Origin of the sequence: Terrisporobacter petrolearius, assembly GCF_020748185.1 — a bacterium.
In the GTDB taxonomy this organism is placed as follows: Bacteria; Bacillota; Clostridia; order Peptostreptococcales; family Peptostreptococcaceae; genus Terrisporobacter; species Terrisporobacter petrolearius.
On record NZ_JAHZMO010000003.1, the window covers coordinates 1 to 57671 of the forward strand.

The window sequence follows — 57671 nt, forward strand, 5'->3', positions numbered from 1 at the left end:
AACTTTTGCATTAGTCCATTTTTACCAACCACATCTTCCATAGTTTTACACTTTTTAACTTCAACTTGATAGTCTATATCTGGAATAATTATTTCTTTTTTATTTTTCATTTTAATACCTCCAAAAGTTTAATATGAATATTATTCCAAACTTACCAGTTTTACATACAAAAAAGACTGTAGGTAAGTTTGTTTTACACAAATCTACCTACAGTCCCTTAAAATTAATGGAATTAAGCAATCTATGTCTAGAAGAGGTAACTGTTGAGATAACGCTCCTATTGAAAGTTTTTTTAGTCATCTAAAATGTGAACTAGTCTATCTAGTTGATACAAGAGATTCAAAAGAAATCACAAAACTTATAGAGGAATATATTTCTTTCTACAATCACGAACGTGTACAAATAAAAAATGGCATGAGTCCAGTTGAATACCGAACACATGCCGCTTAAAGTGCCTTTTTTATGAGTGTCTACTTGACAGAGTCATAACTATAGTCTAGTCTTTTTATATTAGCATGGTAGTACTACTCGAAGTAATACCATATAAATATTTTTATTCCTTACTTTGTAACTTCACATAAGAAATTGCTTCTTTTCTGTTTCGAAGATTTAGTTTTACAAAAATATTACTAACATGCTTTTTAACTGTACATTCTGTAATATATAATTTATTTCCAATTTCTTTGTTATTACATCCATCTCCAATTAATTGTAAAACTTCATCTTCCCTTTTAGTTAGCTTATTTCTACTATGTTTTTCTTCATGCTCAAACAACTTTTCAAGTAAGTCTAAATCATAGTACTTTTTGCCTTTGATTACGCTATGTAAAATAGAAGAAAAATCGTTTTTGTCAGGTATGTCTGCAACATAACCTTCCACACCATTTTTTAAAGCTCTCTTAAAAATAGCCCCTCTTTTTCTAATATCCAATACAATAACTTTTATTTGATCATTGATAGACTTTATAGATTCTACAAAACTTAATAATTCCAAATAGTCATTCCTTATATCTATTATTATCATTTCAATATTATCGTATTGCATATTGCAAATAAGTTCTAATTTTTTCGCAGAAATAACTTCAATTTCATCTTCACTATTATTTAGTATATCTTCTACTACCCCAATAATAATATCTGATTCCGAAATAACTAAAACATTCATTTCGTTACACCCCTTACTAAAAACAAAAAATCAAGCAAGCTGACATTTTAGTTTTAAATTTATTCCCTCAATCTTGAAAAAATCATAACCTTAACCCTAATAAATTACTTTTATCATTTAATTATCTGTATTTATAAAGGAGTCTATCATTTAACTTAAGTTCTGTCAATTAAAGTAGTACTACTTTATTAATCTAAAGAAATATATTTAAAGTAAATAGCGTTTATATTTAATCAATAATATCAAAATATTTCATTGCATGTTCTATTCCATCTTCATCTATATGTTTTGTTACAAATGTAGCTTTTTTAAACAAATCTGGATTGCCATTTCCCATAACTATACTATTGGAGGCACTTTCTAACATTGGTATATCATTGTTGCTGTCTCCAAAAGCAAATGTATTTTCTTTATTTATATTAAAATAATTGATTAAAAAATCTATCCCACTTCCTTTTGAATGTCCTTTGGGTATTAATTCTCTCGTTCCTTTTCCATGATCTATGTAATCAAATATTTCTTTTATTTCTTCACAGAAATCATCTATATATTTGTTATCATCATACCTAATAAACATCTTATTAAATGTCATATTTTCTAAATCATATGCCTTTACTGGGTAGTTTTGTTTTCTTAGATTAGACAATAAAAAGTCATCTTCTGCATTTTCGTCAACATATATAGCTTCTTCACCTTCTAAAACAGCATTTAATTCATATTTTTTTAATGAATCTAGTATAACGTTATACTTTTCTTTATTTACTCTGTTAACATAAAGTACTTCATTGTTTACTTCTATATAAGTCCCACATCCACAAACATATCCATCAAAACCTAGTTCCTTTATATCATCACCGATTAATGATTTTGTCCTTCCTGTATTTATAAAAATCAGATGGCCTTTTTCTTTTGCTTTTTTAAGTGCATTCTTTGTACTTTCTGGTATTGTAAACGTTTTGTGAGAAAGCAAAGTTTCATCAATATCGAAAAATAAAATTTTTCTATTTTCCATGTTATTATCCTCCCTAATGTCTTTTTATTTAAATATAAATATAGCCTTAAGTTATATTTTTTTCAATTGCATTTTTTCTATTATACAAACAATTTTATGAAATCTAATTACTTAAATATTAATATTTTTCACAAAATGAAATTTATGAAAAAACTAAATTTTTGTATGTTTTTGACGAAATAAAGCAATGTATAATGTAACAATGCGCAAATTATCTAATGTATAATGATTTTTTCACTTTTCTGATATATCTACATTGTAACACATACAGTTATTCCAACTTATATCCCTAAAATTAAAGTATCAGGAAATTACAATAAAAAAGCCAGTGTAAAACTGGCTTTATTCTTCATCTTTAATACTATAGCTAGCATCATCTATTATATTTGGATCTTTATATACTTTTTTACCACTTCTCTCATATGGATCTTGAGGGCCTTTATACTTGGACAGTTCCTCATTAATTATACCTATTGCCCATATTATCATAAAGGCATCATCAAAAAAACCTAATGGTCCAAACAATGCCTCTGGAATCACATCTATAGAAAATACAAAGTATATTAGTGTGGCTACAAAAGAAAAAAATACTTTTGCTTTTCCTAAAAAAGATACATTTCTATCACTAAAATAGTCTGCAACTTTAGGCAAATTTTTTATAAATCCTATGCCAAATCCAGCTTCTTTAAATCTTACTAATATTCTCTTAAAGCTATCTAAAAACCTGTTGCCAGTATTCATAGTCTTGTTCATCATACATTCTCCTTAATAATAAGATCTTTGTACATAATTGTTTATACAATATATTAAAACAAAAATCGACTATATTCAAGAATTTTATTATGTATTCTTATAGTTTATTCTATAATTAATCCTATTAGCCTTACCAATTCTAATCCTTGACTAGCATTTACTTTAGCTTTATATAGTTCAGGTATCCCAATTTCTATTCCATCAATCTCACAGTTAGATAAATTTACACCTTCTAAATATGTTCTTGTAAAGACTGTCTTTTTAAAATCACAATCATCAAAATTCAAACATTTATTCTTTACTTCCATAAATACACTTGAAGCAAAAGATGAGCCTTCTAAGCTTACCTTATTTAATTTACTGAAAGCAAAACTACTGTAATCACCTAAAATATTTTTAAATAAGCAATCTTTTAAATGTGCATCTTCAATTTTGCACCCTAACATCTTGCAATTTACGAATTCAGTTCTAAATATACTTCCTTCTGAAAAATCTATATTTGATAAATCACATGTGTCAAATATAACATCTAATAAGTCTATATATCTAAATATACAATTGTCAAAATTTACATTTTTAAAAACACAACTATCAAAAGATAACCTAGACTCATCCATAGTTGGAATATCAATATTTTCAATCAACTTATCACAGATTTTTTCATCTTCCTCTATTAATTCTAATAACTGGTCTAAAGTATTTATTACTTCTAAATTAACATTTATCTTAGGCTTTTGAATTTTTTTCAATCTACTCATCTCCATTCTTAAAATTTCTCCATATCCTTTGGAAAAATAGTTATTTTTATTTAATTATATTACCATTTATTTATTTCTTTACATAAAATTTTTCCATCAGCATATTTTTCTAAATATTCACAAGCCTCATCCATATATTTATCTAACTCTTCATCACCATTAAATGAAATTATATTCATTAAAATATGCTTAGAATCTGTGGTTATCATAGCTCTTATAGAATCTGAAGTTGTGCTACCAAACTTTCCTTTATCATCATAAAATACTGGTAAATTAGCAATATTCAATTCTCCCTTACCTATACCTGCATAAGTTTCGCCTTCCTCAGCAATTGTAAAATGTATATCTCCACTTATCTTATCTAAATCATAAGTTCCTACAGAGTATGCAGAGTTTAAAGAAATTAAATTATTTATATCTACCACATTATTAACTTTATATAAACCAATCCCTCTAGCTATTCTTCTATATAGTGCCTCAGAAGATAGTCTATATCTGGATGGGTCTTTTCCAAAAGATTTATAAGCAGCTCTAGAGTTTGCAATATTATTTATTGTATTAATTGTTTTAACAGGTACACTATTTTCTATTTCCTTTGCTTTTTCATCAATTATGTTCCATAACTTTTCATTCTTTTCTGTTACACTAACATAAGCTTCTATAGAACCGATTGCCACCTTGTTGCATTTTTCATTAATTTTATCATCAATTATTATTTTCATTTTTCCAACCCCCTTTTCTATTTAGATATAATTATACTATAAAAAAGCATGCTTATCATTTTTAACTAAATTTTTGTTCATATCCATATTTTTTCTTTTCAATAATACTATTTTCTTAATATAATTTTTTTTTATGGCCAAAATATTCCATAAGCTATGTTAAAATAATAATAGTTAAAATATTATATTAAGAGGTGTAAATATGTTAAGTGAAAAGCTAGAAAGAAGTTTAAATGATCAAATAACTTTTGAATTCTATTCTTCATATACTTATTTAGCAATGTCTGCATTTTGTGAATCTTCTGACTTAAATGGATTTGCTAATTTTTTTAGAGTTCAAGCAAAAGAAGAGTTAGATCATGCTATGAAGTTATATGATTATGTATTCCAAAAAGGCGGTAAAGTGGTCCTTGGGGAAGTAGAACAACCTAAAAAAGAATATGATAACATGGTAGATGTATTTGAAACTGGTTTAGAGCATGAAAGAATGGTAACAAGTAGAATCTATGCTATTACTGATATAGCTACCGAAGAAAGAGAACACGCTACTATGAGTTTCTTAAAATGGTTTATTGATGAACAAGTAGAAGAAGAAAATAACTTTAACTCTTTACTAAAAAAAGTAAAAAGATGCGAAAATAATCCAGCCGCTCTTTATATGCTTGATGATGAGTTAGCAAATAGAACTTACGTGGCGCCTGTTACAAATTAATTTATAAAGTTACCTATAATGTCAATCATTTTAGGTAACTTATTTTTTTACTTTTTTTAAATATTAATTAATATTTTATTTAAATAAAAAAAACTTTCCAAATTAGAATATAGTATTATAATAGTGTTAAATAAATTCTAATTAAAAGGAGTCTTAATATGAATGAATTAAAAACGCAAACCATAAGTGATATGGAGAAAAATATATTAAAAATATCTACAGGGTTATTTTTAAATCAAGGCTATGATAAAACAACTATTAGACAAATTGCTGAACAGTGTGGAATAGGAAGAGGTCATTTATATTATTACTTCAGAAAAAAAGAAGATATTTTAATCCATATTTTTAAACAAATCTTAAATAAAATTTATGATGATGTTATAGAAAGTAGTGATGATAAAACAGAAGTATTGTTAAGCTATGCTACAATACAATGTGTTTATACCTATACTTTAGTTTTAAATGAAAAACTATTCAGAATTTATCTACAAGGTTCTAATATAGAAATTGTAAGAAGAGCTGCTCAAAATATTTTAATAGATTTGTGCAAGAAAAAGGCTGAAGATATGAATTACGATATAAAAGAAAAAGATATATGTTTTAGTGTTACTATTGGGTATGCAGGGGAATGTGAATTAATGAAAAGATATTATCACGGTGAAGAGGACTTTGACATAGATTCAATTGTAAGAAGTATTACCTCTACTCGTTTACTATTGCTTAATATCATAGATCATAAACAAGTGAATGAAATCGTGGATAAAGCAATGGTAGAGGCAAAAAAATTTGATTATAACGACATAATTGCAAAATTCCATTATTTCGAATTTTAAGATGAACAATGTAAAGTTGTTCATCTTTTTTTATTTTAAACTAATTAGAAAATTTTAGCAAAAACAGTTGACATAGTATTGGGCACGCCCTATAATTTTGTTATAAATTTGGGCACGCCTAAACGTGCTAATATTTTGGAGGGGTAAATATGGAAAGAATTGCAAAAAAAATTGCAAATCACAGTAAGTTAATCTTACTACTGGCAATAATCTTATTAATTCCATCTGCATTTGGTTATTTTAACACAAATATTAATTATGATATCTTAAGTTATTTGCCAGACAATATTTCTACTACAAAGGCCGAAAAACTTTTAAAAGATGATTTTGGTTGTGGTACTCTAGCCATGTTAATTGTAGAAGATATGAATGATAAAGACGTTTCTAAGGTTAAGGACAAGATTGCTCAGGTTGATGGTGTAGCTGATGTGCTATGGGTAGATGATTTTATGGATTTATCAGTACCTAAAGAAATTTTACCAAAAGATATGACTGATTTTCTATACAACGGGGATAAATCTACGATGATGATAGTAAAAATGGAAAAAGCCACTGGGGACATAAAAACTCAAAATGCAGTATCTTCTATAAGAAGCATTGCAGGAAAACAAGCTTTTTTAAGTGGCATGTGTGGAATTCTTAAAGATACCAAGGATTTAGCAGACAAAGAAGTCCCTTTATATATACTAGCAGCAAGTATTTTAATTCTAATTATCCTTGGTCTTACTTTAGAATCCTCTGTTATACCAATAATTTTCTTAACAAGTATTGGTATGGCCGTAATATATAACTTTGGCTCAAACATTATATTTGGAGAAATTTCTTATATCACAAAAGCCTTAGCTGCTGTATTACAACTAGGTGTTACTATGGATTATTCAATATTCTTATTGCATCGATACGAAGAAGAAAAAATCAAGTGTCCAAAGGATAAAAAAAGTGCTATGGCAAATGCCATAAAAAATACCTTTATATCTGTTGCTGGTGGTTCTGTTACTACCATAGCAGGTTTTTTAGCTCTATGTGCTATGGAGTTAGGCTTTGGAAAAGATATAGGTCTAGTAATGGCAAAAGGAGTTTTAATTGGTGTTCTTAGTACTATTACTATACTACCCTCTTTCATACTTGTGTTTGACAAACAAATTGAAAAATATAAACATAGAACAGTGATGCCAAAGTTTAATAAAGTATCTAAAATTATAGTCAAGAATTATAAAAAATTAGCTATCTTATTTATAATCATATTTATTCCATCTTATTTTGGATATAAAAATGCTAATGTCTACTATAATTTAGATGAAAGTTTACCAAGTAATTTTCCTTCAATTATTGCTACAAACAAAATGAAAACTGATTACAATATGGAAAGTACCAATTTTATATTAGTAAAAGATAGCGTTTCTCCAAATGATTTAAGTGAAATGATTAAAGAAATTGAAAATTTAGATGGTATTACTTCTGTTATTGGACTTGAAAAATATATAGGCCCAAGAGTTGATCAAGATTTCTTACCTGACGATATTTTAAGCGAAGTAAAATCTAACGGTTATGAACAAATATTAGTCAACTCAAAATATAAAGCAGCTACCGATGAATGTAATGCTCAAATCGAAAAATTAAATAAAATAGTTCATGAATATGATAGTGAAGGACTTGTAGGTGGTGAAGCACCTCTTACTTTAGACTTAATAAAAATTGCCGATACAGATTTCAAAAAAGTAAGCGCTGCCTCTATTATTGCTATATTCATTATTATTGCTTTATTGTTTAAATCAGCATCACTTCCAGTATTTCTAGTTGCCACTATACAATGTGCTATATTCCTTAATTTAGGTATTCCTTATTATACAGGAAATGTAGAACCATTTATAGCCTCTATAGTTCTTGGTACTATACAGCTGGGAGCTACTATTGACTATGCTATACTTATTACTTCTAGGTTTAGAGAGGAAAGAAATGAAGGATATGAAAAATTTGAAGCTATGGAACGCTCAATAAAAGGAAGTGCTCCTTCTATTATAACTAGTGCTCTATCATTCTTTGGTGCTACTGTTGGCGTAGGATTAATTTCAAAGCTTGATATGATTAGTGCTCTTTGCACTCTAATGGCAAGAGGTGCCATAGTTAGTATGTTTATAATTATTTTTATACTTCCTGCAATACTATTATTATTTGAAGGAATCGTTGTTAAAACTAATAAAAGTTTTATAACTAAAAAAGAATTATGTGAAGAAACTAATTAATTAATAGGGGGTTTATTAAAATGAATAATAAAGAAATAAAAAATAAATCTGTTGCTCTTGCAACTATAGTACTTATGCTTGGTAATTCATCTTGTGTTTTTGCTGACAACAATATAAGTAAAGATGAAACTGTATACTCTATATTAGATGAAAATGGTAATGTTAATAAAAATATAGTATCAGCATGGATTAATAGTTCATCTTCTCTTGGAACTATCCATGATGTAAGTTCTCTAAGTAATATAAAAAATGTTAAAGGCGATGAAAAGCCTGAAATTAGTGGAAACAAAATAACTTGGGATGTTAAAGATGATGATCTATATTACCAAGGTGAAACTAGCAAGAATTTACCTATTAATGTGGATATTAAATATGAATTAAATGGAAAAGAAATAAATCCTCAAGATATTCAAGGTAAAAGTGGTCAATTTAAAATTACTTTATCCTTAAAAAATAATGAAAGCCGCCAAGTAACTATAAATGGAAAAAACAGAACTATTTATGTTCCTTTTATAACTGCTTCAGAAATTGTTTTAAATAGAGATAATTTTAAAGATATAAAAACAAGCACAGGAGCTTTATTAGATGAAGGAAGTAATTGTGCTATTACATTTGTATCTATACCAGGTTTCAAAGAATCTCTTGATTTAGATAGTAAGTTCTCTAGTTATCTTGATTTAAAAGATGAGGTTGTTATCGAAGGAAATACTACTTCTTTTGAAACTCCAAATATAATGATTGCTGCTACAAGTGATGTATCAAAATATCTAGAAGATATAGATGATGATACTAGCTTTGGTGATTTAAAACATTCTTTAGATAAATTACAAGACGGTGGTAAAAGCTTAGTAGATGGTGCTAAACAAGTTAGTAATGGTGCTAATACTTTAGATACTAATTATAAAAAATTTAATAACGGAGTTAAAACATTAGACAATGGTATAACTACTCTTAATAATGGTGCTTCTCAACTTGTAAGTAAATTACCTGAATTAAATAACGGAGCTCAAAGTTTATCTAGTGGTCTTAATACTTTAAGCTCCTCTTCTAAGGACTTAAGTAATGGTGTTAATAAAGTTAATTCTGGAGCTTCTAGTTTATCTAGTGGTCTTAGTACTTTAAGCTCTTCTTCTAAAGATTTAAATAGTGGTGCTAAAAAAGTTAACCATGGAGCTTCTTCTCTATCTAGCGGTCTTAGTACTTTAAGTTCTTCTTCTAAAGACTTAAGTAGTGGTGCTAAAAAAGTTAGTGATGGAGCTTCTAAATTAAATAGTAACTATTCTGCATTAGATAAAGGTATTAATTCTTCATATAGCGGCGCTAGTGAGTTACAAAAAGGGTCTAAACAACTACAAGCTGGTGCTGACAATTTAAAAGAAGGGTTAAGCAATGGTTCTAGCGGAGTAAATGACTTAATATCTTCTACAAATGTAATTAGATCTCTTGCTTCAAAAATAGAAGGCATCGCTTCTAAATTAAATGCTGGAAGTAGCAGCAAGATTAAATCTAACCTTTCATCTATAGCTGCTAGAGCATCTGAAAATGGTGACGAAAAAACATTAGCTAATGTACAAGAAATTAGTGATTCACTTAGTAAACAATCTTCAAGTATTAGTGGTGCTGCCGATGGCTTAAATAGCATTGCCAAGGGATTAAATGATTTAGCTGATAAACAAGAAAGTGGTCTAAAATCTTTAGCCAAAGGCATTAATTCTGCAGTAGCTGGTGCTAAAAAACTTTCTTCTGGTCTGAGTGACCTTAATAGTGGATTATCGGATTTAAAAACTGGTTTAGGAGAAATAAGCAAAGGTTCTAGCTCTGTTTCTAGTGGACTAAAAACCCTAAGTGATGGTAGTTCAAATTTGGCAAATGGTTCTTCTAAACTTGCTAAAGGTGCTTCTGATGCTTACTCTGGTAGTGCTAGTTTAACTTCTGGTACTTCTAGTCTTGCTAAAGGTTCTTCTATGCTTGCTAAAGGTGCTTCTGATGCTTACTCTGGTAGTGCTAGTTTAACTTCTGGTACTTCTAGACTTGCTAAAGGTTCCTCTATGCTTGCTAAAGGTGCTTCTGATGCTTACTCTGGTAGCAAGACTTTAGCTAACGGTACTTCCCTATTAGAATCTGGCGGAAAAGCATTGGCTGATGGAGTGGGTACATTAAAGAATGGTTCCTCTGAACTTTCTAGCAATTCCGAAAAAATCTCAGCTGGAATAGGAACATTATCTAGTGGTACTGACCAATTATATTCAGGCGCTAAAAAGCTTCAAAATGAAGGTTTAAATAAACTTGCTAAAGAAGGAGATTCTTTAATAAGTTCTTTAGATGGATCTATGGAAGTTAAAGACAAGTTAATAGACGCTGCTAAAGGATATGATAACTTTACTGGCATAAGTGATAGCATGGATGGTAGCGTAAAATTTGTAATGAAAGTAAAAGCTGAAGATTCCAATAAAGAAGAAGCTTCTGATACTAAAAATGATGATGCAAAAAAAGTTGATAACAGTGAAAGTTCTAGTAGTAATTTTATCGACTGGATAAAGAGCAAGTTTAATAAATAGATATTACCATTTTACCTCTTTATAAGGAGCAAAGGAAAATAATTATGACCTTGCTCCTTTTTAATTACATATTTTTCTCTTGTTTGTGAAAAAATGTATGTAAGAGCATAACTTATATTATAATAAATCTATGCTTTACATAAAACTGAAATTGAGGGATGGTTAAATGGATAAAGACGTAATATTGAAAGAAACCAAATCATTTGTAAAAAATAAATTATATAAAGAAGGCTCTGGCCATGATTGGTTTCATATAAAAAGAGTTTATAATTTGGCTACTTATATTTGTGAAAATGAAGGGGGAGATGAATTCATTATTAAAATGACTTCTCTACTTCATGATATTGATGATTGGAAATTTAGCAATAATAATAAAACAACAGAAAGCTTTTTAAAATCCATTAGTGTTGATGAAGAGTCTATTTATAAAATAATGAATATAATCACCACCATGTCCTATAAAGGCGGTGTAATAAATTCTTATCAAAACAATCTAGAAGGAAAAATTGTTCAAGATGCTGATAGATTAGATGCTATGGGTGCCATAGGCATAGCAAGAGCTTTTACATATGGTGGCAGTAAAAATAAATTAATGTATGATCCTCATATTAAACCTAAAAATTTTCAAAACCTAGATGAAGTAAAAAATCTTGATAACCACACAATAAATCATTTCTATGAAAAATTACTTAAGCTTAAAGATTTAATAAACACAGATACTGCTAAACAAATTGCTGAAGAAAGACATAGATTTATGGAAATTTATTTGGATGAGTTTTATTATGAATGGAATTTTAATAAAGAAAAATAATCAATAAAAAGTCCTATAAATAATATAGGACTTATCTTTTTAATAAAATTGCTTTACTTTTTCCATTCCTCTGTTTTCCATTATCTTTACAGAATCTGCCTTAATAACTAAGTTTCCATCTTCCTCTTCTAACTTACCTAAAACTTTTATCCAATCATTTTCTTTTGGCAAATCTCCATCATAGTCAAATTCTAATCCACACTTAGTTTCAACCTTTTTATACTCTTCATCTTCGTGTACAGAGTCATCATCATGGTTATGTTCTACTGTATCGGTTAATCTATACACATATAAATGATTTTTATTATCTTTATTTTTTAATTTTATAAACATACCTTCTAGTTCTATGGTTTTGCCCACATATTTGCTACTATCTAAATAAATATCGTTTATATAGTCAACATATACATTTTCCATTATTTTAATTATTTCTTGAGAATCTTCATTTTTATGTATTTCAGCACTTTCGCTAGATACTTTTTTATTACATCCTGTCATAATAATTATTGTACATAAACTAATTAGTATAATACCAAATACTTTCTTCACTTATTGACCTCCAAAATATGTATTAAATATTTTGTCTTATCTTATCATGAAGAAAAAAATGTGTCAATTATTCTTCTTCCGTAGTAGCCGACTCCAATAAAAGTTCTTGGGATTTTATTTTATCGCTATACACCTCACTGATAAATGTAGATCCTAATATTAATATTCCTCCAATAACTTGTAATAAACTCATACTTTCATTTAAAACTATAGCTGACATAAATATTGCAAAAATGGGATCCACATAGGAATAAATAGCCACCGTCTGACTTTCTATTTTTTGAATAACAGTAAAATATAATAAATATGCTATTCCTGTATGAACTACCCCTAATATTAGTAATAGAATTATCGACTGACTAGAAACACCTACTAAACTCATTTTTTCTGTGAAAATTACATAAGGTATCAGAAATATAGCTGATACTGATAGCTGTACTATGGCACTATCTCTACCTGAAATACCCTTTAAAAATTTATTTAATATTACTACACCTGTATAAAAACATGCTGCACTTAAGCCATAGAGTATTCCAACCATATTATTTTTCCCTATACTACTTTTATCAATTCCCACAATACAAAGCATTCCTATCATGGCTGCAACTATACAAGAAACTTTTACTGAGTTTAGTTTTTCTTTTAATAAAAATGGTGATAAAAACATGACTATTATTGGTGCTAAGTAATAACAAATTGTTGCTGTAGAAATAGTTGTGTAGTGATAAGCTTGAAATAAGAAAATCCAATTAAAACCTAAGCATATTCCACAACATATTAATATCAATAAGTTTGATTTTATCTTTTCCTTGGATAAACTTTCTTTTGATATCATACTGAAAATTATCAAAAAAATACTTCCTACAATTGCTCTTACCAATGCTATTTGGCTAGACGTAAAATTAATATATCTAACAAATATACCAATACTACCCCAAATTAACATGGAAATAATAAGACCTAATTTATATTTTTTCATATACTACCTCCCTTTTACTTATTAATCTTTATATACTTTCAACATACTCTGATACAATTTTAGACAATAATATCATTTATTGCTGTAAGAGTGGCCTGTATTCATAAAAATTTCTTTTATATTATTCATTTAGCGCTCTCCCTTAATAACAAAACTTGTTATATAAATTATAACAAATGGTAAATATAATTAGTTTAATATTCTAAATTTTATAAAAATTTTTATTTTAGTCACATCTATTATCTTTTTCACTATATAATATTATATAGAGTAATCTAAATTTTTAATTGAAGAGGACGAGTATAATGAGGAAAGTAAAAAAGATTAACACGATGATTAAGGCTTTTTATAATATATTTGGCACGCTTCCTTTGTTAATAACCCTATATATATACCCCTTAATCCCCAACAAGATTCCTATTCACTATTGGATGAATGGAACTATCGATAGATGGGGAAGTAAAAATGAATTATTTATTGTTCCAATAATAATTTTTTTATTGTTTGTTATTTTTAAACCTAAGTTCTTTTTTTTAAGTTTTAATTATGAACCTGAAGATAAAATAACAAGATGGAATAACTATTATTTTTTGGTAATATTAAATATTTTAGTATATACAAATATATATATTTCTTTAAACTATGAGACTTGCTTAAATAATTTTAACTTTTACAATTTTTTTGCTTGTGCTATTTGCTTTCTATTTGGCTTTTATGGTAACTATATACCTAATTGTAATAAAATCTCTAGTTTTTCTATAAGAAATAAATACACCTTAGAAAATCATATTATTTGGCACAAAACTCATAGATTTTGTGGAATACTCTGGTTTACTGGTAGCGTCACATTCTTTCCTATGCTTTTGTTTATCAGTAACTATTATCTTTTAGCTATTGTAATCTTAATGTTATGTATTTTTTTAATATCTCCCATTATATATATGAAATATCTTCATGAGAAACATATTAAAGATGAGTTGAAAAATAATACTATGAAAAAAAAAATCCAGCATTCTCATTAATTAAAAAAGACTGTAGATAACTATACTATCTACAGTCTTTTTAACTATATTCTCCTACAAATTTGCTAATTCAAATTTGTAATGAGTTTTCTCGAATATATATTATATTAAGATCAAATGATTTTCATTTATTTTTATATGCTATAACTAAAAAAATCCAACCATTATGATGGAAGGATTCTAATTTTAAAGATTATTTATTATATTTTACATGAGTCCATTGTATATTATCAACATATTTTTTAACTAAATCATAGCACATATCGGGATGAATAGTTTCTTCTGTTGATATAGTTATAGTTGACATGGAAATAGCAAACTTAAGCGTATCTATCAAAGAAATATTTTCCATATATCCATAGGCTATTCCTGCAACAAAAGAATCTCCGGCTCCTGTCACATTTACAACTTTAACATCATTAGCTTTTAATTTACCTTCTTCTACTCCGTTGTTATAGTATATTCCGTCTTCATCTAGTGTAATAAATACATTTTTTATTCCTAAATCAATAAAGTAATTTCCAGCTTTTTTTACATCTTCGTCATTTTTAATTTTAAATCCACACATTATTTCAGCTTCATATCTGTTTGGCTTTATAGTATGGAAATACTTTATTAAATGTTTTATACCTTCTGCTTTTGCAGCAGATACAGGATCTAATATGAATTTAGTTTCTCCACTAAAATTTTTAAGTATATGTTCTACTATGTCCGGTCTATCTGAATCTAATATCATATATTCAGAATTTTTTATTGTTTCTGCCTTAGAGTCGATAAATTCAGTAGTAAATTTGTCTATTATTTTCATATCTACTACAGCTGATACCATCTCTCCTTGGTGGTTAAGTATTGCCATATATGTTGGTGTATGCCCACCTTCTATAATTAATGAATCACTCATATCATAATTCATAAGCTTTGAATGTTCTATCATTCTATTTCCAGTTTCATCATCACCTAAGATTGATATAAACTTAGTATTAACTCCTACTCTAGACATGCATTCAGCTATGTTTCTGCAAACACCTCCAAAAGAAGTCTTCACCTGACCTGGGTTAGAGTCATTGCATCTATAATTATTATCCGTAAATCCACAAATATCAAAAACTGATACTCCGAATACTAATGCATAGGAATTTGTATTTTTCATAATATAATCGTAACCTTTCTAAGAAATTATTTTTATATTTTAACATATTTTTAACGTTAATTTCTACAAATTTCAACATTTTCACAATGTATTTTTTTTACATATTATATAAATTTATTTTTCCACATCTATAATAACTTATTAGTCACGAAAATATTCCCATAATTATTACATATAAAAAGGAGTGATGAGGCTCCTTTTTATATGCCACATTCTATTTCCCCAAGATTTTATTTAACATTTTACGTTTATAATTTTTTATTTTTTCCAAATTATAAGTCTCACAGTATAGTCCAAATAGTATTAATATTAAACCTAAACTTATTAAAAACCCTTGTAAAAATCCTTTAATAAAATCCGGTAAAATAATATAAAATATTTGAAGCTGACTTATTAGAAATGAAATACCACTAAAAATCAAGCCAATACAAATGTATTTTTTATTATTATTCATGTTTACCTTCCCCAAATAAAATTTCTATTTATCTTCCATTTTTTCATTCATTATATCAAGACCTTTTTTTATCCATAGAAAAATTCCCCAGAACAATACTGCTTCAATTCCAATAATTATATTCATATGTTTTATTGCAATAAATGTATATGCCAAAGATATTACAAGTTCTACTGCAAATATAACTTTACCTAATTTACACCATCTCCCTAACATTTCTTTGTAAGAAGTATGATCTGTGTATATTTCATATTCACTAGCGTCACTATTTTCATTGTATTCTTTTCTAAAGTAATTCCAACCATTGTAAGTTGAGTTGATATATTCCCATCCTAAATCTTCAAACATCTCCATATATCTTTTTTTCTCTATTGATTCTCTTATGATTTCTGGATTATAGTCTATTTTATATACATATTTTTTTGAACCATCTTTTTCATATACACTGTGGAAACAACCTCCCTTTATAAGTTGCCATCCCCCATTACTATTCTCATTTATAAAATCTTCTTCTTTTTCATAATCCCAAGCCGTATATGTTCTATATGATCTTTTTAATTCTTTTCCCATTTTTATTATCCCCCTATTTTTATATCTTGTCTTCTATTAACTTTGCGCTATTTAGCAGCTCTTTAAGCCTTTTTATTTCACCATATAATATATTTGTTCCTTCTTCTGTTATTTCATATGTTCTTCTTCTATCATCACTGTCATCCACTGTTATACTATCTCTTATCCACCCTTTTTTTATCATTTTGCTTACTGCAGTATACATTGTTCCCGACCCTATTTTCACCCTATTATCTGAAAATTTCATAGCATCTTGCATTATTCCATAACCGTGATTAGGTCCTTTATATAAACAGAGCAAAATATAGTAATAGCTTTCTGTTAAAGGTTCATACTTCTTTGTCATCCATTATCATTCCTTCCTTTGTTGTGTTGCATGACGATATATCGTGATACGATATACCTAGCTTATTTATATCGTATCACGACATATATCGTAGGTCAACATATTTTGAATATTATTTTACTATTTATTACCAATATAAAAGACTAGAGAGTTTTCTCTAGCCTAATAAATTAAAATATGCTTTCACTTTATATTTCTTTCATTTTTTCAATAATTTCACCATATAGTTTATCTTTATCATTTCCTCTAATTTCATTAGCTATCATTCCATCTTTTAACCATATTACTCTATTGCAATAACTTGCTATAACTGGATCATGGGTTACCATTATTAGAGTTTTTTTAAGCTCAACATTTGTATTTATCAGAATATCTATTATGGTTTTACCTGTTTTTGAGTCTAAATTTCCTGTAGGCTCATCGGCATAAATAATGCTTGGGTCATTTATTAATGCTCTACAAATTGCTGTTCTTTGTTTTTCACCACCGGAAATATTAGATGGCTTTTTATTTAATAGATGTTCTATTCCAACTTTTTTAGCATAATAATTACATTTTTCAAACATAATTTTTTCTTCCTCTTTATTTATTATCATAGGAAGCATGATATTTTCTTGAACCGTTAAGCTATCTAATAATCGAAATTCTTGAAATACAAATCCTATGTCATTTAATCTAATTTCTGAAATTTCATCACTGCATAAGCTTTTACTTTCCTTACCTTTATAATAAATGTCTCCACATGTAGAAGAATCTATAAGACCTAATATTTTTAATAATGTGGTTTTCCCACATCCAGAGTTTCCCATAATTGCAATTCTTTCGCCTTCTTCTATTTGGAAGTTTAATCCTCTTAATACATCAACACTTCCAAAAGATTTTTTTAAGTCAACTACTTTGATAATTTCCATGGCTATTTCCCTCCAATATTTCTAATTAAAAAATGAGATATAATAAAAGTTGATATACTATATATAACTAGAAAAACTAACATAATACTTATATAAATTTTCCCGCTTGATATTATTTCTAAATAAGTAAATCCGCGCATATAAACTGTGGTTATAACAAATATTAAAGAAGTTACTATTGCTAATATACATGGTAAAAATGCAAATGATGTTATTTCTCTTATTATTATAGAGTTGGACTTCTTTTTCTTTTCTCCTAAATAACTAAGCAATTGATAACGATTTTTATAATAAGATATATTACCAAAAGCATGTACAAAAACAATTATTATACTTGCAATTACAAATGTTAATAGTATGGATATATTAATAATTAATTCAAATATTTTTTCGCCTTGAAAACCGTCATTTAAATCTTTGGATTTATAAAGATGCTTCACATTGCTATCGAGGTTACTTTCTTCTTTATGTGTTTTTCCATAATTACTCATATAACTTTCTAATGACTTATCATTACTTGCATTACTATTAACTGTCATTAAATACTTGATGCCATCACTAGTATTATGTTTATTATTAAAATAATCATCAGAGAAAATCACTATATTTTCATACATTACATTTGTCAATCTTCCAAATAGTATTTCTCTTTTTTCACCAACGACCTTATAGTCATTGCTAAATACAACCTTCCTTAACCCAAAATAATAGCGTTCTGCCTCACCTATTTTAATTAAAGGCTTAGATCTTATAGCATAAAAATCTAGTGGATGAGCTTTATTTGATTTATCTTCTTGAAATAAAATATAAATTTCTTTATCTTTCAAATTTAAATTTTTACCACTTATCTTTTCGTAAGTGCTTTGAGAAATACCAAGATGATGTCCTATAGGAATTGTTTTATACATATCTCCATAGCCACCATCTTCTCCTCCTGGTACAGTAACTCTTACCACGGGATACAGTTCACTATTCACATCAAATTTATTATCTATACTTTCTAGCTCACTTTTATCCTTTTCATATCCTAAACATACATAATCATAAGGATAAAGTTCTTTAGTCTCTAAAGGAAATAAAGCAGCTATTTGAAAAATACTTGTGAAAAACATTACAAAAAGTAAAGTATATAATATTAAAGAATTTTTTAAATAAGTTCTAGATTTATAAAGTACAAGATTAAGGGATAAAATATTCTTCAAATAATATTTTCTATTTTTAATTTTATTAAGAATATAACCTACTCCATAATAAACAAATATTACAAATATTATTATCCAAGGATAAATTGTATATTTTGATTCAGCCCAATGAGGGTCTGAATAAAATTTAAATAATACTAAAAGCAATATTGGTAATATAAGTATTATCTTATTGTATTTTGGAAGTTTTTCTTCCATATCTGAAGATGAAATATTAGTAATACCACCCTCAATAGCTAAATCTTGAACTATTGCCATAATAAATCCTAAAATCACTACACATCCTATAAATGATAACTCCGTAACAAGTACTAAATCTACACTTGGTATATTAGGATTTTGTAAATAAAATTCATACACTTTTCTAAAAACAAAAATCATCCCATTACCTAAAATAGCACCTATTACATAAGAAATCAATAAGCTTACAATTAGTAAGTATCTCATGCTTTTATATATTTCTTGTTTTTTAATACCTAATAGCAACAAGGTCTTAAAATCATACATTCTGTTTTGTATATAGTTTTTAAGTGAATAAAATTGAATTAATATTGTTACAATTGAAATAATAAATAATGCATTTATTACAACTGAGGTAATTCCTTCAGTAATATATGCAATACTAGTTTGTTGCATATTATGTACAATAAAAAGGTTTCCTAAAAAACCATAAATATATGCAACTGTCAATACTGTACTTATTATAAAAACTATATAATTTTTAATATTAGCTTTAAAATCCTGTAGTAAAATTTTATAAATCCATTTGCTATTCTTTTTCTTCTTTATTTTTTTATGATTGGACTCTTTATTTAATCTATTTTGTTCCTTTATTCTTTTATCTATATCTGCATCTTCGTAACTTAATTGACGGAAAATAATAATACCTAAAGCAATTATTAATCTAAGAAATAATATTATGGGTATTATTTTCACACTATTTTGTTGACCTAAAATAAATAAAAATGCATACGTAACCACATGAACTATTATCTCTCCCATGATAGATAAATATATTAATACATTTTCATATGTTACATTTTCCCTATCTTTATATGCATAGATAAAATGTATTAAGTATAAAAAAGATAATATTAGGTGAGATCCAAAATAAAATAATACTACTCTTTTGTCCACCTTATAAAATATCATGGATGGAATTACCCATAAAAAAATGCCACAAAAAATTAACACATTAAACAAACTTTTTTTCTTCATAACTTCCTACCTTTTTTAATAAATTTAATAGTTTTGTCTATATTATTTAGCTTTATATATTTACTAATTTAATTCTGTCTAATTCAATATTATGGAATAATATGTAGAAAGTAAAGTTAGATAATCCATTAAAATATTTTTTTCATAATAAAATTAAAATTCATGCAATTCAACATATATAAATAAAAAGAGTGCATATATATTTATTTATATATGCACTCTTTTGACATTGAAATTTTAATTTTTATGTAAATGTTTATTTTTAATTAATAATAGTTCTTTATATTTCCACAAATTATTAAGTTATATAAATATGTTCTTCTTCATATATTTTCATTATTTAATATTAATTGTATATTCTTGCTTTTTAGTTTTTTATTTTCCATATCTATGTGTATTTCCCTCACTTTTCTTGTAACTAATCTATTTAAATATAAAATAATATTCTTTAGAATTACCTAAAAATTCTCCGTATATTTTATCATTAAGATCTTCTAATTTAGATACATCCTTTATTTTTAAATTAGCATATTTATTTTCTTTAGCATTTAATTTAGTTTTAAAATCAACTGTTTTCACTGAATCTCCTATATGAATTTTATCTAGGCTTATTTCCATTGTCTTATTACTCTTGTTTTCTATATATAATCCATACTCCACTTTATTATTAATTATAGATATATTTTTTACTGTAATCTTAAAATCTTCATTATCTATAAATACTGGAACCATATCACCAGAATATAGCTGGAAATTTTCACTATCTATTTTTTCTAATCTCTTTCCATTGATTTTATACTGCATACGCTCCAGTTCTTCTTTGTCTTCATTATATTTAATAAAAGTTAAAATTTTTAAAGATTTATCATACTGAGTTTCATAAATATATCTTTTTTTATCTACCAACTCTTCTTTAGTACCTATCCAATCTGGATAATTCCATAATCCATCCATATCAGCTCTGTCTGCCATAGCTAGTTCATCTATGTATTCTTTTTCAACATATTCAGTTGTTACTTTACATTCTCTTCCTATACTTTTCACATAGGATTGTGCTTGCTTGTTAACATCCTTTAATAATTTATCTGTAAAATTACCATTTAAAGCTTCCTGCCCTTCTTTTTTAGGAAACATTTCAAGTACAGAGTCTTTGTAATCGTCCCCATCTTTAGCTTCTTCTCTTTCTAAACAATAATATCCGGATTTCTCCTTAGAAAATTTTATTCTTATTGGTATATTATAACTTGCACTTGTCATACTAAATATGTCGTTTTCGAAGCTATAATGACCATAAGTTGCCATAACATAAACTTCAACAGAATCATCATCTTCACTTTTCCCTAATATTACATGACTTTCCACATTTAACTCACCATTGAAATCTACACCATTCCAATATTTTATGTAATTATCTATTATTGCTTTTGATATGGCTTGATCTAAATCCTTTAAGTCAGTTTTTTGTGAAGCTAATAATACATTATTCTCTTCTTTATTTATAACTTTGCCATTAGTAAGAAGAACTCCGCATAAAACAAATAAACAAGTTATTCCTGTTACAGCAAAGATTCTTTTTTTCTTTGTGAAATATTTTGAATTTTTAATTAGCTCAACTCTCTTTTTTATAGTTTTTTTATCATCAGTCATATTTAGACCTACTGTTAATCTTTTATTTTGATTAACTTTTTCTAACACAGTAAGCATAGTAATACCGTACTTATTATGCTCTTTTTCTTTTAGAATTGATAGGACTCTTTCATCACAAGCCATCTCCATATCATTTCTCACATGTTTAAATAAATACCAAACTAAAGGGTTAAACCAGTGAATACATTGCAAAACAACTAATATATTGTCAACATAAGTATCTTTGCTTTTGAAATGGCATAATTCATGTAAGAATATATGTTGTAATTCTTCTCTACTCAAATCAACTAAATTGCTCGGTATAATAATTCTCGTCTTAAATAATCCAACTAAAGATGGTGAATTTATCATGTCGTCAACTACCAGTTTAATTTTTCTTTTTATATGTGATTTTTCCTTACATTCCTTCAAAATATTTTCTAAATAATCACATTTATAATCTTCTTTTCTTCTAATATTTTTTATAAAATGCAAATAAATTATAATGTAAGTAGTTAAAGTTAAAATTAAACCACTTAGCCAAACAATGGGTATTATATTTTTTAAAATACTTTTTTCACTTTCAGCATTAATAGTTGAAGAACTGGAGCTATTATTAACATTTTCTTCCACAAGGTTTTTACTTGAGCTACTATCATAATTTTTACCAACATTATAGTTTATTCCCTCACTGATATTTGGTATGTTAGCGGTATTTATATCAGATTGACTGTTTATTTTTACAGGTATTTTATTAAATAAACTTAAACTACTTTCTGGTCCAAATGGAAATGCTAGTTTAATAATTAATATCATCCATAATAAATAAGCATACTTTTTGTTGATTCTATTTTTCAATAAGCTTTTTATAAGTAATATTACTACTCCCGTTATACTACCATAAATAGTAGCATTTAATATGTACCCCCATATATTGTCCATACTCCACCTCTTTTCTATTCATCCCTTAATATGTCTTTTAGCTCTTCAATTTCAGCTTTAGATAACTTCTTGTCTTTTACAAAACTAAGAACCATTTTATTTATGGATCCATTATAAAGTTTTTCTAAAAAAGACTTGCTTGCATAATTTTTATACTCTTCTTCCCTTATGCTAGCACTGTAAATATAAGATTTTTTATTGCTTTTATCCACATTTACAAAATCCTTTGATACAAGTCTTGTTATAAGTGTTTGTATAGTTTTTGGTTTCCACTCGCTTTTATCTTTTAAATTTTCTATAATTTCAGCACTTGTTGCCTCTTTTAATTTCCATAATACTTTCATTACTTCTAATTCAGATTCAGAAATATTTTGTTTCATTGATTAACCTCCTTTTAAAACTTACACTTGTAATCCTTAATTAAATCTTACAAGCGTAATCCAAAAAAGTCAACCTTTTTTAAAAATACAAGGTGTTAAGTTTTCCTTCTATTTCATTAAGGGGAATTTTAAATTTTGGAATACCTACATAGTAAGGTGCTATTTCGTACAATTGAAAATAAATTACTAATTTATCATTTTCTAAATAAAACCCCTGATCATCATCTATACCTCTAAATCCTTCTTCACCTGTAAAATATAAATCATTATTTTTTTTAATTTCTTTATTTATATAAGTATTTATAATACTTTTATAGTTTACATTATCCTTAAAAATATTTTTTAGCTTTAGCTCTTCTCCATTTTTTAAATTGTAATTAAAAGATTTTAGTACAGACATTCCATGAGCTCCACCTGTAAATTCATAAGTTAAAACTGGTATGCTAACTAAATTATTTTCATTGTAAGTCACATCATATTGGCTATAAGCTTCATATATAAACTTAGGTAGAGATGACTCTTTATTACTAATTTCATATTCTTTTTTATACTCTTCAGATTGTTTTTTTATATTATCCTTAAAACTAACTATATAGTTATATATATCGCTGTTAATTTTATATATTGATTTTATGCTTTCTTTCTCTTTATCCTCATATTTTTCTTTTATTTGAAAATAAGGATAGTCTAAATGGGCTTCAAAAAACTCACTTTCTTCTTCAATTTTTTTAAGTTGAATATTATATAAATAATTTATTTTATCTCTATCTTTTCTAAAAATTAATGGAAAAGACTCCTGTCCTGCTGAAATGCTTGTACTAAAAAACATAATAATTAAAACTAAAAATGGTATTCTTTTTAAATTAGTCATATTAATAAATCTCCTCATATTTTTATATAAACTTATTATTTACAAATACGCCTAAAAAAACGCACCTAAATCATTGGATTTAGGTGCATTTTAATTATTTATTCCACATACAAAGTCCTATTGTTCCTGCTCCAGTATGAGAACCTATACTTGGGCCTATATTAGTCTCTGTCATTTTAGTAAAGTTTAATTCACTATTAATTGCCTCTTTTAATTTTTCAAATTCTACTTCATTGCCTCCATGGGCAACGCCTATTCTCTTATCTTCAATATTATCTTCAAAATGCTCTTTTGTTATACTTATCAATTTTGATATAACTTTTTTATGCCCTCTCGCTTGATCTATATTGACTATAAATCCATCTTTCATTTGTAATATTGGTTTTATGCTCAACATACTCCCTATGGCAGCCTTTGATGCTGATAGCCTTCCACCTTTTTTTAAATAATCTAAGTTGTCAACTGCAAATAATACCAATATATTATCCCTTATTTCCTCTAGTTTTTTTATTATATTCTCTATTGATTTACCTTCTTCATTCATTTCACAAGCTGTAACAACTTGAGCTCCACAACCATAAGATAAGTTTAAGCTATCAAATATATGTATTTCTCCTTGTAAATCATTTTTTGTAATCATAGCTGATTGATATGTACCCGTAACCTTAGATGAACCACTAATATATAATATCTTTTTCCCTTGATCCAAATATTTTCTAAATATTTCTTCAAATTGAATATAAGTAGCTTGAGATGTTTTAGGTATTTCATCATATTCTTTTATGAGCTTATAAAATTCTTCATTCGTAAGATTTTGACCATCTTTATATTCAGTATCGTTGATTATTATTGTTAAAGGAATTACTTCTATATCATATAGTTTCACTAAATTTTCTGGAACATCAGCTAAACTATCGCATATTATTTTTAAATCACTCATTGTGCCTATTCTCCTGTCTTTATTCTATCTTATTTCTATCTATTGCTTTAATAGACATCTGTTTTATAGTCTTGTATACTACATTTAATGTTTCAGCATCTATATCCTTTGTTATATAACTATTCCATTGTTCAAGCAAATTCATTAGTCTTCCCTTTACTTGTATACCCTTTTTCGTCAATTTTATTCGGTTAGTTCTTTTATCATTTTCATCTTTTATTCTAAAAATATATTCTTTTTCTTCTAAGGATTTAATCGCTCTTGCTGTAGCTGCCTTATCAACTATTAAGGACCTTGAAAGCTCTTCTTGACTCATATTATTATTTTCATACATTTCTATTAAAAAAATATATTCTGATGCACCTATTCCTAAGTCTTTTGTATTGTTGTTTATATAAGCTTGAAATTGCCTATATAAAACTGAGATACATTTTCTCATTTCCTTATTTCTCTTATTCATATTTAATATCCTTAATCACTTATTTTATATTTTATACCAGTGAGTTTCTAAAAGAGCTACAACTTCTTCACTATCATTTACTAGTTCATGGTATGCACTAACTTTATCATCATTATTCTTTATCTCAGTCTGTACACTTACTTTATCTCCATAAGTTAATTCTTTTTGGTATTTAATTTTAACTGAATAAATTTTATAATTGGTCATAACATCAAAAGGTATTGTCTCTAGTATCCATCCCAAATATGTAACATTCCCAACATGCAAATTCAAATCTATATCGGAATACCTCACATTAAATTCTTTTTTATAATCAATATTTTGGCATTTTGAAAGTTTAAGTTTATTTCTTCCTATAATAGGATCCTTCTCATTAACACCATATGCTATATAATGTTCATCTGGTATTGATATTGGTCTTCTTTTTTGTGAATCAACTAATATTACTAAGGTCTTTCCCTGAAGAATTAAATTATTACTATCATCGTGTATTTTAAAATGTCTAACTGCATAAAACTTATTCATACCTTCAACATAAGTTGTAGCTTTAAGCTTTTCTTTGTATTTAACGTATTTGTAAATTGTTATTTCATAATCTACTAACATCCATGTATGATTTTCCTTTACCATGTCAGCTATTACAAAGCCATACTTTTCATCTTGGCTTAAACCAGAGTCCGCCATAAAATTCATATAAGAAGTTAAAAAACATTCTCCTCTTGCATCTGTATCTCTATATGTAACTTCATATTCTTTAGTAAATATTTTTTCCATATCTTATACCTTCTTCCTGTTATATAAATAATTTTATTTATGTTTTTGTATAATTAGTTGATATGTCAATTATTTTAATCATATTTAGTTGATATGTCAATTATTATCATACTTATTTTAGTAAAAAGCCATAGTAAAGAATTTAAATCTTTACTACAGCTTCATAATTACATATTATTAATTTTTAGATTTTATTTTTGCTTCACCAAGTAAGAAACCTATAGAAGTACACATTAGATCTCTAAATTGTGCTAATATTGCCACATCTTCCGTAATATCAAAAGCATAAATGCCTAATATTACCAATGCAGCAATTATGGTTATTAATAATGCTACAACAACCTGTACTGTATTTCCATCACCATAATAATACTTAATTGTTTCTTTTTTTATCTTACATTCTTCAGTAATAGCCTTTTCTTTATCCATACTAATAGTCATTTTTTCCACATAACTATTTTTATCATTATCTTCTTTTCTTTTTGTATTAGAACTTAGTATAAATCCAAATACTGAAGCTAGAGAAGTCCTAAATATAACTTCAATTCTGTTATATAGGTCTATATCCTTTGCATCACAAATAGCTATAAATATTGTAGATAGTACTAAAAAAAATCCAAGATAAACTAAAAGTTTTGCTGCTAAGTTTAATTTATCCCAATCCATTAGTAACTCTTCAATTAAAGCTTGTACTCTACAAAATTTCATAGATATCACCACCTCAAAGGTATAAATCTCCCCTTATTTTCATAATATTACATGAATGCTTATTTTGTGATAAAAAAAAGAATTGTTATAATAACAGCAATTATTTTAACAATTCTATAATATAATTATTCTCTTTGTTTCCCGTAAAAATTAATCAATAGTGTACCTTTTCCACTATGAGCTCCTATTATAGGACCTATTTTTGAATGTATGATTTCTCCAACTTCACACTCTTTTTTTAGCATTTGTTCTAATTGCATTGCCTCATGCTCACAATCAGCATGAGAAATAATTATAGTATCATATTTATCAAGCAAATAATTATCTTTTAATTTATTAATCATATGATGCTCACAAGTTTTAGTTCCTCTTATTTTTTCTACTAGCTGAAGTTTACCTCCATTATCCATATTCAATAATGGTTTTATATTTAAAGCTGTTCCAAATGTAGCAGCCACAGAACTAATCCTTCCACCTCTTTTTAGATGAAATAAGTCATCTACCTTATACCAATGACATATATTTAATCTATTTTCTTCAACCCAATTATATAACTCTTCAATAGATTTTTCCTTTAACTTTTCTTTAGCTGCTAAATAAACTAAAAGTCCTTCTCCTGAAGATGCACATAAGGAATCAACGGACATTATTTTTCTCTCCGGGTAGTCTTCTTTTAAGCTTGATATAGCTATTTGTGATGATCCATATGTTCCACTTAGGCCTGATGAAAAGCAAATATAAAGGATGTCTTTTCCTTCTTTTAATATAGGAGTAAAATATTCTATAAACCTTACTGGCGTAATTTGAGTTGTTGTTGACATTAATCCTTCTTGAGACATCTTGTAAAAAATTTTGCTATCTAGCTCTCTTTCATCAGGATAATGTGAATATACTTTTCCATTCACTTCAAAATCCATGGGAATAATTTTAATTCCAAGAGAATCTATTACTTCTAGTGGCAAATCACTAGTTGCATCAGTGAATATTTCATACTGTGTCATATATTTTTCCCCCTTTTTCATAAACAAAGTATATATGATTTCTAATTATATTGTAATTATAGTAGTCTTTCATTCAATTTTCAATTATTATACACATAAAAAAATAGAGGTTTGCACCTCTACTTTTTTATAAATAATTTTATTAACTATTTAAATCTTACAAAGGTACTTCCATCCAAAGACTGCACTCCTAATAGATTTGGCGGATTACCAACTACATAAATAGTATATACCTTTTGACTTTTTAAATCTGTATTTAGGGTTAATACAGTATCTTCTGTATCAGCAAGATTTACTGTTAAATTATAGGAACCTGAAAGTAGTTGGACATAATCTGTTGCATCCATAAATCCTATATCTGTAAATGCCAAATTTCCATCTATTAATACATCTACATTTGGTGCATCAGGTGATAAATGTATAATTCTTACTCTGCTTTCATCTTCAAGTAAATCATCTGCATTACCTTCTATATATGGTATTAATTGAAGATCTTCAGAATTCCCTACTGCAGCTATGGTTATTACTTCTTTTTCTGGTATCCTAATGTTTTGTGTAAGTATAGGAGTTTCTTGTTGCCCAGCTGAAAATACTTCTATTTTATATTCTCCCATTGGTAGCTGAACATACTCAGTAAAGTCTTTAAATTGTAAATTTTTAAAAGCAAGTCCTCCATTAACGTAGATATCTACTGAAGATCCATTTGGAGAAGCATGAAACACTCTCACATAAGATACATCCATATCATTTCTAATAAACATAAAATTATCATCCCCCTTATATAAAACAATAATAAATAGCTTTTTATTAATAATTCTATGTTAAATATTTTTTTTTGATACACATTAAAATCAAATTGACAAAATATGTAAATTGATATACTATAATATTAACAATAAGATAATTAATAATTATATTTTGAAGATATAAAAAAGTCAGAAGTCTTTCACCTTCTGACTTTTTTTGTCTTTAAATATTTTTAACCCTTAGATATAGTAATTAATTAACTTAAATTGTATTCTTACTTTCCCCGAGTATGAATTATAATGTTTAAAGATGGTTTTCACCATCTTTTTTTCTTGTTTATATACTTTCAAATAAATCAATAATTTCTTCTCTCGTTAACTTTTTCAAAGATGAACTATTTTCTAAATTAGAATTTATTATATCTTCAATAAGCTCTTTTTTATAATCTTGCATAGCTATTACTTTTTCTTCGACGGTACCTTTAGAAATTAATTTAATAACATCTACCACATTTTTTTGTCCAATTCTATGTGCCCTATCGCTAGCTTGGTTTTCACTTGCTGGATTAAACCAAGGATCAAAATGAACTACCATGGATGCACTAGTTAAATTAAGTCCTGTTCCTCCTGCTTTCAATGATATTAAAAACACCTTCTTTGTATCACTATTATTAAATTCTTCTACCAACCTCATTCTATCTTTTGCATCTGTTTTTCCATCTAAGTATGAATATGAAATATTTTCTTCTACTAATCTTTTTTCTATAACTTGAAGAACCTTTGTAAACTGAGAAAATACTAATATTTTTCTATCATCTTCTTCCTTTATAATATTAATTAAAATTTCTAACTTTGAATTTTTACCTTTATAGTTTTTAACAATTATTTCTGGAGCAATACTTAGTTGTCTTAACTTTGTTAAATAAGAAAAAACAGTCATATTATCTTCATTGTTTTCTAGAATCCTTCTTTTTATTAAGTTCACAAAACTTCTATATGCTCTTTTATGCTCCTTGTCCAACTCAACATAAAATTTATGCTCTATTTTGTCTGGTAATTCATTAATAACTTCTTTTTTAGTTCTCCTAAGCATAAATGGTTTTATTAAATTTTTTAGCTGACAGTGATTTTTTTCATTATTAACAAATATAGTTTCAAATTTCTTTTTACTATATAAATATCCTGGCATAACAAAATCAAAAATTGACCAAAGTTCCATAAGATTATTTTCTACAGGTGTTCCTGTTAAAGCAAATTTCACATTAGCATTTACTTCTTTCACTGATTTAGTAATTATAGAATCTGGGTTTTTAATATTTTGCGCCTCGTCAATTATACAGTAATCAAAGGTTATGTTTTTATATTTTTCCATATCATTTTTATAGGTCCCATAACTAGTTAGTATAACATCATAGTCCTTATAATTCTCTAATACTTTTTCTCTTTGAACTTTATTTCCATAGGCAATCCCTAGTTTAATATCTGGTGTGAATTTTTCAAATTCGTTTTCCCAGTTATATATTAAAGATGTTGGTGTTATAACTATTGATTTTTTATCTTTTTGTGAAAGTAAAAAGGCTAAAGTTTGTACAGTTTTACCAAGTCCCATTTCATCTGCCAGTATTCCACCAAAGTTATAATTTGATAAAGTATTAAAAAATTCAAATCCATCTACTTGATAATCTCTAAGATTTGCATTTAAATTCTCGGGGACTTTTATATTTTTGTTTAATTTATTATATTTTTTTATTACATTATCTACGTATTTTCTTCCACTTATTAAATTATTACTTTCATCTTCTAGTAACTTTTCTAGAAATACTGCTTTATTATCTGGTATCTTTATTTTTTGAAAATCACTATAAATATCCAACACATCTATAATTTGAAATATTTTTTCTAAATCATTGTCCTTTAAGTCAATATAACTACCATCTGGCATAAGATGGTACTTGTATTTATTTTTATATGAGTTATATATATTGTCATATTCATTTTTATCTATTTTATCAATATGTAAGCTAGCACCTAAGTTTCCACCTCTAGATTGACTTAAGTCAAATATTACAGTAGGGTTTAATATTATATCTCCTTCTGAAAATTCTTCTTTAGTTTTATCTCTTAATTTTTTTATTCCTTCAAGAACTGAAGCCACCATATGAGAACATACTTGAGTTCCTTTATTATTGAAAACATTTTGACAATCACAACTAAGATTGGAAACCGTCCTACTTTTAGTATTTATACTGATCATAGATGTGTAACTTCGTCTGTGATGTTCATCAAAGACTGTAGCATAAAAAGTTGTTTCATGCCCTCTTGTATTTACATAGTCATTACTTACATAGTTTCTCTTATATGATGCAAATCCACTATTATATTTTAACTTATCTGTGTATAATCTTAATATTTCACTAAGTTTATCTATTTCCATTTTTCCACCTTTTCCTTAAAAATTTGTCATAGTTTTTTGTGAAAATTCCCTTTCATTTAAAACGGTTTATATTTTAAAAATAAAATATCATGAGATTGCCCCCATGATATTTCAAATTTTATTAAACTTTAATTTTTATATTTTCACACACTTCTAATTTAAATTATACTCATATTATTATGAGTCATTCAAGTAGTTATTTAATTCTTTTTTCTTTTATTTACTTTGGCTTTTTTATTAATGCTAATATTCCATCAATAATTAAAACTCCTGTTCCTATCCATATCAATGCTTCACCACAACTAGCAAAAGAAATGTCCCTCATACAAAAATCTAATATGTTTTTCATCTTTTGACACCTCCCTTTAGCTTATTGCAAAAAATATTTTTAATTATTCAATTTAGCTCTACTATATACTATGACACCTAAAATAAAAAAATGACACCTACATATTTTAGGTGTCATCAATTTTCATATATTATCAAAATCTTCATCATTTGCTTCATATAATTCTTCTTTATTTCTATAATGTCTATATTTTGACATTTCGTTATAAATTTTCATTCTTCCTTCATTGATATCTCCAATAGGTTTATGAGAAAGAAGACTATGACCTGGTGAAAAAGACATTTTTTCTGCCAAGTCAAATCTTTTATTCGTTGTAAATCTTTGTCTTGGAATTCTTATCTGGCCCAGTTTAATAAAAGGAGATTTATCCTCCTCCCACTCTATTGAAGCATCATTTATTGGTGTATATATGTCATTTATATAAAATTGTACCATAAAATCAAACACTGCTTCTTCCCTATATAAATGTTTTTGCATATTTTCTGTAAGATAGTTTTTTCCAAGTTTTTTAGGAAGCTTGCTTTTGTACATAGACCTTGGAACTATACTATATTTTACTATTTTATTACCAAACATATATGGTGTAGTACTGTAATATCTAATGTCTAAAGGACTTGTATCATGTTTCATATTTTTTATAATATCAGTTATTACTTTAATATTTTTATCTTTTATTAATTTTCCCATAAAAATTATTGGTGTAGATTTTGTTGTATAGTATAAAGCATCATACATTAATTTTAGGTTTCCTATAGGCATGGTTTTCATATTAACTAATAGAAAATCTTGAGTAAATTGTTCATCCTTTACACATTTATCTCCATAAACATTTAATAATTTTATTGAAAGTCCTCTAATATCCCTATATTTATCACTTCTTATTTTAGGATTTGAGTTAGATACTCTTATAAATGCTTTGTAATAATCTCTATTAAAGATTCCTTCTCTATACTGCAAGGGTAAATTTTTATCCACAATAAAATAACCTTTTAGAAGTCCTAAACATTTTGGATGAGCATCTCTTCTTGTTAAGCCCTTTACATAATCTTTGTCTAATTTTTCTTTTAATAAACATATTATTTTTGAACTTAATTCATCGTTGCTATATTTTCTCAATTATTTTGCTCCTTTACTAAAATTGTAAATAATACTTATTATTCCAATAATATAAAAGATTAATTACAAAAAAAGAAGGTATTTTACCTTCTTTTCTATTTAGCTATTGCAATATTATTAAATTTCGCTTCATTATTCAAATCACTACTATTTAGTTTTTTTGTATATATTATTATTCCAAATAAAGTTATAGCTTCTGTCACAGTCACAACAAACCATAAACTAGACCCACCAAATGCCACTGGTAAACTTATCACAAGAATGATATTTAATAAAAACCCTCTTATAACTGATATAAATATGGATGGTTTTTCTTTTCCCACAGATTGAAAATAGTTACAAAGCAATATATTAATATTCATAATACAAAAAGCACTTAAATAAGTTCTCAGTGCTGGTACTCCCATAGAAACAATATCTGTATTAGCTTTTACAAAAGCATATATTACTTCTTCTGTAAACATAAATACTACAACATATAGTAAACATCCTATTGAAATAGTAGTAAACATAGCATATTTTAAAACTGTTTTTACACGCTTGCTCTCATTTGCACCATAGTTAGTTGCTATTATAGGTTGACTAGCTTGAGCAACACCATTAAATAAGGCTGTTCCAACTATTACACAATTTGATATAATTCCATAAACTACGATTCCCATATCTCCTATATATTTTAAAATTTGAATATTAAATATAAATATTACAAATCCAGCAGCCACTTCCATTAAGAAACTAGATCCACCACAACTGATTATCCTTTTTATTCTTTTTACTGATGCTTCTTTTAAAGATAGTTTTATTCTATTTTTATTTGAAATAAAGTGAGTTAAAAGAACTATAACTGTTGTTAAACTTCCTATAACTGTTGCTAAAGCTGCCCCCATCATTCCCATGTCCATAGGAAATACAAAAATATAATCTAATACTATATTTAATCCTGCTCCTACAAGTACTGATATCATAGCCAATTTCGGAGCTTTTTTATTACGAATTATAGGTGATAAAAAATTAGTTGCTATAAATATAGGTGTAAATATTGTTATGCATCTTCCATATTGTAATACTAAATCAATACTATTTTCATTTGCTCCAAGGAAGTAAGAGATATTTTCTAAAAATATGTTTGTAAATATTGTAAATATTAGTCCTATTATTGCTACTGCCACCAAGCTAGAAATAAAATATTTATCTGATTCTTCTTTATTTCCCATTCCATCTTCCATTGAGATTAATATTCCTCCTCCCAGTCCAAACATAAGACCTATACCGTTGTATACGGCAAAAAAAGGTAAGAAAATATTTAGCGCAGAAATACCTTCTGCTCCAACACCTTGACCTATTATAAGAGTATCTGCCAATATATAAATTGCTGTAACAAGTGTGGAACATATCGATGGTATTAGATAGTGGTAAAAAACTTTTTTCTCATCATCTTTTAATAAATTTAATTTTTCCATTACAACCCCTCCTATTTTTATTAATAATAAAAAATTCGCTTCGCTCATGTCGCCAACGGCTTCGCCCGTTGCTCAAGTCACAAAGTTAAAAATTAAAAAAGCCAAATAAGCATGCTAAGTATACTTATTTGGCTTGTTGCTCATATTTTATTTTTTGAACCATTAAATTATCTTGCATTGCGATTATAAATTAAATATAATTCGCCACTTGTAATGGCTCTTTTAACAAAAACTATTCTAATATATTAAGTTAATAAAGTCAACCTGAATTTTCCTTGTATTCATTAGTTTCTTTTTTCTTTGCTTTACTAAGTCCAAAGGCTATTAAACCACATAAACCTAGTGGTCATTACTGAGCCTACCACTCCAAATACTGTAGTACCCATTGCATTTTCTCCATCGGATTTGAAGTCATAATTTGGTAAAAATGCTAATCTCTCTTGAACACCTCCTAGTGTCTCATTTACACTATTAGTCCTTTCAATTTCATCACTACCAGTTACATTTTGTACTGCCCACTCTAATCCATCTGGATTTGAAGATGCATAACGTAAATCCCCCTTTAGAAATTAAAAAGCCATGAAGTTATCCTTATTAAGAAATAACCTTCATGGCTTTAATTTCAATTCATATATATTTTTATTATGTATTATATTTTTCTAACCTTTTAGAGCTTTTATCTTTGCTGAAGTATTAAACCCTACAGCCAACGGTAAAAATGCTGACATTGGAATAAATATAAAACCTAAATCAACATTATTTATAATGGAAAAAATTATATATGCCATTATACTTACAAGAATTAATTTTAAAAATACAAATAAATCTCCTGCTAATAGAAATGCTTGCTCTTGCTTCTTTTTATCTTTTATATTACCTATTCCCCATAAAGATGGATTTAAATATATCATAGTAAAAACTATATATATTCCGTAAGATATAGCTAGTTTCCATAAGATACTTGTTTTTGAGCCCATACCACCTATTTTACCAGTAATTCCAAAAGATGTTGCTACCTCTTGTGGTATTTTCCCCCACATGACCGCCACATAAATTGATATTGCTATTAGTGTAAATATTGTAAGTCCTTCAATCATTCTTTGTTTTTGTGTGAAAGCCATCTTCATATTTTCATCCCCCTCAATTTTATTTAACATATAAGTATAATTTTACACTATATTATAAGTTTTAAAAAGGTGTTTTATTACAATATTACTTTTTTATATGTTGATTTTTTAAGATTTAACTAAAACTTATTTTTCATACTTACAAAATATATATAAGTTAATACTAAAATATTTTTATGGTTTGTAATACATAAAAAGCTAGATAGTCTTATTACTATCTAGCTGTATATATTAATTAATATTTCCACTATTCACAACAGGCTGAGCATCTTTGTTTCCACAAAGTACTACTAATAAATTACTTACCATTGCTGCTTTTTTCTCATCATCTAGTTTTACAATTTCATTTTCATTTAAAGAATTAAGAGCCATTTCTACCATTCCAACAGCACCTTCAACAATCTTTTTACGTGCAGCAATAATTGCCTCAGCTTGTTGACGTTGAAGCATGGCAGCTGCTATTTCTGGAGCATAAGCTAAATGAGTTATTCTAACTTCACACACTTCAAGACCTGCCACATGAACTCTCGACTGCAATTCTTCTTTTAATTTATCTGCAACTTCTTGAGAAGATCCTCTAAGTGTTTTTTCCTCTGATGCATCATTAACATCATAAGGATAAAGCCTTGCCACATTTCTAAGTGCTGTATCACATTGTATTGATAAATATGTTTTATAGTTATCCACATTAAATACTGCTTTTGTAGGATTTATAACTTTCCAAATTACTACTACTCCTATCATTATAGGATTTCCCATTTCATCATTTACTTTTTGTATTCCATTATTTAATGTTAGGGTTTTAAGAGATACTTTTTTTGTTGTAGACGGTATTGTAGCTTCAGACTTATTTTCATCTTCTTTCCCCTTAGCCATTCTCAGTGCTGCTGATTCATATGTTGGATTTATAGCACTACAAAATGGATTTACAAAATAAAAACCTTCTTTTGAAATTGTTCCATAATAATTACCAAACAGTACCAAAACTATTGCCTCATTAGGATTTAATATCTTTAATCCACAAAGCATAAAGATACCCGCTATTAAGCATATAATTCCTATTATTGTTGGAAATGCTATATCCTTAATTATAGTAAAGTAAATTGCCACTGGAAAAATCAACATTAAGATTAATCCAATAAGTAAACCTAGCCAACCACTCATAGGTTTAAGTTCTTTTTCATTAAATTTTATTCTTTCTTCTATCATAATTTTCCCTCCCTTAAAATAATACCATATCCTGCAATATTTTTTATTTTCATTATTCTTTTACAAAAAACAAATATGCTATTGTAAAAGCAATTTGCCAAAAGGTTAATACTATACCTGTGGCATACTGTTTTGATATAAACAATTCATATATCCATACAACTACAAATAAAATTGTAAATATAACATATAGAAATAAAATAAAATTATTGCTAGAAGATTTCTTTTTCCTTAATCTCAATCATATTGCCCCCTAAATACAAAGTGACTCAAAAATATATTGCAGGATATCATTAATTATATATTATACTATATTACTTACCATCGCAAATCCGCTTTAATATGATTAGGAACTAAAAATAAATTTAATGCTTCTTCTATACTCCTTGTTACTATATCACTATTCATAATTAGCTTACTGCAGGTACCTTCTCCTTCAATAACCGCGATAGAAAGTCTAGCTTCTTTGAACATATCTATATCATTAAAACCATTTCCAATTGCCCCAGTAACATCTCTGCCTAACTTTTTTATTAAATCGCCTTTATGCTTTCCTACACATCCTGTTGGCACTGTTATTACTTTTAAATTTACTTTTTCACATTCTTCTTGTGCAACTCCATATGTGTCTGCTGTAATAACATATATATTTATTATCTTTGACAATCGACTTAATTGATTTTTAATATTTTCTAAAATTCTTCCATCTACAGCTATTGTTCCATTAAAATCAAAAACTAGATTTTCCAATTCTAAACTTTCTCTTCCCGGTATATCAATCTTAATCATCACATCACTCCCAAATTTTGTATTTTACGTTCCCATATATTGAATGTATTCTTTGCTCAAAGCTTCTTTGGGAGAATTAAAGAATTCTTCTGACTTACCTATTTCAATAATTTCTCCATTATCCATAAAAATAATATTATCACCTATTCTTTTGGCTTGAGCTAGATTATGTGTAACTATTATTATAGTATATTTATACTTTAACTCCTTTAACATTTCTTCAATAAACATGGTATTTTTCACATCTAAAGCAGAACAAGGCTCATCTAATAATAATATTTTGGGCTTCACACTTAAACATCTTGCAATTGATAATCGTTGCTTTTGACCACCTGATAATTTTCCTGCAACCATATGAAGGTTATCTTTTACTTCATCATACAACTTAGTTTGTTTAAGTAATTCTATTTTTCTTTTTTCTATTTCTTTATTATCATAATTATTGTGATATTTTAAAGCATATGTAAGATTTTTTTCTATAGAAAAAGGAAAAATTGTAGGATTTTGAAAAACTAACCCAATTTGAGTTCTTAACGTTTGTAAGGGTATATTATTAAAATTTATTCCGTCAATAATAATATTTCCTTCTATTTTGCCTCCTTCTTCTTCAATAATTCTATTGAAAGACTTTAACAATGTGGACTTTCCACATCCTGATTGTCCTAGGATAACAGTTATTTGTTTTTCTTTTATATTAAAGTTTATATCATTTAATACTCTTTTTTTTCCAAAAAATACATTCAAATTTTCTACATTTAAAACATTTTTTTCCATGATGCACCTTCTCTCCATATTCCTATTAACCTACATAAACCATTTATTATAAGTAACAATACCATTAATACAAAAGCTGTTCCATAAGCATTCTCCAAAGATAATCCTTCATTAACTAAAATATATAAATGATATGGAAGAGCCATTACAGGTGAATTAATTTCACTTGGTAGACCAGAATATATAACTGCTCCCGTATACATAATAGGCGCTGTCGCTCCCATAGCATAAGCCATTCCTAGTGTTATACAGGTTAATATATTTATCATAATATTTGGAAGAATAATTTTAAATAAAGTATATGACTTAGATACTCCAAGACATAGTGAAGACTTCATTATGTCTTCTCCACCGTCCATTAATAATTTTATTATTCTTATGGATATGAACGGTATTATCATAACAGCAAGTGTTATTGAAGCGCATAATAATCCTCTTTCCATACCAAACTTACATATTAAAATTGTATAACCAACTAACCCCAATACAATAGATGGTACACCTGACAATCCATAAAGAAATGACAATGTTATATTTTTAAACTTAATGGAAGTACAGTAAAATACTAAATATATAGAAATTGAAATGCCTAAAAAACCTCCCATTATTCCTGATAATACCCCCATAAGTAGACTTCCAACAATTGCAGGAAAAATTCCTCCCTCCGTTCCAAGAGGTGATCCTTTGGGACTATTTAATATAAAATCAACAGATATTACATTAAAACCTTTACATAATATATAAATAAAAATGCCTAAAGTAATACTTATAACTAGCATCCCAGATATAAAAATCCATAACTTTAATAAGCAATCTCTTTTTTTCATAATTTACTCCATTCTGCTCTTAATTTTTAAGTATTTTGCTATGGCAAAAATTATTATAAGTAAAAATATTAAAACCACATTCGCTGCGTATAAGGCAGATGAATGTAAACTACCATACTGAACTGTTCCCATTTCTAATGCTGTCAATGAAGGTATAGTCTCCCCTCTAGAAAATAATCTAGGCATTATTGGAGAGTTTCCCATTACCATCATCACGGCCATCGTTTCTCCCATAGCTCTTCCAAATGACATCATTATAGCTGAATAAATACTGTTTTTTATTGATGGAAGTATAACAATTTTTATAGTATATTCTTTAGATACTCCCAAAGATAAAGACTCTATTTCAAATTTATTTTTAGCTTCATCTATGGATTCACTACAATTTGATATTATATATGGCAATAGCATAATTGCTAGCAATATTCCTGCAGCTAATACACATTCTCCTGATGTCATATTAAAAAATATTTCAAAATACTTCACTATTATTACCAAACCAATAAAGCCAAATATAACAGATGGAATACCCGCCAATAAATCTATGCATGCTAGTATAGTCTTTGAAACACTCTTTTTACTATAAAAGCTTAGGAAAATAGCACATCCTAGCCCTATTGGAAGAGCTATAAATACAGCTAAAAATGAAACATATAGTGTTGCTAAAATCATAGGCAACAAAGAATAGCTAGCTTCTGATTTTAAAGGATTCCATCCTCCCGAAATAATAAATCCATTAATACCGATTTCTTTAAAGAAAGGAATGCTTTCTATTGTTACACATGCAAATAAAGATACTACTATTAATAAAAACAATATGACGGTTAAAAACAAAACATATTTAATAAAACTGTCTTTTATATACTTCAATAAATCACCTTCTTAATTATTTATAGTTAATTTAATTGTAATAAATTTCAACTAAAAAAGAGCTTAAATACAAAATAATAAGCTCTTTTTAGAAAATATTTATATTTTTTATTTATTCATTGGAATAAATCCTAATTCTTCTACCATAGCTTGTCCTTCTGTCCCTAAAACATAGTCTATAAATGCTTTTTGTTCAGCAGTTGGGTCTCCACTACCTAATATTAATAAAGGTCTTTGTATTTTGTAATCACCACTTAATATATTTTTTGCATTAGCTTCTACACCATCAACTTTTAATTTAGATATTTTACCATCATTTTGGTTTGCAACACCATATGAAGCATATCCTATAGCGTATTCATTTTCTATTACTTTAGATACTAAAGCGCCCATAGAAGCGGCTTGTATAGCATCAGCTTTTACTTCTTTCTCTCCCATTATAGCTTTTTGGAATACTTCATGGGCTCCTCCACCAATGTCTCTTGTTACTACAACTATTTCTTTATCTGGTAAAGATGAATCTACATCTTTCCAAGTTTTATATTCTCCTGAAAATATTTTTGCAATCTCTTCTGATGTTAAATTATCTTTTACTTTTAATATAGGATTTTTAGGATTAACAGCTATCGTTAATGCGTCTATTCCTACTTGATACTCTTTTTCATTTTTTATTTTTTCTTTTTCTTCGTCTTTTACTTTTCTTGCAACCATACCAAAGTTTGCTGTCTTATCAATTACAGCTTGTACACCTTGACCTGAACCACCTGCTGATACGTATATTTCTATATTATCTTCTGAAAAGTCTTTATTTACCTTATTCCAAGTTCCATAAGACTCAATAAATTCTAATGATATTTTTGACATAACTGGAGCTAAAGTTGATGAACCTATAAACATTATTTGTGATTTATCCTTTGAATCTCTTTTATCTTTTTCTCCACTATTACAAGCAACTAATGATAACATCATAGCCATAGACATAAATATAGCCCAAAATTTCTTTTTCATTTCTAATCCCCCTATTTCGTTAAATTTCTACAAATTCATTTTATCACAAGTTTTATGGAAATATTTGTAATAAAAATCTTTTGTGTATTGAAACACTAAATATTATCTATGCTTTTATAGTTTTTATCTATAAATATATTTTTCTTTTTATTAATTATTTATGTGAATATCGCAATATCAGTATACTATAATATAATAAATATATAAAATAGCATACAAATTAAAAATTGGGAGGGATATATTATGAGTATAAGTAAAAGAATAGAAAAATTTAGACAAGAATATGTTTCCACTAAACCAGCTATAAGTACTGAAAGAGCTAAAATTTACACTGACTCATACAAAGAAACTGAAGGGGAACCCATGTGTATAAGAAGTGCAAAAGCTTATTTAGCGGTTTGTGAAAAACTTCCAATAACAATATTTCAAGATGAACTTGTGGTAGGTACTGCTGGTGAATTCAAAAGAACAGGTATACTTACTCCTGAGTTTTCATGGAGGTGGGTAGATAAAGAAATGGACAAATTCTCTACTAGAAGTCAAGATCCTTATAAAATGGATGATATTCAAATAGAATTTATGAGAAAAGAAATCTTTCCATATTGGGATGGTAAATCTCTTGAAGATAAGTTTTTAAAAAGGATTCCAAAAGACACTGCAAAAATATTAATTGATACGGGAATTATAGATAATGACTCAAAATGGCGCCAGGCTGTTGGTGAAGTTACTCCTGATTATGAAGATATATTATTTGCAAAAGGATATACAAAAATAAAAGAAGAAGCTTTAGAAAAAATTGAAACTTTAGATATAGCAATTCCTAAAAATATAGAAAAAGTAGATTTTTATAAGTCTTTAGTTATAACTTGTGATGGAATTATGACTTTAGCCAAAAGATATTCTGATTTAGCATTTGAAATAAGTAAAAATGAAAAAAATCAAACTAGAAAAGTAGAATTAATAAAAATAGGAGAAGTATGTAGAAAAGTTCCTGCTAATCCTCCTCAAAGTTTTTATGAAGCAATTCAATTTGTTTGGTTTGTTCAATTAGGTGCAATCATAACTGAAAATCCTTTAGCTTTAAATCCTGGACGATTTGATCAATATATGTATCCTTATTACGAAAATGATATAAAGTCAGGTCTTATTACTGAAGATGGTGCACTAGAATTAATAGAAGCTTTATGGTTAAAATTCTCTGAATGGGTTTGGACAATATCAAAAAATACATCTGGTTATTTTGCTGGATACAACCAATTCCAAAACTTAACTGTAGGCGGTAGAAAACGTGACGGCTCTGACGCAACTAATGATTTATCTTACCTTTGCTTAAAAGCAACTAAAGATATAAAAACTCATCAACCTGGTCTTAGTGTAAGAATTCATCCATGAGCTCCAGATGATTTTATAATAGCAGTTTGTGATTTAGTTGCTGATGGAAGTGGATTCCCTGCAATCCACTCTGATTCTTGTGGTTGCCAAATGTTGCTTCAAAATGGATATGGTCCACAAGATGCAAAAGACTGGAATAACTGTGGCTGTGTCGTACCTCATTTTAGAAAGACGGGTCAATGGACTTCTGCTGTAAACGTTAACTTCTCTGCTGCTTTAGAATATGCCATGAATCAAGGTTATTCTAGAATGACTGGAGAAAAAATGGGATTAGCTGAAAAAAAAATTACTTCTTTTACTTCTTTCGAAGAATTAATGAAAGCTTTCTATAAACAATTTGCTTACTTAATAAGACACTCTGTAATAGGAAGTACCATAGCGCAAACAGTTCATACTGAAGTTGTTCCAATACCATTTTTATCAATATGTGTCGATGGATGCTTTGAAAAAGGTTTGGATTTATCTAAAGGAGGAGCAAAATATAATGTAGGTCCTGTACTTACTGGAATAGGTCTAGGCCAAGTATCAAACTGTTTAGCTATAATAAAAAAATTAGTATTTGAAGACCAAGTTACTACTTTAGATAAAATAGATAAAGCGCTAAACGACAACTGGGAAGGCCATGATGAACTAAGAAAATTAACTGAAAATGTTCCTAAATACGGAAATGATAATGATTATGTAGACCAAATAGCTTTAGAAATATCAAACTTCTATTATCACGAAACAAGACAATACAAAGATATATTTGGTTCTCCATTTAACTCTGCTTTTATGGGAATATCAAATTATATTCCAACAGGTAGAATAATTGGAGCCACTCCAGATGGTAGAAAAGCTGGAGCTCCTCTTACAGAAGGAGTTTCCCCTTATGCAGGAACTGATACAGACACTCCTCTTGCTGCAATGAAGTCAGCTGCTAAGATAAATCATGATTTGCACTCTAGAGGTACACTGCTTAACTTAAGATTAAATCATGATTTGGTATCTACGCCCAGAGGTCAAAGAAACTTAGCTTCTATGATACAATCTTATTTTGCTCTTGGAGCTTTCCATGTTCAATTTAATACTGTATCAAATGAAATTTTGTTAAAAGCACAAGAAAACCCAGATGAATATAGAGATCTATTAGTTAGAGTTGCAGGATATTCTACTCAGTTTGTTAACTTATCAAGAGAAATGCAAGATGCAATTATAGCTAGAAATGCTCACTGTGAGTTTTAGTTGGTGATAAAATGACTACTATTGGAAAAGTTGTACGCATACAAAAATTTTCAGTTAATGATGGTGATGGAATAAGAACTACTGTATTTTTAGAAGGCTGCCCTCTAAAATGCAGATGGTGCTCTAATCCTAATTCATGGAGCGGAATTGTAAAACTAGGTCTTTCAAGAGAACATTGTATAGATTGTAAAAAATGCATAAATATTTGTCACAAAAATATTTCTTCTTTATTTAACAGAAATGAAATAAATAAAAAATGTGATTTATGTGGTGAATGTATTAAACACTGTCCTCAAAATGCCATAAGTCAAATGATTCATCTAATGACTGTTGACGATGTTATAAATTCCATTGAAAAAGACTTGATTTTCTTTTTAAATTCAAATGGCGGAATAACATTTTCTGGCGGGGAACCTACGTATCAACTTGAATTTTTAAGGAGGCTAGTTTATCATTTTTATAATAAAGGAATTCATACTGCCATAGAAACTTGCGGAGTTTTTGACTTCAAAAAATGCGAAGATATTTTCCAAAATCTAGATCATATCTTTGTTGATATAAAAAATATGGATAGCAATAAGCATAAGGAGTACACAGGTCTTGGCAATGAATTAATCCTTGAAAATATTATGAAAATGGCTAAAATAAACAAAAGTATGGTTATAAGAATTCCTGTTATTCCAGGATTTAATGATGATATTAAAAATATTACTTCCACATCTCAGTTTGTAAAAAAAAATATTAAATCACCTAAAATAGAACTTCTTCCTTATCATATGTTTGGCATAGATAAATATAAAAACTTAGGTTTAGATGATTATATTCATAAATATGAAGTTCCAAGTGATAAAACTATGAAAAAGTTAGAAGATGTTGTTAAGAACTGTGGCGTTGAAGTTATGAAATACTAATAGCCATAATAAATTATGGAGATGAATTTATGATGACACAAATCCCAAAAGTTGGGCAAAACTTAAGAAAAATACGAAATGATTTAGGACTAAGCTTAGATGAAGCATCTAAATTAACTGGTGTTAGTAAACCCATGTTAGGCCAAATTGAAAGAGGTGAATCTAGTCCTACAATATCTACTTTATGGAAAATTTCTTCTGGTCTTAAAGTTAACTTCACTTCTCTTTTAGACGATAACTCTAGAGAATTAATTCTTGTAAAAAAAGAAGATGTTGAAATGGTTCAAGAAGAAAATACTCATATGAGGCTTTTCCCTATATTCCCCTTTGATTCAAAAAGTAGAATGGATGTATTTATTATAGAATTAGATGTAAACTGCAAACATATATCTGCAATGCACAAAAATGTATTGGAAGAAATAGTCATGGTTACAGAAGGTTCCTTAGAACTTACTATTGAAGATAAGACTTTTATATTAGAAAAAGATTATTCATTAAAATTTGATGGTAGCTTAAATCACTCTTATAAAAATTGCGGTGATAAAAAAACAGTTTTTTATAATATAGAAATCTATAAATAATACTTATCATCAATTAGTGTATTTATTACTCGTTTATAGTATTTTAATTTTTCAAATGCATATATTTATTCATTTATGAAAATAATAAAATTGTTACATAAATAAACAAAGGAGTGTAATGAATGAAAAAATTTATTTGTACTGTTTGTGGATATATACATGAAGGAGATGCGCCTCCTGAAATTTGTCCAATTTGTAAAGTTGGAGCTGACAAGTTCATAGAATCAAAAGAAGAAATGGTATGGGCAGACGAGCATAGAATAGGTATAGCAAAAGATATAGACCCTGAAATAATTGAGGGTTTAAGAGCTAATTTTTTGGGTGAATGTACAGAAGTTGGAATGTATATTGCTATGAGTAGACAAGCTGATAGAGAAGGCTATCCTGAAGTTGCGGAAGCTTACAAAAGAATAGCTTGGGAAGAGGCTGAACATGCTTCTAAATTTGCTGAGATTTTAGGCGAAGTTGTTTACCCTAGTACTAAACAAAATCTATCTGCTAGAGTTGAAGCTGAGTTTGGTGCTTGTTCAGGCAAGAAAGAATTAGCTACAGCTGCTAAAAAAGCTAATCTAGATGCTATTCATGACACTGTTCATGAAATGTGTAAAGACGAAGCTCGACATGGTAGAGCTTTTAAAGGTTTATTAGATAGATATTTTTCTAAATAGGAGGTTTTGAAATGTCGAAAATTAATTGCAATGTAACTAATTGTTCTCATAATAAATCTAGTGTTTGTTATTCAAATATAGTTAATATTAAGGGTGGTAAAGCAAAAGATTCATGTAATACATGTTGTGGAAACTTCCTAGATGAAAGAGATTATTCTACTTTAACTAATAATACAAATTCTTCTGGTGAATGTGATGCTCTAGTTTGTACAGTCCAAACTTGTGTATACAATAGAAACTTAGCTTGCACTGCGGAAACTATTAATGTAGATGGAACAAATGTTAACATATATACTGAAACAAATTGTTCTACATTTAAGCATGTATAAATTATTTTCTAAAATTATATAAATAAAAAGTAGATAGTTTAACACTATCTACTTTTTATTTATTATACTTAAAATTTAAATATTACTACAAAGCTTATGTAGTAAATTGATTAAAGTATCTGATTCTTCTTTATTAAAATTTTTTATTACTTTTTCATACCATTTTTCTTGATATTCATTAATTAATTTAAAAATTGATATACCCTCATCTGTAAGGCATAAGTCAAAAAAACTATTATCATTTAATCTCTTAACTTTTACTACATAATTCAAATCTTCCAGCTTTTTTATATTTCTAGTAATAATAGCATTATTCACATTCAGCGACAGGGCTATATCTTTTGAATTGCAACTTTTATTATTTTCTATTATCATCATGCAACGCCACATATTAAGCGTTAATCTGTATTCACATAAGATTTTCATTGCTAAATACTCCACACAATTCTTTTATAAATACATCTAATTTATTCATAAAATCACGCCTTTAATATTTGATACTGTCAAGTATATCAATATTATTTGACATGGTAAAGTATTAGGTTGTTAAATCATTAGTTTCTATTTTATGTCTGTATCTCTTATTTCTATTTCTGTTCCCTCTGGAGCTTTTATTTTAAATAAACTTTCACCTTTTACTTTATATACTATTTCTCCATTTTTAACTTTAAAATCTGTATATCCTAAATTTTTTATTCTATTATATTCCTCTTCAACACTCTCTACTATAAATCCCATATGCACTGGTCCTGCATTTAAATTACTCCACTTGTTGAAGCTATCATTACTTTTAGGTGTTTGTAATTCTATCATAAAGTTTTGTAATTTTAGCCATGTGTTATAATCTCTTCCATGAAAATTCTTTGTTTCATTTATTACTTCAAATCCTAAAATATTTTTATAAAAGTTTAATGACTCTTTGTAGTTTTCTGTTTGAATACAAACATGATGTATCATCTTTATGCTCATAATCTTCTCCTCTTTCATTTAATATATTTTGAAATATTATATCTCTATTTTACACGATTATAAAAAATATAGTAACCAATATCATCCCTCGCCATAAAATGTAATACAAATATTTAATAATCATGTATTGGAGGTTAAAACATTGGATTATGTTGATATTTTATATAATGTTAATGAAATTATTGTTGATTTAGGACTTGAAAAATCTTATAAAGAATTTTCTTGTAATCTAAATAATTACTTATTAAATAAATATGGTGAATACTATCTAGGATTACAACTATACCAGAGCAATGAAAAACAAAATTATTTCTACGTTGTGGCCAGTTATGATAATGATTTTGGTTTGGATTGGATAATAAACGATATTCAAAAAGATATTTCTAACACTTATGATCATAAATGGGGTAGCACTGTAAAACGAATTTCTTTATTTTCATTTACTACAACTACTAGATTCCTTCCTCCCCTTTATTAAAGCATAAAAGGCTAATCTATTTTTAGATTAGCCTTTTTAATTTATTTTTCTACTTTAAATCTTTTTAATCTTAATGCATTTAATAAGACTGATGTTGAACTAAATGCCATAGCAAGAGCTGCTATTACTGGACTTAAAAGCGGACCACCAAATAAATATAAAATTCCAGCTGCTACTGGTATACCTATTATGTTATATCCAAATGCCCAGAATAAGTTTTCTTTTATATTCGTCATTGTACTTTTACTAAGTCTTATGGCAGTTGGTACATCTAACAAATCACTTCTCATTAAAACAATATCTGCCGATTCCATAGCCACGTCCGTACCACTTCCTATGGCTATTCCAATATCTGCTTGGGCTAAAGCTGGTGCATCATTTATTCCATCACCAACCATGGCAACAAATTTACCTTCTTGTTGAAGTTTTTTAACTTCACTAGATTTATCTTTTGGTAAAACTTCAGCTAAAACTCTATCTATTCCAACTTGAGAAGCAATTGCCTGAGCTGTCTTTATATTATCTCCAGTAATCATAGCCACTTCTATTCCCATGTCATGAAGCTTTTTAATAGCTTTTGCACTATTTTCTTTAACTATATCAGCAACAGCTATTATCCCACCTATTTTATTATTAATTGCAATGTACATAGGTGTCTTTCCTTCACTTGCAAGCTTGTCAGATCTTTCTTCTAAATCTTCAAGGTCTATATTTTTATCTTTCATTAATTTTTTATTTCCAAGTAGAATGTCACTTCCATTTATAACAACTTCAATACCATGACCTGGTATTGCCATGAATTTATCTAGTTTATAAAATTCAAGATTTTTCTCTTCACAATCTCTAACTATAGCTTCTCCTAGAGGATGTTCTGAAGATTTTTCTGCACTTGCTGCTACTTTTAATAATTCTTCTTCTGTAATATTTCCATGGGTTATTATATTTGTAACTACTGGTTTACCTTCAGTAATTGTACCTGTTTTATCAAATACTATCGTATTAATTTTATGAGTAGTTTCTAGAGCTTGACCACCTTTAATTAAAATACCATTTTCTGCTCCTTTACCTGTTCCAACCATTATAGCTGTAGGTGTTGCAAGACCTAGAGCACATGGACAAGCTATAACTAAAACTGCTATAAATACTGTTAGTGAAAATACTGCTCCTTTACCTGCTATAAACCAAGAAAATCCTGCAATTATAGCTATAACCACAACTACTGGAACAAAATAACCTGCAATTATATCAGCTAATTTTGCTATAGGTGCTTTTGAACCTTGAGCATCTTCTACTAATTTTATTATTTGAGATATTGCTGTATCACTACCTACTTTTTCAGCTTTAAATCTTATAATTCCATTTTTATTTATACTAGCTCCTACTACTGAACTACCAATATTTTTTTCTACTGGTATACTTTCACCTGTTAACATTGATTCATCTACAGAAGTATGTCCTTCTACAACAGTACCATCTACAGGTATCTTAGAGCCTGGTTTAACTACTATAATATCTCCAACTTCAACTTCTTCTATTGGTATTTCTATTTCTTTATCATTTTTAACTATTATCGCCGTTTTAGGGCTTAGCCCCATTAACTTTTTAATAGCTTCACCTGTTTTTCCTTTAGCACGAGTTTCAAAATATTTTCCAAGTAATACAAGAGTAATTATTACACCTGCACTTTCAAAATACATATGATGCACAGCCATTTTGTCACCACTATATACTAAATATAGTGAGTATAAACTATATATAAGCGCTGCACTTGATCCTATAGTTATTAATGAATCCATAGTTGGCGCTTTGGCTATCATGGATTTAACTCCTTTAGAGAAAAACTTATTTCCTGCTATAACTATTGGTATAGTTAAAAATAATTGAGTAAGTGCAAAGTTTAAGGGATTTACATTAGGATCTATTATTTGTGGTAGTGGTAAGGGTCCAATTGGTGCTGGTATCATGGGACCCATTGCTATATAAAATAATGGAACTGCAAATATAGCTGATATTAGAAATTTATTAAACAAAGTTTTCATTTCTTTTTCTTTTCTTAATTTATCATCATCAACTGTTACTTTTTTTCCCATTTCTAAAACTTTAAATCCAGCTTTTTCAATAATATCTTTTATTTCATATAATTTCACTTTGCTTGGTATATAATTTATTGTTGCTTTTTCTGTTGCTAAATTAACTTGAACATTTTTTACCCCATCTAGTTTTTTAACTGCTCTTTCCACAGCTTTTACACAAGATGCACATGTCATTCCACCTATTGGTATTATTACTTCTTTATTTTTTTCTTCTTTTACTACTGTAAAGCCAACTTTCTCTATGGCATTTTTTATATCTTCATTTTTTACTTTTTCTTTATCATAAGATATGCTCAATTTTTCTGTTGCCATATTAACACTAGCTTCAACGCTTGAGTCTAATTTTTTCACTGCTCTTTCTACAGCTTTTGCACAAGATGCACATGTCATTCCACTTATTTTTATATCATCAACATTTATTTTATTATCCATGATTTTTCTCCTTTCATAAGTCATTTTTAGTATTATTATCTTGCTACAATAACATGCTATAATAACTTTATGAATATTTTATGAAGATAAAAATTTTTAAGAAGGAAGAGTAATTATAAACTCACTACCTTCATTTACTTTGCTTCTAACTTCTATTTTTCCTTTATGTAAATCAATTATAGATTTGCATATGGTAAGTCCTATTCCTGTTCCACCTGTATTTCTACATCTAGATTTGTCTACTCTATAAAATCTTTCAAATATATAATCCAAACTTTCCTCTGGTATTCCTATGCCATTGTCTTTTACAATTATTTTAATAAAGTCATCTTCTTTATATAATTTAATAATAATTTCCCCTTCTATTTTACAATTACAATTAGTATATCTTATAGCATTGGATATTAAATTAACTATAACTTGAGTTATTTTTTCTTTATCTACTCTTGCTGTAATTTCTTCCAATTCATACTCTATTTCTATATTATTTTCAAATGCAAAACTTTGATTATTATATATAATGTTTTTAATTAATTGTTTTAAATCAACTTCACTTATCTCTAGCTTGGTTTTTTCACTGTCATATTTAGTAAGATTTTTCAATTGATTTACTAAATGATTAAGCCTAATTACTTCTTCATTTACACTGTTTAATCTTTCTTGTGATGGTTCCCATATTCCATCAATCATTGCCTCTAAATGTGTTTGTATACTTGTTAGAGGAGTTTTAAGTTCATGGGAAATATCTGACGTTAATTTTTTTCTAATATCCTCCATTTTATATAATTCTCTCGATAGCTCATTAATAGAATTTATTAAATCATCTATTTCCACAATAGAACTTTCATATTCTAATGTTTGATCATATCCTCCTCTTTTTATAAAATCTGTCATTTTTGACACAACAATTATAGGTTTTGAAATTTTTTGAGATAAAAAAATAGAAATTGATATTGAAACTATAATCATAAGCAAAGATATTCCTATAATTAAGTTAGTAATATCTTGTAAAAATAATTTTCTATTTTTAGCTAAAGATTGTTTAGATAATTCCACCATATTTGAAGAATAATATATAATTTTCTTTTCCACTGATAAGTTAATACTTATAGCCATTATTAGGATGATTCCTATCATTACCATAGCTAAATAAAATATTAACTTCTTATTAAGGTTTAGTTTTTTCTTGTTAAATTCCAAATTTATACCCCACTCCATAAACTGTTTGTATTATTTTTGGCTTTTTAGTATCTTCTTCTATTTTTTGTCTTAAGTTTTTAATATGCGCATCTATGATTCTATCAAACTTTTCATAATAATTATCTGTTACTAGCTCTAATAATTCTTCCCTCGTAAAAATTTTCTTTTGATTATTTACAAATAATAATAATAACTTATATTCTGTATTTGTCAGATTTACATCCTTATCTCTTATTTTGACTTCATGAGATAATGTATTAATTTCTATTTCATCATTAACTTTTATAATTTCTTCTTTTTTTATTTTTCTAAGTGCTGCCTTGGCCCTCAAAACTAGTTCCTTCACATTAAATGGCTTACAAACATAATCATCACATCCCAAGTTAAATCCATCTATTTTATCTTCATCTTCAGTTTTTGCCGTTAACATTATTATATGTACTAAAGATGTTTCTCTTATTTTCTCACAAATTTCTTCACCACTTATATCTGGTAACATTCTATCTAAAATTATTAAATCTAATTCATTATTATTAAATAAGTTTAATGCTTCATTACCATCATAGGCTACTATGGTATTATAACCTTCTTTATCTAGGTAAGCCTTTACAACTTCTGTTATTTTTTTTTCATCATCAACTAATAATATATTAAACATAAATCCTCCTAAAATTTCCTTATAATTTTACAATATCATATAATTATATATTTTTTATGAATTTTTAACTTAAGTATTACTATTCTTCATTATTTTTTCATAATTATAGAATATAATATACATAATATAAACTTATTTTAAAATTGAGGTAATATTATGAGTAAAATTACTAAATTCTTTCATGTCTATGGAATGAAATGTCACTCTTGCGAAGTGGCAGTTGAGAAAGAAATTAATAAACTACAAGGCATTGTAAATATAGACGCTGACCATGATAACTCTATGGTCATAGTCACTTATGAAAATGAATTATGTAATGATGATAAAATCAAATTAGCTATTAAAAATTCTGGCTTTTCCTCAAGTAATAATATGTTAATAAAAGTTTTAGCTTTAAGTATTGTGATAATATCTATGTTTTTCCTTGGAAATAATCCTTTAACAGGATCAAATACTTCTTTCACAAGTGTTGAAACTTCTTTTATGATGTTATTTGTACTTGGTTTTTTTACATCATTTCATTGTGTTGGAATGTGTGGAGGTATTTTACTTACACAAACCATAAATAAAGACGAAAATATAAATGATAAAAAATCATCTTTTAAAATTGCTTTACTTTACAATAGTGGACGCATAATCTCTTATACTATTATCGGAGGAATTGTTGGTGCTCTTGGTTCAATTTTTTCTGCCACTATTCAAATTCAAAACTTTATAAAAATAATTGCTGGTGTTTTTATGATAATTTCTGGACTTCATATGATTGGAATTAAAATATTAAATAATATTAAGGTTCCCATATTTTTCAAAAAAAGTACTTGTGTAAATAATCATAAAAATCCATTTATAGTAGGTTATTTAAGTGGATTTTTGCCATGTGGTCCCCTACAAACAATGCAACTCTATGCTTTAGCTAGTGGTAGCTTTGTTATGGGCGTTTCGTCTATGTTTGTATTTTCATTAGGAACACTTCCTATTATGTTATCATTTGCTTATGTCTCATCTAGAATGTGTAAATCATTCAACGAAAGAATATACAAATATGCAGGAATTTTAATTGTTATACTTGGTATTCTTATGATGAACCCCAGACTACATTTTATATAAAAAAATAAACCGATAAAATTTAATACAATATTATCGGTTTATTTGCTTATTTAAATTTTTTTTTCAATAATTATAGTTAAATCTGAAATTATTATTTGATTCAAAACCGTTAAATTAAATCCAAATTCCTTTAAAGAAATATTAATTTTATAAGGTAAGTTTTCTTGCACAATCTGTAGTTTAGTACCTTGAATTGTGTTGCTTATTTCGCCACTCTCTCCATCATCAATACTTGGTACAATTATTGTATTATCTATTGAAAACAATTGTTCATTATTTCCATCTATCTTAAAACCGACTCTAAATACATCTCCTTCTTTTGCGTTTTCATTAAACTTAAAACTATATTTTAAAGAAACATATATAGAATAAATACCTAATTCATTTATTGTTAAAGTATCATTAGGTCTTTGAATAACACTTGATTCAATTTTATAAGATGATGTATTTATTTCAAGAGGTACTGCTGTAAGATGTAAATTTTGATTATCAGTTATTATTTGTAATAATTTTGGATCATTAATCTGTACTATACATATATCCTTTGGTTGCAAATAGCAACAATTATTATTGTTATAAGATAGTTTATCACATTTGCATATGCATATCTTTTCACAGCCACAAGGACAAGTTTTTTTACATTTTTTGCACTCCTCACAACTATTATTTTTTGAGTCATCTTTCATAGTCATTTTATTATCTCCTCCCATATTTTAATTGCTACCTTATTTAATATACCTCTTCAATATTTTATTCTTTATACGTACCTTTAGTGACATTATTTGATACATTTTTAATTATTGTATTTTAAAATATATTTATTTACACCTTTAAAATTGAAGTTTTCCCTTAATAAAGCCATTGTATTAAATGGATAAATTGGTACAACATATTTTAAACTATCTATGTTCGATTATCCTCTTCACATTGCAACATCAAATTCATTGACTATAAAATCTTCACAATTCATAAAGAGAACTAAAGTAAAATCTATTACACTATCTTAAATTTTTAGGATATCTTTCACTGTTTATTAAAAAAATTTATACTATGTATTTTATTGTAAAATAATGTATAATTTTTATTAAGATTAAAATTGCCAAAATAGGGTTTAAAAGGAGTAATATATGTATAAATTAATAATTTTTGATATTGATGGCACATTATTAGATACAGAATCTGCTGTACTAAAAGGATTACAAAAATGTTTAAATGAACATCATAATATAAAAGTAAGCTTAAAAGATTTAGAATTTGCTATTGGTATGACGGGAGATGAAGTCTTTTCAAATTTTGGTATTAGTGATAATGGATTTAGTTATAGTAAGTGGATTAAGTATGTGGATGATTATAAAGAAGAGATAAAATTATTTGATGAAATTGAAGATACTTTAGAATACTTAAGAAAAAATAACGTTATTCTTGCTATTGCCACTTCTAAAACTAGATTTGAATATGATACAACAGTTAAACACTTCAATATTAACCATTATTTTGATTATGTAGTTTGTATAGATGAAGTTGAACATCCAAAACCAAGTGCAGATCCACTTTTAAAAATTCTTCAACAGTCAAAAATTCCAGCTGAAGAAGCATTATTTATAGGTGATACTTATTTTGATATAGAGTGTGCTAGAAATGCACAAATGGATTTTGGTTTAGCATTATGGGGAGCTCATGAAAAATGTAAATCTATGTGTGATATTCATTTTTCAACTCCAAAGGAATTATGCAAAACTAATATATTAGATTCTGTAAATGTTTAAATTATAAATTTACAGTAATTAAAAAGCTGGACATATAATAAATATGTCCAGCTTTTTTAATTAGTTTTTTATATACTAATTGATTATTTGTATCTTTTTTCTACAAAGTTTATTATCATCCTTGTTGCCTCATCTATTCCCATAAAGCTAGTATCTAAACATAAATGATAGTTCTTTGCATCTCCCCAGTAAGAGTCTGTATAGTATTTATAATAAGATGCTCTTTCTTTATCTATTTTTTTTACAACAGAAGCACTTATCTCTTTCTTTACATTATGTTCAATTATAGCTCTTTTTCTCCTAAACTCAAATTCTCCATGAATGAATATATTAAATACATTATCAAACTCTTTTAATGCATAATTTGATGCTCTTCCTACAAATATGCAAGATTTTTCACTGGCAAGTTTTTGTATCAAATTAAATTGTTTTAAAAATAATTGGTGATTAATAGGTAAATTATTTGAGCCGTAGTCATATCCGAAGTAACTCAAAACTTTTAATGGCTTTTCATCATATTTCTCAAAGTATTCCTTACAGTATCCACTTTCTTTTGCAACCATAGTTAGCAATTCTTTATCATAGCATGGTATATCAAAGTACGCAGCTAATCTTCTTCCTATTTCTCCACCACCACTGCCATATTCTCTGCCAATAGTAATTACAAACTTATCTTTCATAAGTATCCCCCATTTTAAAATAAATGTTAAAGTAATAAATAATATCTTCTATATAACATCTAGTATAGATGATAAATTATTTACTATCTTAATATTATTATATTCTTTAAAGTCATTTTGTGATGTAGTTCCAGTAGTAACTCCAACAAAATCTATTTGTCCATTTTCTGCTGCCTTAGCATCTATATAACTATCTCCAACATATAACACATCTTCTCTTTTACAATTAAAGTAATCTAATGCTTTCATTAATCCTTCTGGATTTGGTTTATGAGTTGTTACATTTTCATAACCTATTATATAATCAACATATTTTCTACAATTTAAGTGTTCTAATATTTTATCTATTCTGGCTCCCATTCTACTAGATACTATTCCCACCTTTATTCCATTTTTCTTAAGGGTTTGTAGGGTTTCAACAGTATCTTCAAATAAAACAGTATTTTGAATTGTAATCTCATCTGATTTAACTCTATAAATTGATACAAGTTCTTGAACCTTTTCTTCATCCTTTATTCCTGTAAGTTGTGGAAAGGCATTATCCAATGTCATACCTATGGTTTTAATAGCTTTTTCTCTATCAAAGCCATCTATATTCATTGTTTCAAAAGTATGCCTAAAGCATTCTACTATGGGCTTGGTTGTATCTGCTAAAGTGTAATCAAAGTCAAATAAGCATAATTTATATTTCATATTTGTCCCCCTAAATTTGTCATTTATTATTAATAATATCATAAATTCAAATTTATTTCTTAACATAATTAAAGAGGGCTTATACCCTCTTAATGATTTTAATGCTCCTTCCAATAGTTATCCCTCTTGGCACAATAATATTTATACATCTTTTCATCTCCTAATTCTTCATAGCAATATGCAATATCAAAAAAGAAAAATGGATTATCTCCATATAATTTTGTAATTTTCTTTAAAGTCCCAATTGCATCCTCGTACTTTTTAGCTTCTATCTGACTTTGCGACTTAAGATATTGTATATATTGATCCTCCTTAATTTCCTCTTCCATATCTTCGGCTATTTCAAAATATTTTATTGCTTTCTCATGTTCATTCATTTCTGCTAATATATCAGCTTTTAATAAGTAATTATCTGGAAATATCGGTATAAAATCAATAAGCTCATTTGATATTAATAAAGCCTTTTTGTAATTTTTTTTCTTTTTATATTCTTCACACATAGTATATAAAACATCATACTTATCTTCTAAATAATCAAAATCTTTTATGGCTGAAATCATTTCAAAAGCTTTGTCTAATCTATCTATTCTTCTTTGTGCAAGGAATAAAACTGAATCATCTATACTTAATTCATCATAATATTTTTTCATCAAATTGAAATAAGATTCCTTGACTTCCTCTTCACAAAAATCTTCTTTTACATTAAGCTCTCTAAAAATATTTTTCATCTTGACCTCCCCTGCGTAGCAACTAATTTTCTTATTTTAATTATAGTACTTAATTACTAATTACAATCCATAGATTACAAATATTTTTATCTACTAAATATATTTATAAAACTATGGACTAATATACAAGAGTATGTGTTTTTTATTCTATATCTAAAAAATCCTATAAAGAATCCATAGCTTAACATTAGTGAGCATTTAATTATAATCATTAATGCCATATGATTAAATCCACTTGTCATAATAATTGTATCTATATAACCAATATGATAAATAGAGAATAGAACTGTAGTCAAAAAATAGACTTTTACTTCATCCTCATTTTCTTGTTTCAAAACATTCCATATGTAAGATTTAAATAGAAGTTCTTCATATATAGGTGTCATTATAGCAGTATAAAATAAGGGTATAATACTTTCTATTGATGTTTTTGTCAAAAAAGAAGGAGATGTAAAAATTAAAAGTAATACAGCCCCAGTAACAATAACATAATAAATTTTTGATTCTTTATTTTTCATATAAGAAAAAATATCTAAAGGAACTTTTTCTTTTTTAGATTTATATATTACAAATAACGTAAGTAAAAACATTATAATCATAGATATTAATACATCATTAAATTTGTTATAAGATAAAAATAAAAATGCACTTTGCTTTAGTGCTATTCTACTTACCTGTAATACAATTAGTAAAGCTACAATCTTTATCATTTTGTAAGAATTTTCATTATTATTTAACTCACTACTATTATTCATTTTGTACTCCTTTGCATTAATATAAATAATCACTCACTTTAAGTTTATTATTGTTTTAAATAATAATTACATATATTCTTATGTTTTAATTAAATTGTGTTTATTTTTAGTAAAACAATGTATAAAATTATATATTAAAGGAGGATAGATTTGATGAAAAAATTATTTCTTAATATATTAACATTCATATGTATAGTAGTAATTTATATATCGGGTTATAAGATTTATACTACTTTAAAAGATTATAAAAAAGCTGATGATGTTTATTCTCAACTTAGAAATGCAAAAGAGAATTCAAAAGATATGATTGAAGTTAAAAAGAATTTATCATACATAAATTCAGATTATAAACTTTGGATTAGTGTGGAGGGTACAAATATTGATTATCCTGTTGTCCAAGGAAGTGACAATGATTTTTATCTAAACCATGATTTTAATAAAAATTACTTACCTGCAGGATCTATATTTTTAGACTATAGAAATACTCTTGAAAAAGATTCTAACTCTGTTATTTATGGCCATCATATGAAAAATTCAACTATGTTTGGTCAAATGGAGAAATTTAAAGATGAAGATTTTTTTAAAAATAATAAAATAATCACTCTTAAAACAGACAATACTACATATA

Annotated in this window: 59 protein-coding genes and 3 pseudogenes (1 of these 62 running past the window's edge); 17 read left to right on the forward strand and 45 right to left on the reverse strand. The window is 27.2% G+C overall.

Features of this window, described 5'->3' with window-relative positions; translation table 11 throughout:
* Positions 1–210: 210 nt before the first annotated feature.
* Positions 211–450, forward strand: a pseudogene (locus tag K0040_RS02540) (IS3 family transposase); the annotation flags it as partial.
* Positions 451–553: 103 nt separating this feature from the next.
* Here K0040_RS02540 and K0040_RS02545 read toward each other — a convergent pair.
* The 5 genes from K0040_RS02545 to K0040_RS02565 all read right to left on the reverse strand — a co-directional run bounded on the left by K0040_RS02545 (position 554) and on the right by K0040_RS02565 (position 4410).
* Positions 554–1165 carry a response regulator transcription factor gene (locus tag K0040_RS02545; RefSeq protein ID WP_228107404.1) on the reverse strand — a complete coding sequence of 204 codons (612 nt, stop codon included), beginning with the start codon at positions 1163–1165 and terminating at the stop codon, positions 554–556.
* A gap of 229 nt (positions 1166–1394) precedes the next feature.
* Positions 1395–2177: a Cof-type HAD-IIB family hydrolase gene (locus K0040_RS02550; RefSeq protein ID WP_074915025.1), complete on the reverse strand. Its 783-nt coding sequence runs from the start codon at positions 2175–2177 to the stop codon at positions 1395–1397.
* Positions 2178–2519: 342 nt separating this feature from the next.
* Positions 2520–2930: a YkvA family protein gene (locus tag K0040_RS02555; RefSeq protein ID WP_228107405.1), complete on the reverse strand. Its 411-nt coding sequence runs from the start codon at positions 2928–2930 to the stop codon at positions 2520–2522.
* A 104-nt stretch (positions 2931–3034) separates the two neighbouring features.
* On the reverse strand, positions 3035–3688 hold the full coding sequence (locus K0040_RS02560; RefSeq protein ID WP_228107406.1) for a pentapeptide repeat-containing protein: 654 nt from the start codon (positions 3686–3688) through the stop codon (positions 3035–3037).
* Positions 3689–3747: 59 nt separating this feature from the next.
* A complete protein-coding gene (locus tag K0040_RS02565; protein WP_228107407.1) occupies positions 3748–4410 on the reverse strand; it encodes a B3/B4 domain-containing protein in 663 nt (220 codons plus the stop codon).
* 202 nt (positions 4411–4612) lie between these two features.
* Here K0040_RS02565 and K0040_RS02570 point away from each other — a divergent pair, with 202 nt between their 5' ends.
* The 5 genes from K0040_RS02570 to K0040_RS02590 all read left to right on the forward strand — a co-directional run bounded on the left by K0040_RS02570 (position 4613) and on the right by K0040_RS02590 (position 11567).
* Positions 4613–5122, forward strand: a complete 510-nt coding sequence (locus tag K0040_RS02570; protein WP_228107408.1) for a ferritin — start codon at positions 4613–4615, stop codon at positions 5120–5122.
* A 158-nt stretch (positions 5123–5280) separates the two neighbouring features.
* Positions 5281–5955 carry a TetR/AcrR family transcriptional regulator gene (locus K0040_RS02575; RefSeq protein ID WP_228107409.1) on the forward strand — a complete coding sequence of 225 codons (675 nt, stop codon included), beginning with the start codon at positions 5281–5283 and terminating at the stop codon, positions 5953–5955.
* A gap of 149 nt (positions 5956–6104) precedes the next feature.
* Positions 6105–8198 carry an efflux RND transporter permease subunit gene (locus K0040_RS02580; protein WP_228107410.1) on the forward strand — a complete coding sequence of 698 codons (2094 nt, stop codon included), beginning with the start codon at positions 6105–6107 and terminating at the stop codon, positions 8196–8198.
* A 20-nt stretch (positions 8199–8218) separates the two neighbouring features.
* Positions 8219–10756, forward strand: a complete 2538-nt coding sequence (locus K0040_RS02585) for a TrbL/VirB6 family protein (RefSeq protein ID WP_228107411.1) — start codon at positions 8219–8221, stop codon at positions 10754–10756.
* Between the two features lie 166 nt (positions 10757–10922).
* Positions 10923–11567 carry an HD domain-containing protein gene (locus tag K0040_RS02590; protein ID WP_228107412.1) on the forward strand — a complete coding sequence of 215 codons (645 nt, stop codon included), beginning with the start codon at positions 10923–10925 and terminating at the stop codon, positions 11565–11567.
* Positions 11568–11606: 39 nt separating this feature from the next.
* Here K0040_RS02590 and K0040_RS02595 read toward each other — a convergent pair whose 3' ends face one another.
* Together K0040_RS02595 and K0040_RS02600 are read right to left on the reverse strand one after the other, a co-directional pair.
* Positions 11607–12116, reverse strand: coding sequence for a TIGR03943 family putative permease subunit (locus K0040_RS02595; protein ID WP_228107413.1), 510 nt, complete (start codon positions 12114–12116; stop codon positions 11607–11609).
* 67 nt (positions 12117–12183) lie between these two features.
* Positions 12184–13095: a DMT family transporter gene (locus K0040_RS02600; protein WP_228107414.1), complete on the reverse strand. Its 912-nt coding sequence runs from the start codon at positions 13093–13095 to the stop codon at positions 12184–12186.
* A 305-nt stretch (positions 13096–13400) separates the two neighbouring features.
* On the opposite strand from K0040_RS02600, the gene K0040_RS02605 reads away from it, so the two are divergent.
* Positions 13401–14117, forward strand: a complete 717-nt coding sequence (locus K0040_RS02605; RefSeq protein ID WP_228107415.1) for a DUF1648 domain-containing protein — start codon at positions 13401–13403, stop codon at positions 14115–14117.
* A 193-nt stretch (positions 14118–14310) separates the two neighbouring features.
* On the opposite strand, the gene K0040_RS02610 is transcribed toward K0040_RS02605, so the two are convergent.
* From K0040_RS02610 to K0040_RS02735, 28 genes and pseudogenes are all read right to left on the reverse strand, one after another.
* A complete protein-coding gene (locus K0040_RS02610; RefSeq protein WP_228107416.1) occupies positions 14311–15267 on the reverse strand; it encodes a carbohydrate kinase family protein in 957 nt (318 codons plus the stop codon).
* A gap of 214 nt (positions 15268–15481) precedes the next feature.
* Positions 15482–15721 (reverse strand): hypothetical protein, encoded by a 240-nt coding sequence (locus tag K0040_RS02615; protein ID WP_228107417.1) that lies wholly within the window; start codon positions 15719–15721, stop codon positions 15482–15484.
* Between the two features lie 24 nt (positions 15722–15745).
* A complete protein-coding gene (locus K0040_RS02620; RefSeq protein ID WP_228107418.1) occupies positions 15746–16291 on the reverse strand; it encodes a DUF2812 domain-containing protein in 546 nt (181 codons plus the stop codon).
* A 19-nt stretch (positions 16292–16310) separates the two neighbouring features.
* The gene (locus K0040_RS02625; RefSeq protein ID WP_228107419.1) at positions 16311–16637 is read right to left on the reverse strand and encodes a PadR family transcriptional regulator; all 327 of its coding nucleotides are present in this window, start codon (positions 16635–16637) and stop codon (positions 16311–16313) included.
* A gap of 188 nt (positions 16638–16825) precedes the next feature.
* Positions 16826–17548, reverse strand: coding sequence for an ABC transporter ATP-binding protein (locus K0040_RS02630; RefSeq protein WP_228107420.1), 723 nt, complete (start codon positions 17546–17548; stop codon positions 16826–16828).
* 2 nt (positions 17549–17550) lie between these two features.
* Positions 17551–19752 carry an FtsX-like permease family protein gene (locus tag K0040_RS02635; protein WP_228107421.1) on the reverse strand — a complete coding sequence of 734 codons (2202 nt, stop codon included), beginning with the start codon at positions 19750–19752 and terminating at the stop codon, positions 17551–17553.
* A 639-nt stretch (positions 19753–20391) separates the two neighbouring features.
* Positions 20392–22536 carry a M56 family metallopeptidase gene (locus tag K0040_RS02640; RefSeq protein WP_228107422.1) on the reverse strand — a complete coding sequence of 715 codons (2145 nt, stop codon included), beginning with the start codon at positions 22534–22536 and terminating at the stop codon, positions 20392–20394.
* 14 nt (positions 22537–22550) lie between these two features.
* Positions 22551–22916, reverse strand: a complete 366-nt coding sequence (locus K0040_RS02645; RefSeq protein ID WP_228107423.1) for a BlaI/MecI/CopY family transcriptional regulator — start codon at positions 22914–22916, stop codon at positions 22551–22553.
* 79 nt (positions 22917–22995) lie between these two features.
* Positions 22996–23787 carry a DUF3298 and DUF4163 domain-containing protein gene (locus tag K0040_RS02650; protein ID WP_228107424.1) on the reverse strand — a complete coding sequence of 264 codons (792 nt, stop codon included), beginning with the start codon at positions 23785–23787 and terminating at the stop codon, positions 22996–22998.
* Between the two features lie 94 nt (positions 23788–23881).
* Positions 23882–24727 carry a DegV family protein gene (locus K0040_RS02655; RefSeq protein WP_228107425.1) on the reverse strand — a complete coding sequence of 282 codons (846 nt, stop codon included), beginning with the start codon at positions 24725–24727 and terminating at the stop codon, positions 23882–23884.
* Between the two features lie 19 nt (positions 24728–24746).
* Positions 24747–25187 carry a MarR family winged helix-turn-helix transcriptional regulator gene (locus K0040_RS02660; protein WP_228107426.1) on the reverse strand — a complete coding sequence of 147 codons (441 nt, stop codon included), beginning with the start codon at positions 25185–25187 and terminating at the stop codon, positions 24747–24749.
* A 24-nt stretch (positions 25188–25211) separates the two neighbouring features.
* Positions 25212–25961 carry an acyl-[acyl-carrier-protein] thioesterase gene (locus K0040_RS02665; protein ID WP_228107427.1) on the reverse strand — a complete coding sequence of 250 codons (750 nt, stop codon included), beginning with the start codon at positions 25959–25961 and terminating at the stop codon, positions 25212–25214.
* 177 nt (positions 25962–26138) lie between these two features.
* Positions 26139–26669, reverse strand: coding sequence for a hypothetical protein (locus tag K0040_RS02670; RefSeq protein ID WP_228107428.1), 531 nt, complete (start codon positions 26667–26669; stop codon positions 26139–26141).
* A 125-nt stretch (positions 26670–26794) separates the two neighbouring features.
* Positions 26795–27670: a DegV family protein gene (locus tag K0040_RS02675; RefSeq protein ID WP_228107429.1), complete on the reverse strand. Its 876-nt coding sequence runs from the start codon at positions 27668–27670 to the stop codon at positions 26795–26797.
* Positions 27671–27816: 146 nt separating this feature from the next.
* Complete coding sequence (locus tag K0040_RS02680) at positions 27817–28431, reverse strand: DUF4397 domain-containing protein (RefSeq protein WP_228107430.1); 615 nt, start codon at positions 28429–28431, stop codon at positions 27817–27819.
* Between the two features lie 322 nt (positions 28432–28753).
* Positions 28754–30850, reverse strand: a complete 2097-nt coding sequence (locus K0040_RS02685) for a DEAD/DEAH box helicase (protein ID WP_228107431.1) — start codon at positions 30848–30850, stop codon at positions 28754–28756.
* A 220-nt stretch (positions 30851–31070) separates the two neighbouring features.
* Positions 31071–31199: a hypothetical protein gene (locus K0040_RS20630; RefSeq protein ID WP_265588787.1), complete on the reverse strand. Its 129-nt coding sequence runs from the start codon at positions 31197–31199 to the stop codon at positions 31071–31073.
* A 123-nt stretch (positions 31200–31322) separates the two neighbouring features.
* Positions 31323–32315: a catalase family protein gene (locus K0040_RS02690; protein WP_228107432.1), complete on the reverse strand. Its 993-nt coding sequence runs from the start codon at positions 32313–32315 to the stop codon at positions 31323–31325.
* 95 nt (positions 32316–32410) lie between these two features.
* Complete coding sequence (locus K0040_RS02695; RefSeq protein WP_228107433.1) at positions 32411–33775, reverse strand: MATE family efflux transporter; 1365 nt, start codon at positions 33773–33775, stop codon at positions 32411–32413.
* A gap of 308 nt (positions 33776–34083) precedes the next feature.
* Positions 34084–34311: pseudogene (locus tag K0040_RS21430) on the reverse strand (PDGLE domain-containing protein); the annotation flags it as partial.
* Between the two features lie 123 nt (positions 34312–34434).
* Positions 34435–34902, reverse strand: coding sequence for a DUF1648 domain-containing protein (locus K0040_RS02700; protein WP_228107434.1), 468 nt, complete (start codon positions 34900–34902; stop codon positions 34435–34437).
* 231 nt (positions 34903–35133) lie between these two features.
* The gene (locus K0040_RS02705; protein ID WP_228107435.1) at positions 35134–36111 is read right to left on the reverse strand and encodes an SPFH domain-containing protein; all 978 of its coding nucleotides are present in this window, start codon (positions 36109–36111) and stop codon (positions 35134–35136) included.
* A gap of 52 nt (positions 36112–36163) precedes the next feature.
* Positions 36164–36352, reverse strand: a complete 189-nt coding sequence (locus K0040_RS02710; RefSeq protein ID WP_018591393.1) for a hypothetical protein — start codon at positions 36350–36352, stop codon at positions 36164–36166.
* A 77-nt stretch (positions 36353–36429) separates the two neighbouring features.
* Positions 36430–36900: an HAD family hydrolase gene (locus K0040_RS02715; RefSeq protein ID WP_228107436.1), complete on the reverse strand. Its 471-nt coding sequence runs from the start codon at positions 36898–36900 to the stop codon at positions 36430–36432.
* A gap of 24 nt (positions 36901–36924) precedes the next feature.
* The gene (locus K0040_RS02720; RefSeq protein ID WP_228107437.1) at positions 36925–37674 is read right to left on the reverse strand and encodes a phosphate ABC transporter ATP-binding protein; all 750 of its coding nucleotides are present in this window, start codon (positions 37672–37674) and stop codon (positions 36925–36927) included.
* Positions 37656–38501, reverse strand: coding sequence for a PstA family ABC transporter permease (locus K0040_RS02725; RefSeq protein ID WP_228107438.1), 846 nt, complete (start codon positions 38499–38501; stop codon positions 37656–37658). The genes K0040_RS02720 and K0040_RS02725 overlap by 19 nt, the downstream gene beginning before the upstream one ends.
* Before the next feature lie 3 nt (positions 38502–38504).
* The gene (gene pstC / locus K0040_RS02730; RefSeq protein ID WP_228107439.1) at positions 38505–39371 is read right to left on the reverse strand and encodes a phosphate ABC transporter permease subunit PstC; all 867 of its coding nucleotides are present in this window, start codon (positions 39369–39371) and stop codon (positions 38505–38507) included.
* A gap of 108 nt (positions 39372–39479) precedes the next feature.
* Positions 39480–40379, reverse strand: a complete 900-nt coding sequence (locus tag K0040_RS02735) for a phosphate ABC transporter substrate-binding protein (RefSeq protein ID WP_228107440.1) — start codon at positions 40377–40379, stop codon at positions 39480–39482.
* Positions 40380–40622: 243 nt separating this feature from the next.
* On the opposite strand from K0040_RS02735, the pseudogene K0040_RS02740 reads away from it, so the two are divergent.
* From K0040_RS02740 to K0040_RS02760, 6 genes and pseudogenes are all read left to right on the forward strand, one after another.
* Positions 40623–42563 (forward strand): annotated as a pseudogene (locus tag K0040_RS02740) (glycyl radical protein); the annotation flags it as partial.
* Positions 42546–42995 (forward strand): glycine radical domain-containing protein, encoded by a 450-nt coding sequence (locus K0040_RS20980; protein ID WP_331476265.1) that lies wholly within the window; start codon positions 42546–42548, stop codon positions 42993–42995. The pseudogene K0040_RS02740 and the gene K0040_RS20980, both read left to right, overlap by 18 nt.
* Positions 42996–43006: 11 nt before the next feature.
* Positions 43007–43906, forward strand: coding sequence for a glycyl-radical enzyme activating protein (locus K0040_RS02745; protein WP_228107441.1), 900 nt, complete (start codon positions 43007–43009; stop codon positions 43904–43906).
* A 29-nt stretch (positions 43907–43935) separates the two neighbouring features.
* Complete coding sequence (locus K0040_RS02750; protein WP_228107442.1) at positions 43936–44487, forward strand: helix-turn-helix domain-containing protein; 552 nt, start codon at positions 43936–43938, stop codon at positions 44485–44487.
* Between the two features lie 122 nt (positions 44488–44609).
* Complete coding sequence (locus K0040_RS02755; protein ID WP_228107443.1) at positions 44610–45155, forward strand: NADH peroxidase; 546 nt, start codon at positions 44610–44612, stop codon at positions 45153–45155.
* Positions 45156–45166: 11 nt separating this feature from the next.
* Positions 45167–45484, forward strand: a complete 318-nt coding sequence (locus K0040_RS02760) for a DUF1540 domain-containing protein (protein WP_228107444.1) — start codon at positions 45167–45169, stop codon at positions 45482–45484.
* A gap of 75 nt (positions 45485–45559) precedes the next feature.
* On the opposite strand, the gene K0040_RS02765 is transcribed toward K0040_RS02760, so the two are convergent.
* Positions 45560–45910, reverse strand: coding sequence for a MarR family transcriptional regulator (locus K0040_RS02765; protein WP_228107445.1), 351 nt, complete (start codon positions 45908–45910; stop codon positions 45560–45562).
* A gap of 135 nt (positions 45911–46045) precedes the next feature.
* Positions 46046–46453, reverse strand: coding sequence for a VOC family protein (locus K0040_RS02770; RefSeq protein ID WP_228107446.1), 408 nt, complete (start codon positions 46451–46453; stop codon positions 46046–46048).
* A gap of 142 nt (positions 46454–46595) precedes the next feature.
* Between K0040_RS02770 and K0040_RS02775 the strand changes: the two genes are divergently transcribed.
* Positions 46596–46931, forward strand: a complete 336-nt coding sequence (locus K0040_RS02775; RefSeq protein ID WP_228107447.1) for a hypothetical protein — start codon at positions 46596–46598, stop codon at positions 46929–46931.
* Between the two features lie 41 nt (positions 46932–46972).
* On the opposite strand, the gene K0040_RS02780 is transcribed toward K0040_RS02775, so the two are convergent.
* The 3 genes from K0040_RS02780 to K0040_RS02790 all read right to left on the reverse strand — a co-directional run bounded on the left by K0040_RS02780 (position 46973) and on the right by K0040_RS02790 (position 51314).
* Positions 46973–49456, reverse strand: coding sequence for a heavy metal translocating P-type ATPase (locus K0040_RS02780; RefSeq protein WP_228107448.1), 2484 nt, complete (start codon positions 49454–49456; stop codon positions 46973–46975).
* 96 nt (positions 49457–49552) lie between these two features.
* Positions 49553–50656, reverse strand: a complete 1104-nt coding sequence (locus K0040_RS02785) for a sensor histidine kinase (protein WP_228107449.1) — start codon at positions 50654–50656, stop codon at positions 49553–49555.
* Positions 50646–51314 (reverse strand): response regulator, encoded by a 669-nt coding sequence (locus K0040_RS02790; RefSeq protein WP_228107450.1) that lies wholly within the window; start codon positions 51312–51314, stop codon positions 50646–50648. Before K0040_RS02790 ends, K0040_RS02785 begins: the two co-directional genes overlap by 11 nt.
* Positions 51315–51470: 156 nt before the next feature.
* Here K0040_RS02790 and K0040_RS02795 point away from each other — a divergent pair, with 156 nt between their 5' ends.
* Entirely contained in the window at positions 51471–52421 is a 951-nt protein-coding gene (locus K0040_RS02795; RefSeq protein WP_228107451.1) for an urease accessory protein UreH domain-containing protein, read from the forward strand.
* Positions 52422–52471: 50 nt separating this feature from the next.
* Here K0040_RS02795 and K0040_RS02800 read toward each other — a convergent pair whose 3' ends face one another.
* The gene (locus K0040_RS02800) at positions 52472–53113 is read right to left on the reverse strand and encodes a hypothetical protein (protein ID WP_228107452.1); all 642 of its coding nucleotides are present in this window, start codon (positions 53111–53113) and stop codon (positions 52472–52474) included.
* Between the two features lie 435 nt (positions 53114–53548).
* Here K0040_RS02800 and K0040_RS02805 point away from each other — a divergent pair, with 435 nt between their 5' ends.
* The gene (locus K0040_RS02805) at positions 53549–54187 is read left to right on the forward strand and encodes an HAD family hydrolase (RefSeq protein ID WP_228107453.1); all 639 of its coding nucleotides are present in this window, start codon (positions 53549–53551) and stop codon (positions 54185–54187) included.
* An 83-nt stretch (positions 54188–54270) separates the two neighbouring features.
* Here the strand turns inward: K0040_RS02805 and K0040_RS02810 are convergent, their stop codons facing one another.
* From K0040_RS02810 to K0040_RS02825, 4 genes are all read right to left on the reverse strand, one after another.
* Complete coding sequence (locus K0040_RS02810; protein WP_228107454.1) at positions 54271–54867, reverse strand: cytidylate kinase-like family protein; 597 nt, start codon at positions 54865–54867, stop codon at positions 54271–54273.
* A gap of 48 nt (positions 54868–54915) precedes the next feature.
* Positions 54916–55560 carry an HAD family hydrolase gene (locus K0040_RS02815; protein WP_228107455.1) on the reverse strand — a complete coding sequence of 215 codons (645 nt, stop codon included), beginning with the start codon at positions 55558–55560 and terminating at the stop codon, positions 54916–54918.
* Positions 55561–55658: 98 nt separating this feature from the next.
* Complete coding sequence (locus tag K0040_RS02820; protein WP_228107456.1) at positions 55659–56288, reverse strand: tetratricopeptide repeat protein; 630 nt, start codon at positions 56286–56288, stop codon at positions 55659–55661.
* An 86-nt stretch (positions 56289–56374) separates the two neighbouring features.
* The gene (locus K0040_RS02825) at positions 56375–57043 is read right to left on the reverse strand and encodes a CPBP family intramembrane glutamic endopeptidase (RefSeq protein ID WP_228107457.1); all 669 of its coding nucleotides are present in this window, start codon (positions 57041–57043) and stop codon (positions 56375–56377) included.
* A gap of 153 nt (positions 57044–57196) precedes the next feature.
* Between K0040_RS02825 and srtB the strand changes: the two genes are divergently transcribed.
* Positions 57197–57671, forward strand: the 5' portion of a protein-coding gene (gene srtB, locus K0040_RS02830; protein WP_228107458.1) for a class B sortase. 221 nt of this gene lie beyond the right edge of the window; 475 of the gene's 696 nt are visible here — the first part of the coding sequence; it begins with the start codon at positions 57197–57199; the stop codon falls past the right edge of the window.

Coding starts and splice junctions, on each gene's coding strand:
- K0040_RS02545 (WP_228107404.1), bottom strand. CDS start 1,165: ATGAATGTTTTAGTTATTTCGGAATCAGATATTATTATTGGGGTAGTA.
- K0040_RS02550 (WP_074915025.1), bottom strand. CDS start 2,177: ATGGAAAATAGAAAAATTTTATTTTTCGATATTGATGAAACTTTGCTT.
- K0040_RS02555 (WP_228107405.1), bottom strand. CDS start 2,930: ATGAACAAGACTATGAATACTGGCAACAGGTTTTTAGATAGCTTTAAG.
- K0040_RS02560 (WP_228107406.1), bottom strand. CDS start 3,688: ATGAGTAGATTGAAAAAAATTCAAAAGCCTAAGATAAATGTTAATTTA.
- K0040_RS02565 (WP_228107407.1), bottom strand. CDS start 4,410: ATGAAAATAATAATTGATGATAAAATTAATGAAAAATGCAACAAGGTG.
- K0040_RS02570 (WP_228107408.1), top strand. CDS start 4,613: ATGTTAAGTGAAAAGCTAGAAAGAAGTTTAAATGATCAAATAACTTTT.
- K0040_RS02575 (WP_228107409.1), top strand. CDS start 5,281: ATGAATGAATTAAAAACGCAAACCATAAGTGATATGGAGAAAAATATA.
- K0040_RS02580 (WP_228107410.1), top strand. CDS start 6,105: ATGGAAAGAATTGCAAAAAAAATTGCAAATCACAGTAAGTTAATCTTA.
- K0040_RS02585 (WP_228107411.1), top strand. CDS start 8,219: ATGAATAATAAAGAAATAAAAAATAAATCTGTTGCTCTTGCAACTATA.
- K0040_RS02590 (WP_228107412.1), top strand. CDS start 10,923: ATGGATAAAGACGTAATATTGAAAGAAACCAAATCATTTGTAAAAAAT.
- K0040_RS02600 (WP_228107414.1), bottom strand. CDS start 13,095: ATGAAAAAATATAAATTAGGTCTTATTATTTCCATGTTAATTTGGGGT.
- K0040_RS02605 (WP_228107415.1), top strand. CDS start 13,401: ATGAGGAAAGTAAAAAAGATTAACACGATGATTAAGGCTTTTTATAAT.
- K0040_RS02610 (WP_228107416.1), bottom strand. CDS start 15,267: ATGAAAAATACAAATTCCTATGCATTAGTATTCGGAGTATCAGTTTTT.
- K0040_RS02615 (WP_228107417.1), bottom strand. CDS start 15,721: ATGAATAATAATAAAAAATACATTTGTATTGGCTTGATTTTTAGTGGT.
- K0040_RS02620 (WP_228107418.1), bottom strand. CDS start 16,291: ATGGGAAAAGAATTAAAAAGATCATATAGAACATATACGGCTTGGGAT.
- K0040_RS02625 (WP_228107419.1), bottom strand. CDS start 16,637: ATGACAAAGAAGTATGAACCTTTAACAGAAAGCTATTACTATATTTTG.
- K0040_RS02630 (WP_228107420.1), bottom strand. CDS start 17,548: ATGGAAATTATCAAAGTAGTTGACTTAAAAAAATCTTTTGGAAGTGTT.
- K0040_RS02635 (WP_228107421.1), bottom strand. CDS start 19,752: ATGGGAGAGATAATAGTTCATGTGGTTACGTATGCATTTTTATTTATT.
- K0040_RS02640 (WP_228107422.1), bottom strand. CDS start 22,536: ATGGACAATATATGGGGGTACATATTAAATGCTACTATTTATGGTAGT.
- K0040_RS02645 (WP_228107423.1), bottom strand. CDS start 22,916: ATGAAACAAAATATTTCTGAATCTGAATTAGAAGTAATGAAAGTATTA.
- K0040_RS02650 (WP_228107424.1), bottom strand. CDS start 23,787: ATGACTAATTTAAAAAGAATACCATTTTTAGTTTTAATTATTATGTTT.
- K0040_RS02655 (WP_228107425.1), bottom strand. CDS start 24,727: ATGAGTGATTTAAAAATAATATGCGATAGTTTAGCTGATGTTCCAGAA.
- K0040_RS02660 (WP_228107426.1), bottom strand. CDS start 25,187: ATGAATAAGAGAAATAAGGAAATGAGAAAATGTATCTCAGTTTTATAT.
- K0040_RS02665 (WP_228107427.1), bottom strand. CDS start 25,961: ATGGAAAAAATATTTACTAAAGAATATGAAGTTACATATAGAGATACA.
- K0040_RS02670 (WP_228107428.1), bottom strand. CDS start 26,669: ATGAAATTTTGTAGAGTACAAGCTTTAATTGAAGAGTTACTAATGGAT.
- K0040_RS02675 (WP_228107429.1), bottom strand. CDS start 27,670: ATGACACAGTATGAAATATTCACTGATGCAACTAGTGATTTGCCACTA.
- K0040_RS02680 (WP_228107430.1), bottom strand. CDS start 28,431: ATGTTTATTAGAAATGATATGGATGTATCTTATGTGAGAGTGTTTCAT.
- K0040_RS02685 (WP_228107431.1), bottom strand. CDS start 30,850: ATGGAAATAGATAAACTTAGTGAAATATTAAGATTATACACAGATAAG.
- K0040_RS20630 (WP_265588787.1), bottom strand. CDS start 31,199: ATGAAAAACATATTAGATTTTTGTATGAGGGACATTTCTTTTGCTAGT.
- K0040_RS02695 (WP_228107433.1), bottom strand. CDS start 33,775: ATGGAAAAATTAAATTTATTAAAAGATGATGAGAAAAAAGTTTTTTAC.
- K0040_RS02700 (WP_228107434.1), bottom strand. CDS start 34,902: ATGAAGATGGCTTTCACACAAAAACAAAGAATGATTGAAGGACTTACA.
- K0040_RS02705 (WP_228107435.1), bottom strand. CDS start 36,111: ATGATAGAAGAAAGAATAAAATTTAATGAAAAAGAACTTAAACCTATG.
- K0040_RS02715 (WP_228107436.1), bottom strand. CDS start 36,900: ATGATTAAGATTGATATACCGGGAAGAGAAAGTTTAGAATTGGAAAAT.
- K0040_RS02720 (WP_228107437.1), bottom strand. CDS start 37,674: ATGGAAAAAAATGTTTTAAATGTAGAAAATTTGAATGTATTTTTTGGA.
- K0040_RS02725 (WP_228107438.1), bottom strand. CDS start 38,501: ATGAAAAAAAGAGATTGCTTATTAAAGTTATGGATTTTTATATCTGGG.
- K0040_RS02735 (WP_228107440.1), bottom strand. CDS start 40,379: ATGAAAAAGAAATTTTGGGCTATATTTATGTCTATGGCTATGATGTTA.
- K0040_RS20980 (WP_331476265.1), top strand. CDS start 42,546: ATGGGAATATCAAATTATATTCCAACAGGTAGAATAATTGGAGCCACT.
- K0040_RS02745 (WP_228107441.1), top strand. CDS start 43,007: ATGACTACTATTGGAAAAGTTGTACGCATACAAAAATTTTCAGTTAAT.
- K0040_RS02750 (WP_228107442.1), top strand. CDS start 43,936: ATGATGACACAAATCCCAAAAGTTGGGCAAAACTTAAGAAAAATACGA.
- K0040_RS02755 (WP_228107443.1), top strand. CDS start 44,610: ATGAAAAAATTTATTTGTACTGTTTGTGGATATATACATGAAGGAGAT.
- K0040_RS02760 (WP_228107444.1), top strand. CDS start 45,167: ATGTCGAAAATTAATTGCAATGTAACTAATTGTTCTCATAATAAATCT.
- K0040_RS02765 (WP_228107445.1), bottom strand. CDS start 45,910: ATGAAAATCTTATGTGAATACAGATTAACGCTTAATATGTGGCGTTGC.
- K0040_RS02770 (WP_228107446.1), bottom strand. CDS start 46,453: ATGAGCATAAAGATGATACATCATGTTTGTATTCAAACAGAAAACTAC.
- K0040_RS02780 (WP_228107448.1), bottom strand. CDS start 49,456: ATGGATAATAAAATAAATGTTGATGATATAAAAATAAGTGGAATGACA.
- K0040_RS02790 (WP_228107450.1), bottom strand. CDS start 51,314: ATGTTTAATATATTATTAGTTGATGATGAAAAAAAAATAACAGAAGTT.
- K0040_RS02795 (WP_228107451.1), top strand. CDS start 51,471: ATGAGTAAAATTACTAAATTCTTTCATGTCTATGGAATGAAATGTCAC.
- K0040_RS02800 (WP_228107452.1), bottom strand. CDS start 53,113: ATGACTATGAAAGATGACTCAAAAAATAATAGTTGTGAGGAGTGCAAA.
- K0040_RS02805 (WP_228107453.1), top strand. CDS start 53,549: ATGTATAAATTAATAATTTTTGATATTGATGGCACATTATTAGATACA.
- K0040_RS02810 (WP_228107454.1), bottom strand. CDS start 54,867: ATGAAAGATAAGTTTGTAATTACTATTGGCAGAGAATATGGCAGTGGT.
- K0040_RS02815 (WP_228107455.1), bottom strand. CDS start 55,560: ATGAAATATAAATTATGCTTATTTGACTTTGATTACACTTTAGCAGAT.
- K0040_RS02820 (WP_228107456.1), bottom strand. CDS start 56,288: ATGAAAAATATTTTTAGAGAGCTTAATGTAAAAGAAGATTTTTGTGAA.
- K0040_RS02825 (WP_228107457.1), bottom strand. CDS start 57,043: ATGAATAATAGTAGTGAGTTAAATAATAATGAAAATTCTTACAAAATG.